Source organism: Candidatus Binatia bacterium (genome assembly GCA_026415395.1).
Classification (GTDB): Bacteria; Desulfobacterota; Binatia; order HRBIN30; family HRBIN30; genus HRBIN30.
The window spans coordinates 172,136-229,806 of the sequence record JAOAHD010000002.1; the positions used below are offsets into that span (position 1 = coordinate 172,136).

Annotated in this window: 48 protein-coding genes and 1 tRNA gene (2 of these 49 running past the window's edge); 19 read left to right on the forward strand and 30 right to left on the reverse strand. The window is 61.4% G+C overall.

The window, feature by feature from the left end; genetic code table 11:
- On the reverse strand, positions 1-592 hold the 5' portion of the coding sequence (gene glpX / locus N3C12_01275) for a class II fructose-bisphosphatase (GenBank protein MCX8071070.1). 404 nt of this gene lie to the left of the window's left edge; 592 of the gene's 996 nt are visible here — the first part of the coding sequence; it begins with the start codon at positions 590-592; its stop codon lies off the left edge, out of view.
- 121 nt (positions 593-713) lie between these two features.
- Between glpX and thiD the strand changes: the two genes are divergently transcribed.
- Positions 714-1,505 (forward strand): bifunctional hydroxymethylpyrimidine kinase/phosphomethylpyrimidine kinase, encoded by a 792-nt coding sequence (gene thiD, locus N3C12_01280; protein ID MCX8071071.1) that lies wholly within the window; start codon positions 714-716, stop codon positions 1,503-1,505.
- Between the two features lie 122 nt (positions 1,506-1,627).
- Here the strand turns inward: thiD and N3C12_01285 are convergent, their stop codons facing one another.
- From N3C12_01285 to N3C12_01295, 3 genes are read right to left on the reverse strand one after another with little or no spacing between them, the layout of a single operon-like run.
- Entirely contained in the window at positions 1,628-3,433 is a 1,806-nt protein-coding gene (locus N3C12_01285) for an MFS transporter (protein ID MCX8071072.1), read from the reverse strand.
- Complete coding sequence (locus N3C12_01290) at positions 3,430-5,169, reverse strand: acyl-CoA dehydrogenase family protein (protein ID MCX8071073.1); 1,740 nt, start codon at positions 5,167-5,169, stop codon at positions 3,430-3,432. The genes N3C12_01285 and N3C12_01290 overlap by 4 nt, the downstream gene beginning before the upstream one ends.
- A gap of 51 nt (positions 5,170-5,220) precedes the next feature.
- Entirely contained in the window at positions 5,221-6,417 is a 1,197-nt protein-coding gene (locus tag N3C12_01295; GenBank protein ID MCX8071074.1) for a metallophosphoesterase, read from the reverse strand.
- Positions 6,418-6,533: 116 nt separating this feature from the next.
- On the opposite strand from N3C12_01295, the gene N3C12_01300 reads away from it, so the two are divergent.
- The 5 genes from N3C12_01300 (at position 6,534) to N3C12_01320 (ending at position 10,518) form a co-directional block, all read left to right on the forward strand.
- A complete protein-coding gene (locus tag N3C12_01300) occupies positions 6,534-7,298 on the forward strand; it encodes an SDR family oxidoreductase (protein ID MCX8071075.1) in 765 nt (254 codons plus the stop codon).
- A gap of 83 nt (positions 7,299-7,381) precedes the next feature.
- The gene (locus N3C12_01305; GenBank protein ID MCX8071076.1) at positions 7,382-7,834 is read left to right on the forward strand and encodes an AMIN domain-containing protein; all 453 of its coding nucleotides are present in this window, start codon (positions 7,382-7,384) and stop codon (positions 7,832-7,834) included.
- Between the two features lie 10 nt (positions 7,835-7,844).
- Complete coding sequence (locus N3C12_01310) at positions 7,845-8,546, forward strand: HEAT repeat domain-containing protein (GenBank protein ID MCX8071077.1); 702 nt, start codon at positions 7,845-7,847, stop codon at positions 8,544-8,546.
- Between the two features lie 65 nt (positions 8,547-8,611).
- Positions 8,612-8,694 (forward strand) — tRNA-Leu (locus tag N3C12_01315).
- A gap of 57 nt (positions 8,695-8,751) precedes the next feature.
- Positions 8,752-10,518 (forward strand): sulfatase-like hydrolase/transferase, encoded by a 1,767-nt coding sequence (locus N3C12_01320; GenBank protein MCX8071078.1) that lies wholly within the window; start codon positions 8,752-8,754, stop codon positions 10,516-10,518.
- Between the two features lie 19 nt (positions 10,519-10,537).
- Here N3C12_01320 and N3C12_01325 read toward each other — a convergent pair whose 3' ends face one another.
- Both N3C12_01325 and N3C12_01330 read right to left on the reverse strand, forming a co-directional pair.
- Positions 10,538-10,867 carry a DUF971 domain-containing protein gene (locus N3C12_01325; protein MCX8071079.1) on the reverse strand — a complete coding sequence of 110 codons (330 nt, stop codon included), beginning with the start codon at positions 10,865-10,867 and terminating at the stop codon, positions 10,538-10,540.
- A gap of 16 nt (positions 10,868-10,883) precedes the next feature.
- Positions 10,884-11,516: a hypothetical protein gene (locus N3C12_01330; GenBank protein MCX8071080.1), complete on the reverse strand. Its 633-nt coding sequence runs from the start codon at positions 11,514-11,516 to the stop codon at positions 10,884-10,886.
- Between the two features lie 141 nt (positions 11,517-11,657).
- Here N3C12_01330 and N3C12_01335 point away from each other — a divergent pair, with 141 nt between their 5' ends.
- The 5 genes from N3C12_01335 to N3C12_01355 all read left to right on the forward strand — a co-directional run bounded on the left by N3C12_01335 (position 11,658) and on the right by N3C12_01355 (position 17,070).
- Positions 11,658-12,887, forward strand: a complete 1,230-nt coding sequence (locus tag N3C12_01335) for an acyl-CoA dehydrogenase family protein (protein MCX8071081.1) — start codon at positions 11,658-11,660, stop codon at positions 12,885-12,887.
- Positions 12,884-14,017 carry an acyl-CoA/acyl-ACP dehydrogenase gene (locus N3C12_01340; GenBank protein MCX8071082.1) on the forward strand — a complete coding sequence of 378 codons (1,134 nt, stop codon included), beginning with the start codon at positions 12,884-12,886 and terminating at the stop codon, positions 14,015-14,017. The genes N3C12_01335 and N3C12_01340 overlap by 4 nt, the downstream gene beginning before the upstream one ends.
- Positions 14,018-14,084: 67 nt before the next feature.
- The gene (locus tag N3C12_01345) at positions 14,085-14,828 is read left to right on the forward strand and encodes a hypothetical protein (protein MCX8071083.1); all 744 of its coding nucleotides are present in this window, start codon (positions 14,085-14,087) and stop codon (positions 14,826-14,828) included.
- A 4-nt stretch (positions 14,829-14,832) separates the two neighbouring features.
- Positions 14,833-16,494 (forward strand): apolipoprotein N-acyltransferase, encoded by a 1,662-nt coding sequence (lnt, locus tag N3C12_01350; protein MCX8071084.1) that lies wholly within the window; start codon positions 14,833-14,835, stop codon positions 16,492-16,494.
- 267 nt (positions 16,495-16,761) lie between these two features.
- Positions 16,762-17,070 carry an RNA-binding protein gene (locus N3C12_01355; GenBank protein ID MCX8071085.1) on the forward strand — a complete coding sequence of 103 codons (309 nt, stop codon included), beginning with the start codon at positions 16,762-16,764 and terminating at the stop codon, positions 17,068-17,070.
- A 138-nt stretch (positions 17,071-17,208) separates the two neighbouring features.
- On the opposite strand, the gene N3C12_01360 is transcribed toward N3C12_01355, so the two are convergent.
- Positions 17,209-17,763 carry a hypothetical protein gene (locus N3C12_01360; GenBank protein ID MCX8071086.1) on the reverse strand — a complete coding sequence of 185 codons (555 nt, stop codon included), beginning with the start codon at positions 17,761-17,763 and terminating at the stop codon, positions 17,209-17,211.
- Positions 17,764-17,951: 188 nt separating this feature from the next.
- Between N3C12_01360 and N3C12_01365 the strand changes: the two genes are divergently transcribed.
- Entirely contained in the window at positions 17,952-20,474 is a 2,523-nt protein-coding gene (locus tag N3C12_01365; protein ID MCX8071087.1) for a hypothetical protein, read from the forward strand.
- Positions 20,475-20,568: 94 nt separating this feature from the next.
- On the opposite strand, the gene N3C12_01370 is transcribed toward N3C12_01365, so the two are convergent.
- Together N3C12_01370 and N3C12_01375 are read right to left on the reverse strand one after the other, a co-directional pair.
- The gene (locus N3C12_01370; protein ID MCX8071088.1) at positions 20,569-20,904 is read right to left on the reverse strand and encodes a helix-hairpin-helix domain-containing protein; all 336 of its coding nucleotides are present in this window, start codon (positions 20,902-20,904) and stop codon (positions 20,569-20,571) included.
- A 102-nt stretch (positions 20,905-21,006) separates the two neighbouring features.
- Positions 21,007-21,978, reverse strand: a complete 972-nt coding sequence (locus N3C12_01375) for an aldo/keto reductase (GenBank protein ID MCX8071089.1) — start codon at positions 21,976-21,978, stop codon at positions 21,007-21,009.
- A 148-nt stretch (positions 21,979-22,126) separates the two neighbouring features.
- Here N3C12_01375 and N3C12_01380 point away from each other — a divergent pair, with 148 nt between their 5' ends.
- The 3 genes from N3C12_01380 (at position 22,127) to N3C12_01390 (ending at position 25,894) form a co-directional block, all read left to right on the forward strand.
- Positions 22,127-24,214, forward strand: a complete 2,088-nt coding sequence (locus N3C12_01380; protein ID MCX8071090.1) for a hypothetical protein — start codon at positions 22,127-22,129, stop codon at positions 24,212-24,214.
- Between the two features lie 281 nt (positions 24,215-24,495).
- The gene (locus tag N3C12_01385) at positions 24,496-25,224 is read left to right on the forward strand and encodes a hypothetical protein (protein ID MCX8071091.1); all 729 of its coding nucleotides are present in this window, start codon (positions 24,496-24,498) and stop codon (positions 25,222-25,224) included.
- Between the two features lie 196 nt (positions 25,225-25,420).
- Positions 25,421-25,894, forward strand: a complete 474-nt coding sequence (locus N3C12_01390) for a hypothetical protein (protein ID MCX8071092.1) — start codon at positions 25,421-25,423, stop codon at positions 25,892-25,894.
- 169 nt (positions 25,895-26,063) lie between these two features.
- Here the strand turns inward: N3C12_01390 and N3C12_01395 are convergent, their stop codons facing one another.
- The 10 genes from N3C12_01395 to N3C12_01440 form a co-directional block, all read right to left on the reverse strand.
- Complete coding sequence (locus tag N3C12_01395) at positions 26,064-29,918, reverse strand: hypothetical protein (protein ID MCX8071093.1); 3,855 nt, start codon at positions 29,916-29,918, stop codon at positions 26,064-26,066.
- Positions 29,919-29,975: 57 nt separating this feature from the next.
- Positions 29,976-30,980, reverse strand: a complete 1,005-nt coding sequence (locus tag N3C12_01400; protein ID MCX8071094.1) for a hypothetical protein — start codon at positions 30,978-30,980, stop codon at positions 29,976-29,978.
- A 74-nt stretch (positions 30,981-31,054) separates the two neighbouring features.
- Complete coding sequence (locus N3C12_01405; GenBank protein ID MCX8071095.1) at positions 31,055-31,384, reverse strand: hypothetical protein; 330 nt, start codon at positions 31,382-31,384, stop codon at positions 31,055-31,057.
- 61 nt (positions 31,385-31,445) lie between these two features.
- A complete protein-coding gene (locus N3C12_01410; protein ID MCX8071096.1) occupies positions 31,446-31,694 on the reverse strand; it encodes a hypothetical protein in 249 nt (82 codons plus the stop codon).
- 36 nt (positions 31,695-31,730) lie between these two features.
- Positions 31,731-32,876, reverse strand: coding sequence for a hypothetical protein (locus tag N3C12_01415; GenBank protein MCX8071097.1), 1,146 nt, complete (start codon positions 32,874-32,876; stop codon positions 31,731-31,733).
- A complete protein-coding gene (locus tag N3C12_01420; protein MCX8071098.1) occupies positions 32,873-33,208 on the reverse strand; it encodes a hypothetical protein in 336 nt (111 codons plus the stop codon). The genes N3C12_01415 and N3C12_01420 overlap by 4 nt, the downstream gene beginning before the upstream one ends.
- 18 nt (positions 33,209-33,226) lie before the next feature.
- On the reverse strand, positions 33,227-34,120 hold the full coding sequence (locus N3C12_01425; GenBank protein ID MCX8071099.1) for a hypothetical protein: 894 nt from the start codon (positions 34,118-34,120) through the stop codon (positions 33,227-33,229).
- Positions 34,069-34,929 (reverse strand): hypothetical protein, encoded by an 861-nt coding sequence (locus N3C12_01430; GenBank protein MCX8071100.1) that lies wholly within the window; start codon positions 34,927-34,929, stop codon positions 34,069-34,071. Before N3C12_01430 ends, N3C12_01425 begins: the two co-directional genes overlap by 52 nt.
- 433 nt (positions 34,930-35,362) lie before the next feature.
- Positions 35,363-36,082, reverse strand: coding sequence for a hypothetical protein (locus tag N3C12_01435; GenBank protein MCX8071101.1), 720 nt, complete (start codon positions 36,080-36,082; stop codon positions 35,363-35,365).
- A 68-nt stretch (positions 36,083-36,150) separates the two neighbouring features.
- On the reverse strand, positions 36,151-36,603 hold the full coding sequence (locus N3C12_01440; protein MCX8071102.1) for an NERD domain-containing protein: 453 nt from the start codon (positions 36,601-36,603) through the stop codon (positions 36,151-36,153).
- A 753-nt stretch (positions 36,604-37,356) separates the two neighbouring features.
- Between N3C12_01440 and N3C12_01445 the strand changes: the two genes are divergently transcribed.
- Positions 37,357-39,693, forward strand: coding sequence for a hypothetical protein (locus N3C12_01445; GenBank protein ID MCX8071103.1), 2,337 nt, complete (start codon positions 37,357-37,359; stop codon positions 39,691-39,693).
- Between the two features lie 93 nt (positions 39,694-39,786).
- On the opposite strand, the gene N3C12_01450 is transcribed toward N3C12_01445, so the two are convergent.
- From N3C12_01450 to N3C12_01480, 7 genes are all read right to left on the reverse strand, one after another.
- Positions 39,787-40,272 carry a YajQ family cyclic di-GMP-binding protein gene (locus N3C12_01450; GenBank protein ID MCX8071104.1) on the reverse strand — a complete coding sequence of 162 codons (486 nt, stop codon included), beginning with the start codon at positions 40,270-40,272 and terminating at the stop codon, positions 39,787-39,789.
- Positions 40,273-40,286: 14 nt separating this feature from the next.
- Positions 40,287-40,967 carry an outer membrane lipoprotein carrier protein LolA gene (locus N3C12_01455; protein ID MCX8071105.1) on the reverse strand — a complete coding sequence of 227 codons (681 nt, stop codon included), beginning with the start codon at positions 40,965-40,967 and terminating at the stop codon, positions 40,287-40,289.
- A complete protein-coding gene (locus N3C12_01460; protein MCX8071106.1) occupies positions 40,964-43,216 on the reverse strand; it encodes a DNA translocase FtsK 4TM domain-containing protein in 2,253 nt (750 codons plus the stop codon). The genes N3C12_01455 and N3C12_01460 overlap by 4 nt, the downstream gene beginning before the upstream one ends.
- A gap of 1 nt (position 43,217) precedes the next feature.
- A complete protein-coding gene (locus N3C12_01465; GenBank protein MCX8071107.1) occupies positions 43,218-44,882 on the reverse strand; it encodes a ribonuclease J in 1,665 nt (554 codons plus the stop codon).
- Positions 44,883-45,082: 200 nt separating this feature from the next.
- The gene (locus tag N3C12_01470; GenBank protein ID MCX8071108.1) at positions 45,083-46,543 is read right to left on the reverse strand and encodes an aldehyde dehydrogenase; all 1,461 of its coding nucleotides are present in this window, start codon (positions 46,541-46,543) and stop codon (positions 45,083-45,085) included.
- A gap of 57 nt (positions 46,544-46,600) precedes the next feature.
- Entirely contained in the window at positions 46,601-47,671 is a 1,071-nt protein-coding gene (locus N3C12_01475; protein MCX8071109.1) for a phosphotransferase family protein, read from the reverse strand.
- A gap of 23 nt (positions 47,672-47,694) precedes the next feature.
- Positions 47,695-48,840, reverse strand: a complete 1,146-nt coding sequence (locus tag N3C12_01480) for a hypothetical protein (GenBank protein MCX8071110.1) — start codon at positions 48,838-48,840, stop codon at positions 47,695-47,697.
- Positions 48,841-48,982: 142 nt separating this feature from the next.
- Here N3C12_01480 and mutS point away from each other — a divergent pair, with 142 nt between their 5' ends.
- From mutS to xerD, 3 genes are all read left to right on the forward strand, one after another.
- Positions 48,983-51,586: a DNA mismatch repair protein MutS gene (gene mutS, locus N3C12_01485; protein ID MCX8071111.1), complete on the forward strand. Its 2,604-nt coding sequence runs from the start codon at positions 48,983-48,985 to the stop codon at positions 51,584-51,586.
- Between the two features lie 298 nt (positions 51,587-51,884).
- Positions 51,885-54,593 carry a [protein-PII] uridylyltransferase gene (glnD, locus tag N3C12_01490; protein MCX8071112.1) on the forward strand — a complete coding sequence of 903 codons (2,709 nt, stop codon included), beginning with the start codon at positions 51,885-51,887 and terminating at the stop codon, positions 54,591-54,593.
- Positions 54,544-55,527 (forward strand): site-specific tyrosine recombinase XerD, encoded by a 984-nt coding sequence (xerD, locus tag N3C12_01495; protein ID MCX8071113.1) that lies wholly within the window; start codon positions 54,544-54,546, stop codon positions 55,525-55,527. The genes glnD and xerD overlap by 50 nt, the downstream gene beginning before the upstream one ends.
- Here xerD and N3C12_01500 read toward each other — a convergent pair.
- The 4 genes from N3C12_01500 to N3C12_01515 form a co-directional block, all read right to left on the reverse strand.
- Positions 55,512-56,084, reverse strand: a complete 573-nt coding sequence (locus N3C12_01500; protein ID MCX8071114.1) for a methylated-DNA--[protein]-cysteine S-methyltransferase — start codon at positions 56,082-56,084, stop codon at positions 55,512-55,514. The two genes, xerD and N3C12_01500, sit on opposite strands and share 16 nt — an antisense overlap.
- The gene (gene smpB / locus N3C12_01505; protein ID MCX8071115.1) at positions 56,081-56,557 is read right to left on the reverse strand and encodes an SsrA-binding protein SmpB; all 477 of its coding nucleotides are present in this window, start codon (positions 56,555-56,557) and stop codon (positions 56,081-56,083) included. Before smpB ends, N3C12_01500 begins: the two co-directional genes overlap by 4 nt.
- 74 nt (positions 56,558-56,631) lie before the next feature.
- Positions 56,632-57,486 carry a carbohydrate ABC transporter permease gene (locus N3C12_01510; GenBank protein ID MCX8071116.1) on the reverse strand — a complete coding sequence of 285 codons (855 nt, stop codon included), beginning with the start codon at positions 57,484-57,486 and terminating at the stop codon, positions 56,632-56,634.
- Positions 57,486-57,671, reverse strand: the end of a protein-coding gene (locus N3C12_01515; protein ID MCX8071117.1) for a sugar ABC transporter permease. It continues 705 nt past the right edge of the window; only the last 186 of its 891 coding nucleotides appear in the window; its start codon lies off the right edge, out of view; the stop codon is at positions 57,486-57,488. The genes N3C12_01510 and N3C12_01515 overlap by 1 nt, the downstream gene beginning before the upstream one ends.

Below are 57,671 nucleotides of genomic sequence, written 5' to 3' on the forward strand. Positions count from 1 at the left end.
AAATTCCTGCTGAGAGATCACCGTCGCTAATTAAGCGAATGCGCGCCCCAGCGCTGCGAATGTCTTCGATGAGCTTTTCGTGCCGCGGGCGGTCGAGCACAATGACCACCAGGTCGCGCACCGAGCGATCGAGGCGCTGGGCGATGGCGGTCAGGTTTTCTTTTACCGTGGCATCGAGATGCACAGCCCCGCGCGCAGCCGGCCCGACGATGATTTTCTCCATGTAGCAATCGGGCGCGTGCAAGAGGCCCCCCTTGTTGGCAGCAGCTAAGACGGCAATCGCCCCCGGTGCTCCCGTTGCGCACAGATTCGTGCCCTCTAAGGGATCGACAGCGATATCCACCTCCGGGTCGTCGTCGCGTTGGCGGCCGACGCGCTCGCCGATGTACAACATGGGAGCCTCGTCGCGTTCTCCTTCGCCAATCACGACGGTACCGCGCATCGGCAGTGCGTCCATCGCTTTGCGCATTGCCTCTACCGCCACTCGGTCGGAGCGCTTGCGGTCTCCTTGCCCCATGGTGCGGGCGGCGGCAATTGCCGCTTCCTCAACAACACGCAAAAATTCTCGCGACAGCAACCCTTCGAAAGACACGAACCGTCCCCTCCTCGGCCATGGGCAGTGCCCACGTCCTCGCACAAGTTACCAGCCAAGGCAACTTGGCATTCGGTGGCGAGGGTTGGATTCGCGGGTTTGCAGCAGTTACGAAGAGGGCATGGTGCCACGTGCCCTTTCCATTGCTGGCTCGGACTCTAGCGGCGGGGCGGGAATTCAAGCGGATCTCAAAACCTTCACGGTGTTCCGTGTCTACGGTATGACCGCCGTCACTGCCCTAACCGCGCAGAACACCTCTGGAGTGGAGGCTGTGATGGTCATGCCGGCCGACTTTGTCGCGGCGCAAATTCGCGCCGTGGTCGATGATCTCGGTCCGGCACCCACGAAAACTGGGATGTTGGCCACCGCCGAGATCATCGACACCGTGGCTGCTGCGGTGGAGCGCTACGGGTTGCAGCCCTTGGTGGTGGATCCAGTCATGGTTGCGCAAAGTGGTGCTTCCCTTTTGGAGCCCGAAGCTGTTGCCACGCTGCGCTCTCGCCTACTGCCGCTCGCGACCCTGGTCACGCCCAACGTACCAGAGGCGGAAACGTTGCTCGGCCGTCGGATCCGATCGGTTGCGGATATGCGAGAAGCCGCACGCGCACTCGTGGAACTGGGAGCTGGAAGTTGCCTGTTGAAAGGTGGGCATTTGGAAGGCGAGCGCGCGATCGACGTGTTCGATGACGGGCGGCAGGCGACTCTTTTGGAAGCCCCCCGTATCGCGACTCCACACACCCATGGCACTGGTTGTCAACTTTCGGCGGCAATTGTGGCTGGCCTAGCCAAAGGCATGGTTCTGGGTGAAGCCGTGCAGTTGGCTAAACAGTTCATTCAGCGGGCAATTGCGAGCGCGCTGCCGCTCGGTCGAGGGCGCGGACCCGCGAACGCCCTGGCGTGGCTCGCTTCTTGAGCTGAGCGTCCGACACGACCGTTCGCCCGAAAATGTGCGCCTGTGCCAAGCTCACGGTGGCTGCCTCTCCTCAGAGTGCAGCCGGATCTTGTTGTTTGCGCTGCGGGTCCAGCCGACCAGCGTCAGTGGCGCTGGCCATTCAAATGAGCTTCGATCACAGATGCAGGGATCTGCTTGCGGGCGAGTTCACGCGCGGCAGGGAGTCGCGAGGCGTGGAAGGCCGCGAGTGCAACACAAAAGCCGCTACCGACCACTGCGAGCACAGGGATGGCGCCGGGGTCAACATCCAAGCTCCGCACTTGGCTGAAGGCAAAGACGAGCGCCGTAACTCCGCACACGAGTGCCCCCAGTGCTGACCGCCATGCCGACCTGATGGGTGCCGTGGCCGAGCCCTCCAGGTAGGAGAGGAGTTCTCGACGAGAGAAGTAATCCAGGAACCAGCCCATCTGTTCGTCCACAACACGCTGACTGGGCGGAGGGAGGGTGCGGCCCGTCAGCGGGTCGATTGCCGGGTAACCCTCGCGGTGGAGCGCAATGCCGCGCAGAATTTCGCGGTGCACTTGCTCGGAAATGGGGAAACGGAGAGCAATGAGGAAGGCAAGGCAGGCAAAGGCTGCGGGTGTCAGGGCAAAGATAGCCTTGATGGCAAACACCACCTCGGGTGTCTGCGGTTGATTGGGCACGTAGCCGATCGACCCCAGAATGGCGATGGGAACCGCGGCGCTTGGAATCGCGACCAGCTTGGGGAGCATGCTCCAAAACGCGGAGTACTGAGCCTCGCGCCGTCTTCCCGTGTGTAACTCGTCGTAGTCGATGACGTCGGCTTGCATTGCTGGTCCGAGAAACAATCCCGCCCCAAAGCTCGAACCGGCCCAAGCGACTAGAAGGACTGCGGGAGCAAGGTCTCCCGGGCCGAGGAAAAATAGCGCTGCCCCTCCAGTGATGCCCATGAAAAAGCTGGCGAGCCACGCGCCTTTCTTGCCCACGCGCCGAGCGAGAAAAATCCAGCCGGGTAAGCAAATGAACGCAGCCGAGAAGTAGACGGCGAGCAAAATGGCCAACCATCCGGCTTCGTTTGTGGGGCGGAGAACGTAAGCGTTGTAGTACGGCATGAGCGTGCCCGGGATTGCCCCCGTGATGCTCGACACCACATACGTTGCGAGCAAGATGCGAAAGGGTTGGTTGCGCAATGCCCGCCTGATGCCCGGTGCGAATGGATTCGAGGTGCGCTCTGCGAACTCCGCGCGCTCACGCACAAACGCCACCACGGCATAGCAGGCAATGACGAGAAGCACGGCGAAGACGATGCCAATCCAGCCGAAGGCTTGGCGGTCGTTGAAGCCAAAGTAACCGACCAGAATCCCGGGGGCGACCGAAGCGCAAATGGTGCCGAGAATGCTGAACCCCTCGCGTACGCCAAAGAGTTTCGAACGCTCATGGTAGTCTAGAGTGAGTTCTGCGCCCAATGCCCAATAGGGAAGCCCATACGCCGTGTGGAACACGGAGTACAGGACGAACATGGTGCCGAACCAAACTGCGGCGGCTTGTGGCGAAAGCGAGCGCGGCGGATCGAAGAGCGCAAAAAACGCCAACGCGCAGAGTGGAGACCAGAGGGCGATGTAGGGAAGTCGGCGCCCGAAGCGGGTGCTGTGGTCAGTAAGCCAGCCGAAAAACGGATCCGCGAGTGCATCGATCGCGCGGGCCACTGCGATGGCAATCGCGAGGTACCCGAGTGGGACGAGCACAACGTCCGAGTAGAATTTCGGCATGTGAATGAGAATTGGCACGAGCATGGCCGCGCCAGCAAAACTGGGCGCTCCGTAAACCAACAGCGTGCGCAGCGAGACGCGCTCGCCGTCGGGTGCAGCGGTCCTGAGTTCCGGACGTTCGTCTGCAACGGGCTCCGTCGACGAAGCGGCGAGACTCATGGAGTCGGTGCAGCCTCCGCATCGATGCCGAGAATTTTGTCGTAGCGCGTCAACCGCTTCACGTCGCCGCTTTGAATTCTGCGCGCACCCATTTCGATGGCCAGGGCCCGGCGATCGAGAAAACTCCGCGCTGCCAGGCGCTTTCCCTCGGAGCGTTTGGCTTGGTGCAATAGTTCCACTGCAGCGATGATGTCGATGACCATCTCGACAAGGCGCTTTGCGTTCAGTAAGGCGTAACGCGGGTCTTCAAGCAAGGAGGGAAGCGAACCTTGGATCCATTTGTTGGTCAGTTCTTCGATGCGCTGGCAGTCTTCCGGATATGCGCTTTTGAGCTCCTGCACTTCGGCAACAATTTGGTCGAGCACCGTAAACAGGCTACCCTTGCTCATCTCCTTGAGGGCGAAGCTCGCTTGGATTTCCGACGTGCCTTCGTAAATCGTCGTAATAATCGAGTCGCAGTGGAGGTGCGCGACGTGCGACTCTGCCATGTACCCCAGCCCCCCATGAATCTGAATCGCTTTGCGGGCGACGTCGTTACTGATCTCGGTTGCGTAGTACTTGCAGAGCGGAGTGAGTAGCCGCACGGTTTGCGTGAGCAGCTCAAACTCCTGCCGCCACTCTGCCGGGGGAGAGGATCCAGCCGATGCCAATGCGCGCCGCAGGCTTTCCAGCCGGTCAACGAGAGCCGACGTGCGGTAGAGTAACGCGCGCGCCGCTTGTAAATTGATGGTCATTTGCGTGAGCATCGACTTTACCAGCGGCTGCTGGATGATCGGCGCGTCGAACTGGACGCGCTGCTTGGCGTAGTTCAACGCTTCCTCGAAGGCTGCTTGGCCGAGCCCTAGCGCTTGCGCAGCAACTCCGAGCCGCGCACTGTTCATCAGATCGAGCATGGCGCGAAAACCTCGTCCGCGAGTGCCGAGAATGAAGCCCTCCGCGTGGTCGAATTCTACGGCGCAAGTAGGAGAACCGTGCAATCCCATTTTCCGCTCGACACGCGTGACCCGCATCCGGTTTCGGCTGCCGTCGGGTAAGAACGCGGGAACCAAAACCAAACTGAGGCCATTGGTTGTCCCGCGCGTTTCCTGAAACATTCCTGCCTCGCGGGCGAGCACGAGATGAACCTGCGAACCGCCGTTGGTAATGAAGATTTTTTCTCCGTCGAGAAAAAAGCGGCCTTGCTCTTCGGTCACGCGAGTCACGATCCCACCGAGGTCGGAGCCGGCGTTGGGCTCGGTGAGGTCCATGCTGCCTTGCCATTCGCCACTCGTGAGTTTGGGCAGGTAGCGCTGTTTGATGTCTTCTGAGCCGTAACGCTCAATGTCGCCAGCGACGCCGGTTTGCAGGCCGACAATGGTCATCAAGCTGGAGTTGGCCCGCGCGAGCATTTCCAGATAAAACGTGTTGATCAGGAACGGCAACCCGTAACCGCCGAAGTCGGGAGAAATTGGTAAACAGACGAGACCTGCCTGGCGCAGTCGTTCGTAGCCGGCGGCAATGAAAGGGGGGACTTTGACCTCGTCATCCACGAGTTGCGCCTCTTCGTGCCAATGCAGTCGGCATTCCTTTTCAAGGTCGCGGCAAATGGCGTCGGCCGTTTCTAGAGTTGCGGTATAGGTTGCGAGCTCATCGTCCACCGACACCGCGCTGCGCCCTTGGATGCGAAGAAGATCTGACCAATCGACGCGGTTGCGGAGGAACCACTGCATGTCCTCGTGGAAAAATGCCTCGCTCATGATCTTACCTCCTGCAGTTGGCCACCGGCGGACAACGGTCGCAGCCAGCTCTTACTCGGTCGAGCCCGTCGCTCCGTTGCGATGGAGAACTGTTTCGTAAAGCAAATATGCCTTTCCACTGCCGGCAGGGCAAATCTCTTTGTGGGCGCAAGGCGTCGTTCCGTAAATGCGCACAAGAAGGTGCTCCGGGCCGAAGTCCAGCACCGCAAAGCCGTGTTTTGCTGCTGCAAAAACCGCCTTTGGGTTCTTCCGTACCGGCGAGCAATATGCACCGCTGCCGACAATGAGTTCGAATGGCAGGCCTCGCTCGCTTGGCGGCAGGAACTGCAAGCTGTGATCGTGGCCCGCCAAGAATAGATCCACCGCCCCCGGGTGTTCCCGGAACGCCTGCTCGAGTGCACGCCGATAACGCTGGTAACGGAACGAGTAGGCATCTTGGGAGAGCCCGGAAAACGGCGGCAAGCCGGCCGCAGCAAGGAAGTGAACGGGGAACAGGGTGAAGCTGAATGGCTTGCGGAGACCCTCCGGGAAGGTGCCGTCGTGGGTTCCGAACGTACGAAGGGGATGGTGGGCCGCAACAATGCGCCACGCGTATTGCGCGTGATCGCGCTGAACGATGGTTGCCAACTCTCTGATCGATGCTGCCAGAGCGAGCCGATCTTGCAGCATGGGTTCGCTGTCCAGCAACAGGATTTGGACCCGTGCCGCCTCGAGTTCGAGCGCCTGCGGGGCGCCGTGGTGGAAGCGCCACAGCGGACCCCAGCGTTGCTCGGTTGGTAGAAACTGGTCCAATTGCGCTTGGTTGGCGAGAGCGACTGGGCCACACCCATGATCGTGGTTCCCAGCAACGGCGACGACGGGGATCCCCCGCTCGCGGAAAAACGCATAGGGTCCCAGGACAGCTTCGATCTGCTGCCGCAGGGCTTCGGGATGGGTGGTGGCTGCGTTGCAGTGACCTTCGACCCCGACAAGCCCACGCGGGTAGAAATTATCCCCGAGGAGCAAGACGAGGGCGGGGGGATTGCTGTTTGTGCTGGAGTCGAGGAAATCGCGCACCGCTTCGGCCACGTTCCGGTTCCGTCCTTGGAAGTCAGCACCAAAGTCTCCAAGAACCACGAGCCGACCGAGCGGCACCGATGGCAGATGCGGTGCGGGCGCATCTCCCGCCGATAAGCATCCGCAAACCACCGGCATCCCCAACCAAGCGCAGCCCGCTTGTGCCAGGGTAGAAGCGAGCCACGCAACCATCGTGGCGACTCGAACTCGGGAAGATAGGCGCATAGGGAGAGTCCGGCAGTTTATGGATTCGCCTCAGAGAAGTCTACGGAATTGCTGTTCGGGGGAGGCCGTTGTACAGGCGGAGCATGAAACGGCTTGAGGGCGAAGTGGCATTGGTGACGGGTGGCGCGAGTGGCATCGGGCGCGCCTCTGCGGAAAAATTGGCCGCTCTGGGAGCCGCCGTTGCGATTGCTGACCGCAACGCAGAAGGGGCGGAGCAGGTGGCAAATTTGTTGCGCGAAGCCGGAAGCCCAGCGCTGGCCGTGGCCATGGATGTGACGAGTCGCTCTGCGGTGCAGGAAGGGGTGGAACAGGTTCGGAGCGCCTTCGGACCAATCTCGATCCTCGTCAGCGCCGCTGGTTGGGACCGGATGGAGCCCTTCACGCAGAACTCTCCGGAACTTTGGGAGCAGCTTGTTGCCATCAACCTCATGGGTCCGATTTTTGTGGCTCGCGCGGTCATCGACGACATGATCCATGCAGAGCGTGGCCGGCTCGTGTTTGTCAGTTCCGACGCTGCCCGAGTGGGCAGTAGTGGCGAAGCGGTGTATGCTGCCGCCAAGGGTGGAGTGATTTCCTTTGCCAAGACGTTGGCCCGCGAGCTTGCACGCTATCGGATCACCGTGAATGTTGTCTGCCCCGGGCCGACAGAAACCCGTTTGCTGGAGGAGGTGACGCGCACGGAAGCAGGCGCCAAAATTATCGCGGCGATCACCAGAGCGGTGCCACTGGGCCGATTGGCAAAGCCTGAGGAGGTTGCCGCTGCGATTGCGTTTTTTGCCTCGCCAGACGCGAGTTTCGTTACCGGACAAGTCTTAAGCGTGAGCGGTGGCCTCACCATGGTTGGGTGAATTCCGGAGCGTGGATTGCCGGCTCGGTGGGCTCGAGGCGTTGCTTGCCGTCGACAGCCGGGTGGGCTAAGCGGAGCCGGCCAATGAAGAGAAGCGCAATACTGGTCCTCGCCTCTATTCTCGCGCTTGGCGCTTTCGGTTGCTCAAGGCTCATGCGGCCGGAGCAAAGCAACGTTGGTGCGGTAGCCGCTAGTCCCTTGCTTTTGCGGCAGGTGCAGGTGGTGAGCGGGGCCGAGCAAGGTGGAAAAGCAGTGATCCTGCGCTTGTCGCGAGCGCCGGATGTTGTGCGGCACGAAGGCAAAGCCCGGCCGGCGCGCGTGGTCATCGAAGCCTCGGCGGTGAATGCCGGTGAGGATCTCCCGGAACGAACGATTCCACAAGCCGATCCGGACTTGAAGGGTGTGAGGGTATTGCGAAAAGGCGGCGTGCTGCGGGTGACACTGGAACTGTCGCGGGATGAGCCGCCACCGTACTCGGTGCGCGAAATGGCTGATTGGATCCTCATTCAGCTCGGGACGCCGAGGAGCAGTAGCTAAGGGCGCACACATGCGGTCGAGTTTGAGGCGGACCCGGTGGCTCTGGCTGCACTGGCAGTACGCATCGCTGCTGGCCGTACTGCTCTGGGTCATGCCGATGCTTGCTAGCGCGCAGTTTACAAGCCGCACGATGCAGCAAAGGAACAAGGCGCAAAGCGGTTCCTTTGACGAGCATATTCGCAAACTGAACAATGCGGACCCAGATGTGCGTTTCGAAGCCGTGCGGCAACTGGCAAATTCCCGCGATAAGAAGGCGGTGGAATACCTGATCCAATCCGTGGGGGATCCGGATGTGCGCGTGCGCGCCAAGGCCATTGAAGCCTTGGGCGAAATGCGTGCGGCCGATGCCACGCAGGTGCTCGTGCAGCAACTATTCTTGCGAACGAGCGAGCCGGCGCTCAAACAGCGAATTTTAGCTGCCTTAGGAAAGATTGGAGATCCGCGCGCCGCACGCCCGCTGCTGGAATTCCTGCAACTCGATTTGGACCTGGCCACTAAAGGCACCGCAATTTATGCGCTTGGTGAGATTGGTTCCGTGGAGGCGTTGGACGTGCTCCAGCAGCTCGCTAATACCGAGCAGGACCCGACGCTCCGCCGCTTGGCTCAGGAGGCGACCGCGAAGATCGAATACTATCAGTCTTCGAAAGCACGCGAGGCGAAAGGCCCGACGGATACATTTCTCCCAAAGCCGCCGCGGCAGCAGCCGCAGTGAGCCCTTCCGGACCTGACGAGTTGCAGGGTCCAGGGGCAATTCGTTAGGGAAGGTTGCCGGTTCATGCCCCAGTGGTGGAATGGCAGACACGGCAGACTCAAAATCTGCTCCGGGTAACCGGGTGGGGGTTCAAGTCCCTCCTGGGGCACTAACTTCGAACCCGGACTCAGGTCGGGCGAAACTCTGGTTGTGGTTGGCTTGCGGGTTGGCGGTTTACGCACTCGCCCCCGCGTTCGCGACGGCCTTACTGCAGCATCAGTCGGGCTGGGGGCTTTTCATCGCCGCCACCGACTACGTGGTAACCTTCAGCCTCGGTGTCACGTTCCTCTTAGCGACCAGTCGTCTTGGCCGAGCGGCCGGCCTGGCCTCAGGAACTGTGTGCGTCGTGGCAGGATTGTACGGAACGATTCTGTGGGGCCTGATTGTCTACTGGATTTGGTCGGGCCACCAACTCGATGTGCGTTTTGCGCTCGATGCCGAGAGCGATGTGGTTCGCACGCTCAAAACAAGCTTAAGATGGCGGTTGCCACTCCTGCTGGCCATGGCCGCTGGATGCGCGGGGATCTTGTGGCAGTTTTGGCGACAGGGTTCCCGGTGGCTTCGGCGTAACCCTTTGCAGTTCTTTCGCTCATGGACCATTGTAGTACCGTTGGGTTTGCAAGTGCTTCTTTGGAGCCTCTGCGCGCACGAGCAGCGCATGGTCTGGCCGGAGCTTGCCGCCGTGCTTGCGCGTGCAGCCGATGAACCGATCGTGGCACCGCTGTTCCCTGAGACCAGCGATTGGGACGTGGTGGGAGGAGAAAGCGTGTATTTGCTTCAGCTCGAGTCTGGCAGCGCTCACGCTTTGAGCGGCACGCTCAAGTTCGAGGGCCGGAGGTATGATGGAGACTACATGCCGAATCTCCGACGCGTGGCGCGGGACGGGGTGTTCTTCCCCTTTTTTTGGAGCAACAGCGTGCAGTCAAACCGGGCGTTAGAAAACATCCTCTGTGGAATCACCAATAACGTAGGGCAAGCACTCTCCTACAATCCAGGAAAAATTCTTTCCGAGTGCCTGCCCTCGGTTTTACGCCGAGCGGGCTACCGTACGCTCTTTTATGTTGCGTTTGACGATCCGAACTTCATGAACTATCGCAATTTCGCGCGTGCGCTGGGCTTTGACGAATTTCGCGATGGCCCGTCGCTTGGATTCGTGAGCGATCTGAGTTCGTGGGGAATTGACGATTGCCGTTTTTACGATGCCGTGTTTGACGATCTCGAGCGGCGGGGACAGGACGAAAAGCAGTTTGTCTACATCGAGGTCAGCGCTCACCATTACCCTTTTGCCGGTCGCGCTGGTTACGCTCACCTGCACCCATTTCCGCTGCCGCAAAACCCGGTCGAGTGGTACCTGAACTCGTGGGTCGAGCAAGACCATTGCGTGGCGCACTTTTACGCTCGCTACCAAAAGCTCACTCAGGGCGACGCTCATCTCATCATCACGCCGGACCACTCCTGGCCAGTTGGGATGCACGGTAACCACTTGAATGATTACGGCTGGTTCGCGGAGAATTTTGCCATCCCTTTTGTGTACGTTCCACCACGGGCGCGTGCGGCGGAGTTTCGCGTGGGGGAAGTTGTGGGCGTGCAACCTAGCCTCGCCGATCTTCCGCCAACAGTTTTGGAACTCCTCGACGGCCGGCGGCGTGCGCATTCGTTTGCCTGGCTACTGAAGCGGTCATCTGCCGATGCGGCCGTGGAAAGCGCGGAGCTCTGCCACATCTTGGTGCAGCCCTACAGCGGCGGGCAGATCGTGATCCAGCGCCCCGGGGAAAAGTTCGTCTATCATCTCAAACGGCAACGGCTGGAACGATATGATCTGGTGGCGGACCCAGAGGAGCGCTCACCCGAGGTGGTGGCGGAGCGGATGAGTTACCCTGAGTTCCGGCAGAGCTATTTTTGCGAGCGCTACCGCACCGCAGCGAGGCGGTGAAACGTCGCGACGCGTGGGATTACGAGGCGCGGTGCGGCTCCTGTGCGTGGCAGCACGGGCACAGTTCGCGCAAGTATGCGTAGGTGTAGATACCCGTTTCGTGTCCGTCGCGCCAGCGCAAGTTCAGAGCGTAGCGGCCAACCAGGGCGACACGCTCGAGCTGCGCGGTCGGGGTCGAGACAAATCGTCGGGTGCCGCTATGTCCCTGACACTGCGCACAGGGGCACCACCCCCGCAGGTAGCTCCAGGCGTAGCGGCTGGTGTGGCCGTCGTTCCAGACGACCTCCATGAACTCGCCATCGACCTGCCGGCGAACTTCGACCGGGTAAGGTTGTCTTGCTATAGCCATTGCTCTGTTGGCAGCCTCACGAAGCCGGAGGGGTCGGTTCCGGCTTACGCCCGATGACGATTACGTAGGTTTGGTCTTCTGCGAGGTCAAAGCCGATCCAGTTGGGATTTTCTGCCTTCTTCTGCCGGTAAAACTCTCGGTAACCGCGGCCTGACTGGGTGATTTCGATTCCCGCATCCTGCAAGGCCTGCTGCGCCATGCCCACGTAGGAGGGCGGATCTTCGTCGGCGGCGAACACATACACACCCGGCTTCATGCGGAAGCGCACCGGGGCATTGCCTTTCACGATCCAGCCCGCCTCTTCAAAGGCGCTTTGGAGCTCCTTTTGAAAAGCGGCAGCCTCTGGATCGTTGGGGACGGTGGCAAACCAAACTGGATTGGCCAGGCTGGAATTCGGTCCACCCAAGCCGCGAACGAGGGCGGCGCGTTGTTCCGCGGAGAGTTTGCGGTCGGGCCCGGCAACACGGGGCGGGGTGGCGCTAGTTTGCATGGACGCTGCCGGCCGTGCATTCCTCTCCGGTGCGGACGTGACCCTTCGCAGCTCCTGCTTCAGCCGGGCCACTTCCGAGCGCAGTTCGGTGACGTACCAGCCTAAGCCGGCCAACAGAACTAAGCTCGTCAGTAGTGCCGGTAACGCAAGATTCTGCATAAACCCTCCTAAAACCTTGCGCTTTGTAGCCAAGACTCGTGGCCACCAACAGGTGGCGGGAAAAACGTTCTGCTCAGTTGATTTGCGCGCAGAACTGGCCAATCATTTGCCGTTTCGAGGCGCACCGAGAAAGGCGACACCATGGATTTAGCGTACCCGCCGGAGTACGAAGCGTTTCGGCGCAAGTTTCGAGAGTGGTTACGGAAAAATCTCGCCACGTGGCGCCGCGCGCAGGGCCATCTCGAGTACGATGACCCACTGCGGATCGAACGGGCCAAACAATGGCAACGCAAACTGTACGCGGCAGGCTATGTGGCGCTGAGTTGGCCTAAGGAATACGGGGGTCAGGGAGCCGACGTGCTCACGCAAGCAATTGTCGACGAAGAGCTTGCGCGTGCTCAGGCCCCTGCGTTGATCGGGCAGATGGGCATTCAAATGGTCGGGCCCACGCTCATCCAGTTTGGAACGGAGGAGCAGAAGCGTCGATTCCTCCCGAAGATCCTCACTGCCGAGGAAATTTGGTGCCAAGGTTACTCGGAGCCAAACGCAGGGTCGGACCTGGCTTCGTTGCAAACCCGCGCAGATCTGGTCGGCGATGAGTTTATCGTGAACGGGCACAAGATTTGGACCTCCAACGCCCAGTTCGCGGACTGGATGTTTTGCCTCGTCCGCACCGATCCAAACGCTCCGAAGCACAGGGGGATTTCGTACCTCCTGATCGATATGAAATCGCCCGGGATCACCGTGCGCCCACTAGTGCAGATCACCGGGGAGCGCGGCTTCAACGAGGTGTGGTTTGAAAATGTGCGGGTGCCGAGGAGCAATCTGGTTGGTGAGCTGAATCAGGGCTGGCAAGTTGCCAATGCCACTCTGCTCCATGAGCGGAATATGCTCGGCTCGGCGACACGGACCGTCGAGCTGTTCTCCGGCCTGGTCCGCCTGGCCAAACTCTCGATGCGCCAAGGGCATCCCGCAATCGAAGATCCACTGGTGCGCCAACGCCTTGCAGGGCTGGCGATGCGTGTGGAAGCGATGCGGTATCATGCGTACCGGCAGTTGACCGACACGGTCTGGGGCCGACCACGAGGGATCGCCGCGTCGGTGAACAAATTGGTGTCGACGGAACTGAATCATGAGATCGCTGCCTGTGCGCTCGACCTGCTCGGGGGCTACGCCACCCAAGCTCCGATATCGAAGTTTGCCGTCGAGCGTGGAAAGTGGATGCGCGAGTTCATGTTCACGCTCGGTATGATTATCGGCGGGGGGACTTCCGAGATCCAAAAAAATATCATCGGCGAGCGCGGGCTCGGTCTACCACGGGAGCCAGCGGCGATGCCGAGGAAAACCGCGGAAGAGGTGGGCGCCGCTTGAACTTCGGATTGTCACCTGAACAAGAGTTGTTGCAAAAGACCGCGCGGGATTTTCTGGCGGTCGAGTGGCCACCGTCTGCAGCACGGGCGGTGCTCGCTGACGATCATGATGGCTATCCGCGGCAGCTCTACGAAGCCATGGCTCGCCTTGGTTGGGTGGGTGTATTGGCGCCCACCGAATTCGGTGGACTCGGTGGCACCTGTCTCGATGCCGCAGTGCTTGCCGAAGAACTGGGCCGCGCGGCGGTTCCGGGACCTCATCTTGCGAACACCTTGGCCATTTTGACGTTGCGGCACGCGCCGGGGGCGACCATGCGGCGCGACTGGCTGCCGCGGCTGGCAGCTGGCCAAGCGGTCGGCTCGTTGGCGTGGTTCGAGGGCGATGCGTCGGCTTGGCCCTTTCCGTTGCAAACACGGGGCACGGTAGGGCGATTTGGGATTCGACTACAAGGCGTCAAACGCTTCGTTTTGGATGCCCACGTGGCCGACGTGTTGCTCGTCGTGTGCACTTTGGTAGACGCTGGCACGCGTTCCACTGGCATCGTCTTGGTGCCGCGCGAGCAAGCTGGCCTCAGCGTGCGGTTTATGGAGGATGTAGACCGTACGCACCGCCCGTGTGAAGTCGCTTTCGAGGGAGTGACCGTGTCGCGCCGTTGGCTCCTTGCAGCCGGCCCCCAAGCCGAGAAGCTCTTGGCACGAGTGCAGAATGCCGCCGCGGTGCTGTTGGCCGCCGACTGTCTCGGCGGCGCCGAGCGGCTGCTGGAAATGTCGGTAGAATACGCGAAAGTTCGCCAGCAATTCGGCCGCCCCATAGGTTCGTTTCAAGCCGTTAAGCACCGCTGCGCAGAGATGGCGGCGGAGATCGAACTGGCCCGCTCCCTGGTGTGGTACGCAGCGTACGCTATGGATGCTCTGCCTCGGCAAGCAGCGTACGCAGCCTCGTTGGCAAAGGGCCATCTCTCCGAAGTTTTCTGCCGGGTCGCCGAAAGCGCCTTGCGCGTGCACGGAGGGATTGGCTTTACCTGGGAACACCCCTTACACATTTGGTTCAAGCGGGCGCAGTGGAACCGCTACGCATTTGGAAGCCCGGAGTGGCATCGCGAACGCGTGGCGCAAGAGTCTGGGTGGTAGTGGGCGAGGTGGCTCGCAAGCCCTCGGAGCAGTTCAATCTTGTCCGGTGCAAACGAATTCCAGTAGGATGCCTGCTGTGATCCAAAGGGTCGAGCGTAGAGCTGATGGCGTGCGGGTGATCCGAAAGGATGCCACGCGGTCGCGCTGGATCCTTGCATTGGTCGTGCTCGCGCTTGGCAGTGCTGCCGTCTTGCTTTGGTGGAATGCGCGCGTGGGGGCTCCGGCCTTCGATGGATCTGTCTCTGGAAGCAGCGAGCGAGCCGCTCCGGTCGAGGGGTTTCGGCAGGAGGGAGGAACAAAGCTTGACCGAGTGGCTATTCGGGACTCCAGACGTGAAATCGGCGGCGCGTTAAAGCCGACGGATGTGCAAGAGCGCCACGCTCCAGGACGTGCCCCAGCACCTTCGCAAACTTCAGCGAGTGCGGAAAAGGGCACCACGGAAGCTGAACCCGCAGGAGCCTCTGGGGGCGACGAGCCGAGTGGCATTGCATTGTTCCCACCGCCTGGAACAAACCCGCCGAAAAGTGGCCTGATTGTGCCCGACGACTTCGAACTTCCTCCCGGTTACATGCGCCATTACCAAGTGACCGACGATGGCAAACCGCTTCCACCAATTCTGATGTTTCACCCGGATGCGGAACTCTACGATACGGCGGGAAACCGCATTCCTTTGCCGGAGGATCTTGTTGTTCCCGCGGGGTTAGCCCCTCCGGGACTACCGCAGAAAATGCTCGAAGTCCCCGAGTCTGGTGTGCCCCTGTTCGAACCGCCCCCTCGAGAGGAAGTAGCGCCATCCCTGAGCAATGAGTGAACCGGTGCCAGCGGTCGAGTCCTCCCGAAGCCTGGCGCTGCTGCGTGATGCGGTGATGGGCGTGTTGGGGCGACTCCTTGGCATTGTTGTCGGTGCGGTCCTGGTCCGCCTGTATGCAGCCGGTCAATGGCCCCATGTGTGCGTTGGCTGGGTTGTGCTCGTTCCGTGGCTGGTGCTGTGGAGACGCTGTGGCTCGATCGGCAAGCTGGTTGTTTGGTCCGTTGTTGCAACTGTCTTGTTCACGCTGTCGGCTTTTGGCTGGTTTGTCGACGCAGTGGCGGCATACACGGGCTGGTCGTATGCAACAGCCGCAGCACTGTTGAGCGGCGCCGCTTTGTTCGTGCAACCACAACTCGTGGCACTCGCGCTCACGACGCATGCGCTGCAACGGCAGAGGTCACCCGCGCTGCACGGGTACTTCGCTTCGGCGTTTCTGGGAGCGGCGGTGTATACAGCCTGCGACTGGTTTGCGCCGACAAAGCTGCTGGGCGATACGCTCGGTCTTGGCTTGTGGCCCATGTTAGCTTGGGCTCAAGCGGCAGACTTGGGCGGTGTGTACCTGCTGACGTTCATTCTCCTGTGTGTGAACATTTGGATTGCCGGCGGGCTAGATGAGTTGGTGTTCCGGAGGAGCCTTCGCACGGGGCTTGCGAGCTTCGGCCTGGCGGGAGCGACGATTGCCGCAGTGTGGCTTTACGGGTGGGCTCGACTTGTACAGTTGGAGAGAACTGCGGGGGTTGGGGCACAGCATGAAGTTCGGGTAGGGGTTGTTCAGGGAAACATCTCGCACTACGAACGCTTGAGGCAGGAGCTCGGTGCCTTCGAAGCCGTAAGGCAAATCCTCCAGCGGTACTTGAGCCTGAGCGCAACATTGGACGGCGAGGTCGACCTTTGGACTTGGCCCGAAACCGTGTATCCAACCACCTTCGCGCGTCCGAAAAGCCGCGAAGGGGCTCTGTTCGATCGGGAAATTGCGGCCTTCGTCCAGTTTCACCGCCGCCCGTTGGTCTTCGGCGCTTATGATCGCGACGACAAAGGGGAATATAACGCGGCCTTTTTCTTGGTTCCGGAAGACGACGAGCGAGGATTGCGGGTAAGACTTCAGAGAAAACTCCACCCCTTCCTCTTCACGGAGCATGTTCCCAGGTGGATGGATTCGGATTGGTTACGCCAACATCTCCCCTGGTTGGGAACGTGGAGGCCAGGATCCACGATGGAAGTCGTGGAGATACCGGTGACTGCGGCCGCTTCGTCAGTACGGGTGGCCGCTTTGATTTGTTACGATGCGGTGGTGCCGGGACCGGCCAGGGAAGCGGTGAACATGGGAGCGGATTTGCTGCTCTCGCTCTCCAATGATTCTTGGTTCGAACGCCAAGCGGGCAAGCGGTGGGCGCTGATCGCGAGCGCCTTGCGGAGCATCGAAACTCGGCGACCACAGGTCCGTGTGACGCCGACAGGTCTGACCGCCTCCATCGACGAGACGGGTCGGATCCGGCTGCTCGTCCCTCCGGACCAAGCCGGAGCAACTGTAGTCGGTGCACGGTTGGTCTCGGCGGAGATGACACTGTTTGTAGCTTGGGGAAGTTGGGTTCCGCTGTTGTGTCTCGTGGGGAGTGCCATCGTTGTGCTCCACGAAGGTGTGCGCTGGTTGCGAGCGAGGCGGTGACGAACGGCGGCTTCTGTGCTCATGCGGGATTGTTGGCGCACAACGACGCAATCGTAGTTGTACGGTAGGGCAAAGGTTGGTAAGGGTGTTCATCGATAAGAAAGGATAGCCGGGAGGCATGGATCCTGCGCGAACCCAGGCGGTGGTGTTGAGGCTGCTTGTCGAAAGCCGCTGAGGGCCGCTTGGGGCTAAAAGTGTCGCAAAAGCCGTCCGACCCGGAGCACATTCAGTCAAGAGCGCGTGCTGCAGTTGCAAAAGGAGGTACTCATGGGTCGGAAGCTTTACGTTGGGAATTTGCCTTTCGATGCCACCGATGCGGATTTGCAAACCCTGTTCTCCCGAGTGGGTCAGTGCGAGTCGGCGGCAGTGATTGTCGATCGCTACACGGGGCGTTCCAGAGGGTTTGGATTTGTGGAGATGAGTTCAGCAGCGGAGGCGGCGGACGCCATTCAGCAACTGAACGGCGCTTCGTTCATGGGGCGCAACATCACCGTGGCTGAAGCGCGGGAACAGAATAAAGCAGCTTCGCCCCGGACGGGTGGGCGCGGTGGGCGAGGCGGTGGTCGGCGCTGGTAGGGCGCGAGCTTTCGACCTGACGGGTTGCCCCGTTCCAGCAAGCTCGCTGCGATGTCGTGCGCGAGCGCTGCACTGTAGGGGTTGTTCAGAGACTCGGCCGACGCGTGGGCGGCGGGTTGTGAGTCACTTCGTTGTGAGTCACTTAAAGGAGCGAGCGAACAAGTCTTCGATTGCTTGCCGGCCATTGGCTTCGAGGTAACGCGTGCCGGTTCCGCAAAAATGATGGTGGGAGATGGTCGGCAGCTTGACGATCCAACGTTCTCCGTTCCAGTGAAACCAATCGTTGCGCGCTTGGTCGAACACAAACAGTGGCTTGTTGCAGAGCTTGGCAAACTCCGCGCCCCAACCGGTTCCGCCCTGTACCGTGTCGTCTGGCAGGATGGTGCCCACCACGAACAGCTGTTGGGCGTTGTTCACTTGATACCAGATGGTTTGGAGGACTTTTTTGAAATAGTCCGTCTCCGGGTAATGTCGGTGCATGAGCTTGGAGACGTAAGCGAGGCTCACGTCACCTTTTTGGAGTTCCTCGTGCGTGAGCACGCGCAAACCGCGCTGGCGCTCGATTTGGTGCCCTTCAAACGTAAATGTGACCTCTTCGATGCCGTAGCGCTCCGCCGTGGCACCGAAGCATGCTTCGCTTCCTTTCAGACCGCCGCTGAACAAGATGCATTGCCGGGGATCTAACGCTGCCATGTTCCTCTGTTCCTAGTTCGCGCTCAAGGCGATGCGCGCACAGTTTTCCCAACGCAAAGCGAAATTGCCGAAGGCTTGCAAGAGTTCGCACCGTCGACTCGCTTGCGGGAGCTGTTGACGCAGCAAGCGGGACCACCCAAAAAGCGGTTGTGGTTACGAGAACTCAGCGGCGGAAGGAAGACATCCACTTGAAGAAGGTCGCACTCGTTCTTCTCTTGACGGTGAGTGTGGCAGTGGGCTGCGGAGATGATGGGGAGACAATGATGCGGCCTTCAGGCGGCATCGAGCTCGGTCGCGACTACCGCCTGGAACTCGATCCGGCAGCGGGAACGACGCGTGTGTGGCGTGGCGGTCGCGCGTTGGTGGTGATCGACCTCTCCGGGTGGCAACTCGGCTTCGTTGCGCAAGTAGACCCAGGGTTCAACTACGATCCTTACCCCTTATTCGTGCCGAACGGGTTGTATGCCTCACCGGCGGGTCTGCGTTGGGTCTCGCCGCTTGCTCTCGAAGTGGTTTCACGAACAGCCACATCCGTGGAGGCAAGGCTCAGGTATCCCGAGGCGGTCGAGGCACAATTGCTGATCCAGGAGGAGGCGAATGGGCGCTTCCAAATTCAATGGCGGCCGCTTCCCGCTCCTGCGGTTGCGTACTTCCGGCTGCGTTTTCTCGCGCCCGAGGAGCAAGGGTTTTACGGCCTGGGGGAATATTTCGACGATGTGAACCATCGCGGGAAATTGCGCGCCATGCAGATCGAGTTGGATCCGGAGCTGGAGAGTTTTTACAACGAGGCTCACGTGCCGGTGCCGTTTTTAATCGGCTCGGGTGGCTGGGGCGTTTTGATCCACTCGTACTTCCCGGGCGTGTTCGATGTGCAGTGGAGCGATCCGGAGCATGTCGATGCGGTGTTCGGGCTTGGGGAAGCGAGCAGCACTGGTCTCGATCTGTACCTCGTTGCAGCAGCGAGCGGGCTCGATGTGACGCGCCACTATTATGAAGTCACCGGCTTTCCGCGGTTGCCGCCTCCGTGGGTGCTGGGACCTTTGGTGTGGCGGGATGAAAACCGTGACCAGGCCCAGTTCGAAGACGATTTGGAAAAGATGCGCGAGCTCGACTTGGCAGCAACGGGTGTCTGGATCGACCGCCCGTATGCATCAGCAGTAAACTCGTTCGACTTCGATCCAGCCCGATTCCCCGACCCCGAGCGGATGTTCAAGAAGGCGGGTCAGCTCGGTTATCGCGTCGCACTCTGGCACACACCGTACCTGGATACGCGCGCCGAAGCGACTCGAATCTTGCGCGAGCAAGCTGCTGCACGTGGTTTTTTCCCCGTGCGAACGGGAACGTTATTGAATCCGTGGGGCCGCCCGTTGGATTTCACGAATCCCGACGCGCGCAGTTGGTGGCAGGGTTTGCTGCAAGGGTACCGGAGTCTCGGGGTTGCCGGTTTTAAGCTGGATTATGGTGAAGACGTGGTCGTTGGCGTGAGCTCCCAACGCAACCGCTGGCTGTTTGCCGACGGCAGTGACGAGCGAACCATGCACGCACGCTACCAACTGTTCTACCACCAGACGTACGCCGAAGTTTTGCCCCCGGAAGGCGGGCTTTTGTTGGTCCGCCACTCGACCTTGGGCGGGCAGGCGTTCGGTCCAGTGGTGTGGCCGGGAGACTTAGACGCGAGTTTTGCGCGCCACCGCGAGCGCGTGACGGAAGACGGTACGACTTACGTCGCCGTCGGCGGGTTGCCTGCGGCGGTGGTAGCCGGGACTGGGCTTGGGCCCTCGGGCTTCCCGCTCTTCGCCTCGGACACTGGCGGCTATCGCCACTCGCCACCGGACAAGGAGCTGTTCGTTCGATGGTTCCAGCACACAGCGCTGAGCCCGGCGATGCAAATCGGCACGAGCACGAACGACGTGGCCTGGGAGCCGACGCCCGAGAATGGCTTCGATGAAGAGTTGCTCAACTGGTATCGAACGTACACTCGCTTGCACCTGCGCTTGTTCCCATACCTCTGGACGTACTTGCAGCGGTTGCAGCAAGATGGCCGAGCAATCCAGCGCCCGTTTGGCCTTGTCGAGCCTTCTCTCGGCGAGCACCCTTGGGATCAGTATTTCCTCGGCGACTTTTTGCTCGTGGCTCCAGTGGTCGAGCATGGGCGGCGAGAGCGGGAGGTGCTGTTTCCCAGCGGAGAGTGGATCGAATGGTGGACCGGGCAAAGGTATCGCGGCCCGGGACGGTCGACCGTGCCCGTACCTTTGGCGAATATTCCCGTGTTCCTCGCACAGGGCGGCATTGTGCCGTTGTTGCGGCCCACCATTGACACCTTGGTTACTACCTCGGACCCCGAGAGGGTGGACTCGTACGCCACATCTCCCGGAACGCTGTACGCGCGCGTGTTCCCGGGAGGAAGAACCGCTTTCCGGGTGTTTGACGGAACGCGACTGGAACAAGCTGTCGAGGTTGCGCCTGAAGGCGACAGAGTACGGCTGCGGTACGCGCCAGGGAGCGACTTCCGCCGTGGGGCGATTGTCGAGTGCCTGGGTTTACCCGTGGGGGCCGTGCGTTCAGTGCACGCCGGAGAGCGAAGCATGCCAGAGCTAGGGACGATGGCCGATCTTGAATCGCAGAATTCAGGCTGGCGTCGCGACGGAGAGCAGATTTGGGTTCGCTTATCGCCTGAAACGACCGAAGCGGAGATCACGCTTGGCCGTTGAGTGATGCTAGTGAACACCATTTGCGTGGGTGCCAAGCATCCTTGGAAAGCGATGGTCGGGTGCTCTATGGACCGCCCAGCGCGCAGAGACCTCGCTATTTCGTTGCTGGTGCCGCCCCTGGCGCTGGAAGTGCGGGTTCGCCGACAGTTACCTGCGGCCGCAGTGTGGCCAGAAGTTTGTCGCCAATTCCGGTGACATTTTTAAGCTCGTCCACCGTTTTGAACGGGCCGTGCTTTTCGCGATGCTCGATAATGGCCCGCGCCTTTGCCTCCCCGATGCCTTTGATGGACATGAGCTCCGCCATGGTTGCCGTGTTCACGTTGATGGGCTTGGTTTCGGCGGCCCAGCCGGGCATCGCACAAGAGCAAAGCAATAACGCGATCAGTGCCCCGCCGACGAGGCGTTGCCGGTAGCTTTTTCGTTCCATCATGTCTCCCTCCTTCGTTTGGGTAGCTGTTGAACTGCACCCGACCATCTGCTCGTGCATGATGAAGTAAACAAAATCATTTGTCAAGTGCACTGTAAAGAACGCTCACCATGCATACGCTTCCGGGGCCGGACCTCCGGGCCCTGGCCAAATCGCATCGAGTTCCGCCAACTGGCTCGGGTCGAGCTGAATGGACAACGCCTCGACGGCGTCGAGTAGTTGTTGCATAGTTCGTGGTCCGATAATCGGGGAAGTCACGCCCGGCCGATGGAGCAGCCACGACAAGGCAACTTTGGCGGGAGCCAAACCAAGAGAGCGGCAGAACTGTTGATAACGTTGCAACGCAACCTGGTGTTTTTCGGCCGCCTGACGAATGCGGTCGCTCGCGCGTCGAGACAGTCCCTGCGGATCGTCCGTGCCGGCGAGCAGGCCGCCTGCAAGAGGGCTCCAGGGAATCACAGCAATGCCCAACGCTTGGCACGCGGGTAGGACTTCGAGCTCGATCGTGCGCTGGGCGAGATTGTAAAGACTCTGCTCGCTGACGATACCGAGCAGATGGCGTTCCTTGGCGACCGCGTTTGCTTGGACGATATGCCAGGCGGCGAAGTTGCTGCTGCCCACGTACAGAACCTTTCCCTGTTGGATGAGCACGTCCATCGCTTGCCAGATCTCTTCCCAGGGCGTGTCGCGGTCGACGTGGTGCATCTGGTACAAGTCGATGTAATCGGTTCGCAGGCGCCGTAGGCTCCCCTCGCACGCTTGCAGGATGTGACGGGCAGAAAGCCCGCGATCGTTCGGACCTGTACCCATCCGGCCAAACACCTTGGTGGCCAGCACCACCTGGTGGCGACGAGATTTGTCCTCGGCAAACCAGCGCCCGAGAATCTGCTCTGTCACTCCTTCGCCAGTTTTCCACCCGTAAACATTCGCCGTGTCGAAGAACTGAATGCCGAGCTCCAGTGCACGATTCATGATCGCGAAGCTGTCCTGTTCGGTGGTGACAGGTCCGAAGTTCATCGTGCCGAGGCAAAGGCGACTGACTCGCAACCCCGTTCGACCTAACGAAACGTACTCCATCGCTTTCCTCCTGCCGCGGTTTTTGGGGGACTCTAGTAGACGTTACCCGGGCTCGGCCACAGGTTGCGATTCGGGCGATGGGGAGCCGTCGGTTCTGCGGTCGAAAAGTGGGGCTTCTGGCTTAGCGCGTAGGTGCTACACTGGAGCCATGACTTCATCAGCCAAACCGCGGACCACGTGGTTTGTGGCCGCCGCCTTGTGGGCGTTGATGCCCGGCGTAGCACTTGCGGCACGCGACGTGCCGAGCCACACGCCGCCGCGCCTCGGGTTTGCGGAGGGCGAGGTCTCGTTTTGGCGACCTGCGCTCGGCGATTGGCAAAGTGCGACGTTGAATCTCCCTCTGGCGCCGGGGGACGTGTTGGCGACTGGGGCGCGGAGTCGGGCGGAACTGCAACTGCGCCGCGGTGTGTATTTGCGGCTTGCCTCGCAAAGCGAGCTGGAACTCGTGGAGCAAACGGATTCCTTTTACCGCTTCGAATTGGGCAGCGGCGTGCTGGCTCTGCACGCGCGGGCGCCGATCGGTAGCGGGGACATCGAAATCCTTTCGGGTTCGTTTCGGATCCGGCCGACGAGAGAAGGTTTGTATCGTCTGGAGCGGCGCGATGGGCGAGTTCGCCTCGTCACACGGGATGGAGCACGCGCTCGTGTTTCTAATGGAATAGATGAACGGGAACTTGGGAGCGATCTCGAATTGCTTGTCGACGATTCGGTGTCTGGGCCGTTGCCGATTGCCCAGGCAGCACCGCCACCGGATGAGTGGGATACATGGAACTTTCAGCGAACCGCATCACTGCTTCGCCAACGGGGGCGGTTCGCAAGTGATGTTGTCGGGTTGGATGAGTTGGATGCTTACGGCGAGTGGCAGAGCGTGCCAACCTATGGGCTCGTGTGGTTCCCGCGCGTGCCGCGGATGTGGACGCCGTACAGCGTGGGTCGGTGGATTTGGGATCCGTTTTATGGATGGACCTGGGTGGACGTTGCGCCCTGGGGCTGGGCTCCGTTTCATTACGGAAGATGGGTGTGGGTAGGTGGCCGCTGGGGCTGGGTGTTGGGCCCGCCCGCACCACGCCTGGTCTATGCCCCAGCCCTCGTTGCTTTTTACGTTGGAAAAGGTGTGTTCGTGGGCGTGGGGACCGTGGCTCCGCCGGTGGTTGCGTGGGTGCCGCTCGGGTGGGGCGAACCCTGCATCCCGTGGTGGGGACCCACTTGGTTCGTTGGCAAACCTTGGTGGGGAGGTTGGCATGGACCGCGGCGCCCATTTCCCGCGGAACGCTGGAGAGAGACACACCGCCCGCCGAGCGTGACCCCTGTCGATGACTTCGAACACGGCCGTGGACGTCGAGGGCTTCGCTGGGCGACTGCGGATCGCTTTGGACTGTTCCCGGTAGTCACCGCACGAACCGAGCCGGTAGAAATCGAACGCTTGGCTTTTCCCGGGCGAGATTTGCCACGCCGGCCCGCTGGCGCGCATCAGCGGGAGGAAGCCGTACCGAGACCCACCTCGCCGTTCGAGCGTGTGGTTCCTGGCGGACGCGAGCACGGACGAGACGTTCGCCTTCCGCGGGGTCCACAGGCAGCCGCTGCGGAAGAAATGGGCGCCTCTCCTCGCCCCCGGCGCCCGCCGCGTAGCGGGGAGACGCTGCCCGCCGATCCGCAGCACGGGGCGGACCCTGCGCGCAAGAGAGCTGCGGAAGAGCGTTGGAGTCCGTTCGCACCGAGATTCCGCAGCGGGGACTTTCAACGAGATCCCGAATCGTTTGGACAGGAAAAGTTGTCGCGACCGCAGCCTCGCCCGCTCCACCCCGATCGTGCTCCGGTGCCCCGCGGGCCATGGCTGCGGGAGGGGATCGAAGTCCCGCGGCGCGTACCGCGGGCTCCTGCCGAGCAGCCCGGAGTGGCACCCGGTAGCCCTGGGCAACGCGACGGCTTGGAATTGCAGCCGAGTCGCCCCGCGTTTCGCGTCGCGCCATCCGAGTTCGGAAGTCAGCGGTCGCCGTTCGAGACCGGACCAGGGGTCCAAATCAATCGCGAACGGGTGCCGGCCCTCGATTTGCCCCCGCGGCGGCCCAACTTCCAAGGCGGTGGACGGTTCGTGCCGCATCCGCCGGTTAGAGCACAAGCGGTGCCCGGTGGCGGCCTCTTCACGTCGGGCACCGATGCGAGTTCGGCTCCACCGGAGCGGCGGCGGGAGTTGCCCACGGGGCGCGACCGACGAGCAGTGCAACGGGGCCACTGATAGCCGGAGCGCTGCACGAGCTTCGTCGGAGTGGAGCCGAAGCTCGTGCAGCGAGGCAACGGATACTGCGGCCCCGTCCGCGCCACCGGAGGCTCGGTTTCAGCTCCACTGTCGTGGGACGCTGCGCCTCAGGTGGAAATGCGCTTGCTCCAAGGTCGTGATTGTCCCATATGCTCACAGGTTGCGCGGCTTCGAAGATGCAAGTTCAAAGAGAGGCGAACCAATCGGCTGTTCCCGCAATGGTCCTTTGAGGTTGTGTGGCGATACTGCACGTCGGCGGCATGAGAACGATCATTCTTCCCTCCGTCCTGTTTGGGGTTCTTTGCGGAGTCGTTGGGCTGGGTCTGGCAGATCCCTCGCCGGGGCCCACAGTCACCCCGGAGGCAAGAACGCCAGAAGCCTCACCCAGTCCCGAGGCGCAAGCCAGCAAGACGCCGGCTGCGGAGTCCGTTACGCAGGCGTTTGGCGAAATTCCTGAAAGCCTTGCCGGATTGTGGCTCATGGTAACACAGGCGCAGGTGGGTCCCGGTAAAGTCCGTAACAATTTCCACCTTTACAGAATCCGGCACGAAGGTTCGCAGTGGCGATTTCAGCGGCTGCAGAAGCCAGAGCACTTAGAGTGTTTCGAGCCTTTGGTTGCTGCAGAAAGGGATCCGAGCCCTTTTCGTCCGAGTTCGCGGCAACTTGCGAAAGTGAAAGCAGAGCGAGAACAGTTGGCCGCGTTGCCGGCCCTGCCCGAGGCCTCGACGTTTCAAGTCGTACACATCCGCAGCGGCGACGCCATCCTTCCCCAACCTCCGCCGCCTCCGGCGGCAGCCGGAACCAAGCTGGCGATCGAGTTTCTCGAACAGACGTCTTCGCCGAACACGCTATCCGCGGTGTCGTTTTACGTGAAAAAACTCGACCGCGACCAAATGGAAGGCGACATCCACGCGCTCACGTTGGTTGCGGGAATGGGCGTGGTGCCAATCGTGACACCCGGAAAATTTTTGATGTTCCGCATCGAGTGAAGCACGACTGGAGCCCAGCCTTCTTCCTCAAATGGGGGCGCGGTGGCGAGGATGCAAGAAGGTAGTTGCTAGCGGTATTCGCTGGCGCTATACGGCGCATCACAGCCACTGATCCCGGGTGGAGGGGCGGTGGAATCCGGAGGTCGGGTAGCGGGAGGCCGGGAGACCGGTTCTCTCCATCAGCGGGCTGCGCCGCATGAACCGACAAACTAAGCACCAGGTAGAAAGGGCAGCCGTAGCAGCGAAATTGCGCCGGATGGGTTTCGACGTGCAGGAGGTCCCGCGCAGCGGAAAGTACGACTTGCTGGTGGATGGGCACATCCGCGTAGCGTTGCGCGTGGCCTTCCCAGGTCGTTACGCTCATACCGTCACCGTCAATGGGCGGCGGTACGCGTACGACTATAAGAGTTGGAACTTCAACTTCCACCGGCACGGGCGTTGGGACCGGCGTTATTGCGACGTCTTTATCTGCATCGCCAAGCAGCGTCGCGCGGAGGACGAGGTTTTTGTGATCCCGGCAGAGGCTGTTTCCGGCCCAACGTTCAGCCTCCATGGCGCAAGCAAGCCGTATCGCGGCCGCTATGCCCAGTTCCGCAACCGCTGGAGCATTTTTTCCTCTTGGCCGCGGCAGCGCGAAGGGTCGGGCTCGCCGGTAGCCGAGGTAGCCTAAACCTGGGCGGAGCGTCGCCAGCCGAACGGCGCGAACGGCGCTTGGGAAATGGGGCTCACTGAGCAGGTGAGCGGAGATCGAAGTGTGCGCGGTCAGCGTGGCGGCTCACGACGCCGCCATCGGTACCTGGGCTACAGCAAGCCGTACTGGCGCCGGACGCGCTGTCCCCTCACTGAAGTACAATCCGTGGAAGCGTTCGAGCTGTTTGATCCGATCGACTAAGAGCCGTTCTTGATCCAGGGGGGCAACATTGCGTACCACCGCCTTGGCGTCGGGCTCGTTCAAGCGAAGGACAAGGTAGTTCGCCACCGTGGAAAATAGCGACGGGTGGAAGTCGCGTGCCTCCTGCCGGGCGAGCACGAGCGAAATCCCGAACTTGCGGCACTCCTTGGCCATGGTGGAGATGAGGCGCAAGCGTGCGGCTCGGTGAGCCTCGTCGAGAATGATTGCGTGAGTGATCCGGTCTCGCAGCCCCCGCCCCAAACATATCCTTGTACAGCCAGTAGAACACCAGCGAAGCGAACGCGCGTTGGAGGCGCTCGTTTTGCGTTCGGTGGATGCGCAACATGAGCGGGCTGTCGAACTCCCACAAACAGCGCGTGCTTCCGCGCGTGTGAAACAGGCCGTAGTCTGCCAGCTCTTGTAGCCTCATGACTAAACCACGCAGGCTACGATCGGAAGAGTGCTGGTTCTGAAGGATCTCGAAGAAGCGCCGGAAGGACGGCGTTTGGAGAATTGCACGGTCCGCCGCCACATCTGCCCAGCCGCACTCAATGAAGCTTTGCTTGATCGCCTCGCGCAGGCGTTCCCCTTGCAGCTCGCGTAAATCGGGGAAAATCGCGAGGAAAATGTCGCGCATGATGCCAGCGACGTCCAAGTAAGCAGTCGGGTTATCTCGCTGGGCGATTTCTAGGGGATTGAAGCTAAGTTCTTCGAAATCGAGAAAACGAACGCCCGGCACCAACGCCGCCAAGCGCTCGTTGATATCCTGGTGATAGGAGTACACCACCGGCCGCACACCGGCTAGTGACATCTGCGTACACAAGTTGACCAGGCTCGCCGTCTTGCCCATCCCAGGCAGGCCTGCCACGAGAAGGTGGGGGTTGCCGCGAGCGCTGAGGGTCCAAACGACTGGGTCGCCTGTACGTGCGTGCGCTCCCAAGACGATTCGCACGACTTCGGGTGCCGGCACCACTCCATCGTGCTGCGGCTCGACCGCGTCACGGTCGGCACAGAAGAGAATTTCCGCATCCATGTCTGGCCCGCCATCGCGAGTGTGGTCCAGCATGCTCGCGGGCGAAAGCGCCGGGAGTTCTTGGCTGACTTCGGGTGGCTCTTCGGCGGCGGACACTTCGCCTCGGCCACGCCAATCGGGCAGCAATGCCCCGCCGAAGAGAAGTACTGGAACCTCCGCCCGGCTGATCCCGGTGGGCTCTTTGACCTCGTATTCCGGGCAACAGATCATCACCCGGGCGCGAGCGGGAGCGAGCTTATAGTTGACTCCCCGCTCCATTAGCCGATCGAGTTCGGCGAGGATCGCTTGGTACGTTTCCCCTTCCAAGTGGTGCCGCAGTGCGCGGTCGGCATAAAAGCGCAACACGCGCACAAACCTCGCTCGCCGCAACGCGAGCAACGACGGAGGCACCTTGTCGCCCGCAATCCACTCGTTCCATCGGTGGCGGAAGGTCTCCACCTCGTCTGCAAGTTCGTCGATAAACTCCGCCGCCCGTGCAGAGCGCAAATGCTGGCGGTATCCGACGCGGATCCATTCGAACGTGAGACCGCGCCGCGGTGCAGGAGCAACGTAAAGCAAGTCCGCGTGCGCACTCCGGGCGGATCCTGCTTCTCTCGGAGGAGCGATAAGCGGCAGCACATCCGCGACATCAGCGAGCGGCACGAGGAAGCCCTGTTGCAACGACGGCCAGTCGGTTCCGCGACCGTTACTTGCCCGGCACTGCGGATAGGCGAGCGCCAGTGCGGCAATTTCCGGCGAGGGCGGGCGCTGCCCGGTGAGGCAAATGGCCAAGCGCCCACTGACGGCTTTGAGTTGATCGAGTAAGAATTCGGCGTTGCGCCGGCTTTGCACCAAGCCCATGTCCCCCAGGACCGTGTCGAGCAAGGCCCGCACTTCCTCGAAGTTGGAGGTCGACGTGACCAACTGCAGGCAGCCAAGGCCGTCGCGCTTCGGAACGCGGTCGATGATGTAGACTTCGTAAATTTTCGGATGCTCGCGCGGCGAGTCGAAATACTCGATCCCCGCATTCCGATCGACGGTGATCACCCAATCACAAAGCCGATGCAGCTCCGCCAGTGCCTCGTTCGCCTCGGGCGAAATCTCGGTACGGAGCACAGGCAGCACATCATTGCCGGGCGATAAGTGGTTTGCCACACAACGCAACACCGCTTGCTGCAACCGCAGGAGCCGCTCGGTGTGTGTGCGATCGGCGGGATGCTTTTCCCCGTCGGAGCCGAGGCGGACGAAACTTCGCCATATGGGCAACGGTGTGCCCGAGTAAACGCGCTCCCAAGCGGACAGCAGCCCGTACGCCAACCAGGGGCGCCCGGGCGGTGCCGCGCGGGTGGGTTCGACAGTGACGCGCATCCTAAACGTGTCGAACGCTAGGGCGAAATGGGCGGGTGTGGAGGGACGATCTGCGTCGCGCTTTGCCCACCGGAGGCGCGGCATCGCGACGCCGTGGGGAAGGGCAACCGACTCGATCAGCCACCGATCTTCTGGTGCCAGCGAACCTGCCCCTTTGCGTCGCTTCTCTTGCGCCTCGGCAAGGAACCTCCCCGCCGAGTGACGCTGCTCCGGCGACGAGTACAACTCCAACGCAAACGCCAAAGGTCGGCGCGGAGGCTGAGCCGCTTCTTCTTGCTCGTCTCCGGAAGCAGTTTCCGCTGCAACGACAGAACCCAGGGCCCGCGCTACGGTGAGGCCATCGCCGGCTCGCAAAGCGTGCAACTGCAGGATCCGCACGAACCCGGGTTCCCCGGAGCCCCCGCCCTCGTGGCACTGTAAGTATTTGTGGATTTCTTGCGCCAGCACCTGCGCACTCTGGCTGCCCACAGTGGGAGAAAAGTCCTCTCCATTGGCTCCACCGGCAGCCATGGCCATGGTGGCCACGGCTGCCTTGGGCTCGGTATCCGTGTCAGGCACCATGGCCACGGAATGAAATCCTAAAGTATCCGCGAACACAAAAGTGGATCCCGGTTGCAGCCCAGGGAGGAACGGCGGCACCAAGGCGCTATCGAGCAGGGAAAACTCTTCCCGGATCAGGGCGGGCCGCGCGTTTTCTTGAAAGCGGTTGTGCAACACCAAGTTGTCGTAGGCAACGTGCCAAGCGACACGCAGGCAGTGACTGGGCAGAACCATGAGGCCGAGCGTCCGCCCCGCCAGCGATTGCACCTCGAGCGTATGGGCAAGGGCGAGCGCTGGCTCGCCACTGCGGAGGGCGGCATCCCAGGCGAGGAGGTATTCCCGCACGGTGTCGAAGCCAGGAACTTCCTGGTCGTAGACCTGGCCGACGCCGCCGCCGAACGCAGCAAAGCGTTCGGCCAGTTTGCGACTAGCGTTCGTCAGCCGCTCCCACGCTGCTCCGCTCACGTTGTCGGGGCGGTCGATCGCAAGAGCCTCCGGCCCGCTGGCTAGCCCGCCCGTGGCGCGCACACGTGCCACCCAACGCCCGATGGCACCGCCTCGGTTGCACCAGTCCTCCTCCACCCGGCGGAAGAGCGGCAGACGGAACACGCGAAAGGCTTTGCCGCGCTCGGACGTGCGCAAAATGACGAATGACTTGCGATCCGTGACGAGCGGTTGGGCGGGCGTAATCCGCTGTAACGTCTCGATGACCGCTTCGCGGCTACCGAGCTCGATCAGGCCTTCGCTCAAGGTGCGCATCCGGCGAGCTCCGCTGGCGGCGTCGACCGCCTCGACATCGCCGACGCAGATGATGAACTCCTCGCTCTCGACGGCTCCGACCTCCGGATGTCCGACCACGTACACTTCTGCCCGCGCGCTCACCACCGCGTCATCGTCGAGTTCTTGGAAGTCGTCGTTGTCGAAGCTGCAGCTCTGGTACTAACGCTTGCGATGCCGCACCACGCTTGTGGCCAATTCATCGCCCTGATCCGAGAGGATGGCCACACGATACTCGACCGCGCCGTCTTCGAGTTCTTGTGGCTTCGACTTCCAGCGGAATTCAAGCCTGGAATAGTCCCGTCGGTCCGTGGCTCGCGGGTCGATGATCAGCCGGGGTGGATCTTGCGGTCCGAGTCCTTCTCTCAGGCCCGACCACTTGACAATCCGTCCTGTGGCCGTGCGCCACGGAACCAGCTCGAGAGCGTAGACGGCCTGCTCGAAGTCGCGAATGGGGAGCTCGTAAATCCACAGGTGCGGCTTATCGGCGAGGTGGCGCAAGGCCTCGAGCAAGGATCGCGTTTCTACCTCCCGCAAAAACTGCTCGAGGAGCGACCGCTGCTGCACACTCACATCGGCAAGCTTGACGGCGTCGATGCGCTGGTAAGCGGACAGTCCGGCTGTGTCCGCCAGCAGCCGCGCAACGAACATGCGGGAAATGTCGAGCGAACGGTTCCAGTCGTGGTGGCCGGATTTTCCTTCCGCCAAGGGCCAGAGCCCGAGCAGGTACAGAAGGGCCCCCGGCGTATGCTCCCCGGCCGCCACGCGCACGAGGAAGTCGAACTCGGTCCAGGGAGAAATCCGGACGAAGTGGCTGCGAAGGCGTGCTTTTTTCAGAGCTTGCTCTGCGCGCTCGCGCATTTCCCGCGAGTGCCGCAGGGTGATCGCACGTGCTGCTCGGCGTAAAGCCGAGCGGAAGAGGGTGGCTTCGTCCAGCTCCCGCGCGGCGCTGTAAATGCCGTCCATGCCGGCCCCGGCGCGTTGCGCATCGACGAGCAGTAACAACGGGTCGCCCTTGCCTTCGCGGACTTCCACGGCAAGGTCGGCAGTAATCGTGCGCGTGGCGTCGTCCACGCTATCGGCCACGCGGCACACTTGCCAGCCCCGGGGTTGACAACGTGCATCGAGCGCGAGGTTCCACACCACTTCTGGCGGCAAGCAGCGCATGAAGGCAATCGCTCCCGGCTCCGGATAACCGACTACTTCCGCAACCGCCTCGGCAAACAGTTGGGGCGTGCAGCTCAGTCCACATCCCAGCTTCCTCCCAGCGGAAAACGTGCCCGCAACTGCTTCATCGATTCCGCGTCGTTCACCGCCACGAGCAGGCCCAAATCGCGCAGCCGGCGCTCCAATATCAGGCGGTTCTTGCGTAGCAATTGCATGGGCAGGTCGCTGCCGGGCGGCGAGGTGTCGACGAAAAAACCGTAGCGTTTGCCTAGGAGAGCGAGGAAGTCCTTGAGTGACAAGGCTCGATGGTGTCGCCCCCGCCCGGCGGGCAACAAATGCAAATGCACGAGGTAGTCGAGCACCGAGTCGGTAAAGACGAGCGAGCGCACCACTTGCTTGCGCACGCTCGCAGAGCCGTAAAGCTTGCGGGTCGTCTGCCGCTTGACCGCCAACCCATTGGGCCGGTCAATATGAGAGAGAATCGACGGCCTTGTGGACCCCTTCCCGGGCGAGGCCTCGACTGAGTAACGACGCAATCATTTCGGCGAGCTTGATGAGGGGATTGCTTCCACCGTTCTCTTCGAACACCCATGCGTTCGCAGGGAGGGATTCTTTCGGTTGTTCCGCGAGTTCGGAGCACTTGCGGGCAGCGTCGTAGTGCAATGCGGCGCTGTCGGGGTGCCGCTCATACAAGACGTCGCCCAGGAAATTCAACCACTCTTGTGCCGAGGGCGCCGTTGCGATTTGGACCTAGCGGAGCGTGGGATCGTGACGAACGCTGTAGTCCAACAAGCGTGCGAGGGTGAACACAAAGGGCAAGCGTTCGGCGGTGCGAAAGAAATCACTGAACGAGGCTTCAGCCGCGGCGCGCAGTTCACTGTCGAGGCCGGAAGAGCAATCGACAAACAGCGGCACGGGAGCCTGCGCCTCCCGCGCTGGTACCTTGCCTGTTGCTGCCCACTCGAGCATCGCCTGCACGACGCTGGCAAACACCGTGGTGAACCCTACGGCCATGCACGATTCCAGCAGCTCGACGAGAGCATGGCGGGGAACAGCTTCCGCGTAGGCGCGCAGGAATCGGCGCAAGTCTTCGGCGAAGTGTTTCGCCGCCACTTCGGCAATCGGCAGGCGGTTGGGAATTTCCGCGGCGCCGTCCACGCGGTTTTTGTCGGGTGCAGCACCCAAGGCTTGCGCCAAGCGGATCGTGAGAAATTGGTCCAGACCCACCGGCGTGCTTTCGTCGAAGCGGTCAGCAGCGCGGTCGCCGTACGGACCCTCGATGCGCATGCCGGATCCGAATACGCGCAGCAGCAAGTTTTGCTCGAACCCGTGCCCCACGGCAAACCGAGTGCGCGCCTGATCAGGGGTCTGCTCGATGCGCTCGCCACGCGGCTGGTTTGCTAACAAGGCCACAGGGGTTTCGGGGACGGATCGAAGGTGGGCCACATGTTCGGGTAGGTCTACCCAACTCGCCATGTAATGAGTCGGTAGAACGCGTTGTACCTGTTCTTGCCGGCTTAAAGCGTGCAGGCGATTTTCGAGACAAAAGCCGAGGAGCAAGTCCGCCAAGATAGCGCGCTCCGTCTCGCCGTCGAAACCGCTGAACCACTCCAGCCGATCGCACAGCTTGGCTGCGATGCGCTCCGCCGTGGCTCCCTTCCGCCGCTCCCGCGGCGACGGGGATTCGGCGCCGAATACCTCGAGAAAACGTCCACGACCTCGGCGTTGTGCGAAGCGGAACGAGTAGAATACCGCGGGCAGGACGGCGGCGAGGTCGACATCGAACACAGTGAGCGGCAAGGCCTTTTCGTAGTTCCCCGACCACAACTCGCGGGTCATGGGCTTGCCAAGGACATCTTCCAGCAACGCACGGGGGTTAGACAGGCTCAGCCTCACAGCGAAAGATTTTCGATGACGATTCGTTGGCGGGGGCCTTCCGCGCTGCCTTCGGTATGGGCTTGTACTCGATAAATCTCTGCCTCGTTCATCGGGTTCCACGCCAGCAGCTCCCGCTCGCCCTCTCGCACCAAGCGCTGCACAAAGATGGCGAGGCGGGTAAACGTGTCGTCGCTCGATACGTCGCCAAGCTGCAGTCCGTCGGCCAGCTCCAGCAGCAAATGGAAAAGCTCTGCGCCAATGGCGAGCCGTTCCTCGCCGCCGTTGCGATAGCGGTATACGAGGTCGACTTGACGGTGGAGGCGACTGACGCCTGGGGTTTCAGCAGGCAAATCGACCGCGAGAGAAAATCACTCCAGGGGTTTCTCCACCCAGAAGGCTGTTTCCGTAGGCGTTCGCGTGGTTACTCGCAGCGGCACCACACCCGAGCGGCGGTACGCTTGCGGGGGAAGGTTTTCCAAGCGGGCGATGCCGCGACACAACCGCTCGCAAAGGCTGGCCTTCTCGCTTTCGGCAAGAAAGGGCAGTTGGGGAAACAGGTACAAGTGCTGCCCCCGCGCCAGCCCCAGCGCACGAGGGGAGCCGGCCACGGCTTCGATGTCGGCCTCCAGCCATTCAAAAAAGGCCCGCCGCCGTGCCGACGCGAGAAGGAGCTCAGGGTACCGGGGCGGACCGGCGGGACCGGGATCCTCGGTCACGCTGCTCAGGTAACGGTCGAGTTTTGGGTGGGCTTCCAATGCCGGGTCGAAGCGGGCAAGCTCCGCGAGGACTTCGCCTTGGCGTGCTGGTGCGTCGGGGGCAAAGGGGCGGTCCCAGTAAGGCAACGCTTCGGTGCCGCGGTGGTAGTCGTCGCAAAAGTGAATGCCAAACAAGATGTAAACGAGCGCCGCGCGCAGCTCGCGGGTGGTCACATGCACTTCACCGCGGAAGTGGACGGCTTGTAACGCCTCCAACAGCCGGTCGCGGGCACGCTGGCGGAGCGCTTCCGGTGCTAGGGTTGGCAGGGTGTCCGGCCCGAACACTTGGTTTGCCCGCCGCGCTTCGCAACGCTGTTGCGCGATACAGCCTTCGCAGGGGGCCCAGATCTCACCTGCACGGTCGCCTCCGTAAAGTGCTCGGACGCGTCGCTCGACAAAGCGAGTGCTGATCGTACTCGCTTCCGGGTAAAGCTCGCCCACTAAGGACCGGTCGTTCAGGTTGACGAAGCGGATGTAACCGTTGGCTTCGCCGCCTTCGCCTTGCACGAAGCGGTACAAAGTTTCGGTAAGGGTCGTGCTTTGCCCGCGATTCCGTTGCCGCAGAGCACCACAAGTCGGACCCGTTGCTCGGGAATGTCGCAAAGCAACACTTCTTCGAGCTCGGTCTCCACATACGTTCGGGCGGCAAAGTCGGAGTCCAGCCCACGCGTTTCACGGTTTCCCCAAAGCGAGCCGGGGTATGATTGCAGGAGCCAGTGGAGCCATTCGACCCGTTGGGGGCGAAGCGGCACCGCTTGCCACGGTTGCGCGGTTGTGTCCTCCGGCGCGGGTTCGGCCTGCGCGTGCCGTCGCTCGCGCTCGTTTGCTTCGAGCCAAGCCATGGCCTCGGCCACAGAGGCGAAGCGCTGCGTCGGATCCGGGTCGGTGGCCCGCGCCAAGAATTCAGCGAGCACCGGATACTCGTCCCGATCGATGCCGTCCCAATGGAGCCCGACCCGTTTTGACTCCAGGCTCCCGGCAGGAAACGGTTCGCGCTCGAAGACCACGTGGTACAGGGTGGCCGCTAAGGCATACAAATCATCGGAAGGCGAGGCCGTGTGGCCCTCGACGTACGAGGGCGAGGAGTAAAGGGGTGTGCCGGGATGTTCGATCCGATCGCCTATACGGGTGACGAAGTCGTAGTCGATTAACACCAGATCGCTGCCAGAGACGATCAGGTTACGCGGCGTGATGTCGCCGTGGATCAAACCGTTACGGTGCAGGACATCGAGGGCCGAGCACACACCGCGCAGCCAGCGGAGGGCGAGCGCTTCGGGGTTCGGCTCTTGCTCGTTTTCGGCGAGCAAAGGGAACACACCGATGAAATCGCTGAGGGGGGCTTCCTGGAACCCAAGACATGACGGCGAGGAATTCGTTTTCCCGCCACTCTCGAGCCACTTCGAAAATTGTCGAGAGCCCAGTGTGCCGGAGGTGAGAGCGGGCAAGCTCGTATGCGCGCAACGCCCGGCGGCCGCTTTCGCCGTCGTACGCCACCTTGGCAACGTAGGTTGCCGCGCTCCTCGTGGGGGCTCTCGCCTACCTCCACCACTTTGAATGCAGCCCCGACACCGCCGGAGCCGAGGCGATTGATGATGCGGTACGTGCGGCCCGCAAACGGTACGAGTTGCCCTTCGGCCCAAAACCGCGCGGGCGGCGCCGGAGGTGAGGACACTTGGTCTCCTCCAAGTAGCGCGAGCTCACGCTCCACAGCGTCGATCGGGGCCCGTTGCTCTGGCTCCTCGGCCAAGCCTAGGGCAAGTATGGCGTGCGCCTGCGCGCTTTCAGCTTCGCTCCGACCAGCAAACAGCATTTGCAGCGAGGCACAAAGGGCGTACAAGTCGGAAGAAGTGGTCGCCGCCGTGAGCCCGCGCGCCAGCACCTCGGGGCAGTTGTGGTCGGGTCGAGTTGTTCAGGTTGGACGGCGGTTGCGATGGTTTCGTCTCCGGGAATGCGGGCAAGGTGCATGCCGGTCAGCAGCGGCGTGTTGTCATGGCGCACCAGAATGGTGTTCGGCGACAGGTTGCGATGCAGGGTCGGGGCGCCGCCATCCTTTGTCGCGTGCAGCTCGCGCAAGGCGGCGAGAGCGCGCACGGCAAAGGCGATGAGCTCTCGCACTGCCCAAGTGGTATCGGTGGACCGCTCGCGCAGACTCGGAGCGTCTGGATCGACAATCGTGAAAAAGAACATCTCTCCGTGATAACCCGGCACAGGCTGGAAGGAGTCGAGGATGCGGGGTGCCCAGCGATAGGTTTGCAAGCGGTGGAGGGCCTCGAATTCCCGACGGGCAAGGGTCTCGGCACGATCGTCATCATGTGCGGAGAGGTCGTACAGGTACAACATCACGCGGTCCCGCCGCGCAGGATGACGGGCGCGATAAATGCGCACGAAGCGGTCGTTACGCGGACTAATGAGGCGCAGGTCGACATAGCCTGCCAGGCGCGGGAGGACGTCGTCGATGGCCGTGCGCATGCGGGGCTCGAGCAGGCGAGCGAGGCGGGTCAGTTGTGCCTCGGACAAGCGTGCTGGCGCAGCGCAGCCTAACAGTACAGTTCAGACCACTGCGGGAGAGTAAAGAACGGCACGCCGAGAACGGGCCGGATCTTGTCGATGCGTCCTTTCGGCTGCTCGCGAGTCAGCAAAAATACCGGCTCTACAAGTGGTAGCTCAGGAACGGTGCGCCGGAGCGTTGTCGCCAGCTTGCGTGCCTTGGCGTTGAGCTCCTGTGCTTCCGTTTCGATGTCGCGCGGGTTGTTTTCCATCCACGCGACTGACCAGTGCTTGATCTCCACCACGCGCACGCCGGGTGGACCGATGGCGACCAGGTCGATCTCCTCAGCCAATGCCTGATGATTCACGGAAAACGTGAGATTGCTCAGTAGGAACCAGCAACCGTTGCCGGCTTGCGACTGCAGGCGAGTCTTCAAGAATTCGAAGGCGCGGCTCTCGCTTGCGTTGGCAGCCGGGTCGCACGGAACTAAGGTCACCCGCATCTTACTTCCTCCGCATGCGCAGCTCGCAAAGCCGCATTGACCGATCGGGGCCACGCGTCGGGGGTGTTTCGGTATTCAGAACGCCGGCGTCGTCCCCTACCCAGTGCATTCGCTGCGTTCTCCCCAAAAATTCTCGCGGTTTGGAACGGCAAGCCTTTACCCCTGAGTTGTGCTGTTGGGCAAGACACCGTCGTGGACGGGCAGACACTAGCGCTGGTGAACGCCGGAAAGTTGCTTCGCCTGCGGTCGGGCGGCGTCCTCCGGAAGCGATCGGTAGCGATCCGCTCTTCTATTACGAGCGATTTTCTCCCAGCGTGGCTCCCTGGGCTGATTCGGCCGCTCCGGTGTTCGCCGCCCTGCGGTTTCCCGTGTGATTCTCTTTGTAGCTTGCCGCGTTTTTTTTGTTGACACCGGCATCCGCTGTGGCGTAAGTGGGGTTTCCGGGTGGTGGGGTAGTGGTAGGCGGAGCTAGCTAAGGAGGCGAAATTGATAATGCTTGGGTGGCATTTCTTACGTGGCGTCCCCGCCGGGGCTCGCTTTAGCCAAGAGGGCGGAGGGGTGAGGAAGGATCCTCTCCTACCGCCGAGACGTCTAGGTCGCTGGATCAGTGGCAAACGTTTTCGGTCGCGCGCTTCGCTTACGAGCGCGGCGAGGGAAGGGTCGCAGAAGTTGGTAGCCCCGGGTAGTCATTGGCGCCACGATCGGGGGAAGTGGAGAACTCGCACTCTGCTGTGCTCGATCGCCGGAGCCGTGATGTTGTGCGGGGCGTGGAGGAGTTCGTTTGCCGGGGACTTGCCGCCGGCCTCTCCGAACATCGAAACGATTCCGGCCGGATCGCTCGTGATCCCCATGGATAACGACAAGCAGAACATGGGTGCACCATTCAATTTGAAAGCATATGGGTTGGTGCAGCGGCTGTTGAAGGCGCAGATCCCTGTGAAATGGGTGATCCGAACCGGCAAGGCAAAGGACGGGGTCGACTTTTCCGGGCAGGCGGAGCGGGTGCTGCCCAGTGCGCAGGCCGCAGGGCTCACGGAATTCCGTGGAGGCCCGTTTGTTGTTGAGACTGGCTTTGCCGCGGCGGCGCTCGATGTCGCAATGGGTTATGGAAACAACGTTGCCGTGTACCGGCTCACTCAAGCGGTCGAGGCGGACGTGAGATACACATTGCGCCAGCGCGCGTTTGTGTTTGTGGCCAACGACGACAATAACGCCTCGGTGCACACCGCAATTCTCTTGGCTGCTGGCTTTGTTGCCGGAGAGGATTATGCGGTGCTGGCCCGGCCCACGACGAGTGCGCAACTCAATGCGAATTTGTGCGCAACAATTGTGACCGAGCCTCATTATGACGGATCGGGCGATCCGAACTGGGCCACGGTGGTTGCTGCGGTGCGCGACTTCCTTGCGTCCGGGGGAAACGTGCTTGCCCAGTGCAAAGCCATTGAAAGTTACGAGAACCACCCCACGTACGGTAGGTTTCAAACCACGAACGGCGTGGTAAAGCCTGGAAATTCTAAAACGGGGTTCAATTACCTCGTCCCGGATTTAGCCTTCAGTCAGTTTGTCGGTGACTTGCACGATCAAGGTGGGGCAACACCGCGTTATGCGCTGGCCCAGGGATCGAGCTTTCAAAACGGTGGGCACGCCCACATAGAGTACAGAGGTGCGGGGGCGGGTCGATTTAAGGCGAGCGTCAGCAAGCTCGGAAGCGAAGCTGGCTCGCTGGTTTTCTACTTAGCGGGACACGATTATTCGGGCTCGTCCATCGAGAGCATCAACGGGCGCCGGATGTACCTAAACGCTGTGTTTCACCCTGCGCGAAGACCGGCGAGTTGTGGCTTCGATTTCCCGAGCCCCACACCGACGAGCCCCACAGCCACCCCTGCAAGCCCTACCCCGACCTTCGCCGAGACGTTGACACCAATTCCGGTCGCCTCGCAAGTGACTCCGTTAACGGCCACTCCGAGCGTCTCAGCCACCGCAACCTCGGTACCTGCAACTCCCACATTTACAGCGCCGCCTCCGTCATTCACTGGCACGGCGACACCAACCGCGACCAGCGTCCCCCCCACGCGCACGTTCACTTTTACGCCCACGTCGACTCCGAACCCCTGTGGTAACGGAGACCTCGATCCGGGAGAGGAATGCGATGACGGAAACAACGATAACGGAGACTGCTGCAATGCCACGTGCCAGCTCGATCCCGCTGGTACGCTATGCGAAGACGGCTTGGACTGCACCGAGGGAGACTACTGTGATGGCGTTGGTGTATGCCGCAGCGAGCCCTCGACGGGGCAATACGCCATCCTCCGATGGGTTCCCTCCGACGAAATAGGGAGTTTTGTGACCCTGCTGAGCCGGCGGGCACTGGTGGGCGGGCATGTTTGCACGGGTGCTGCTCACTTGGCAGGGAGTTCGCGCATTTTGGGAGATTTGGTCGGCCTACTCACCAGTGGCAATGCGTTGTCTTTCGGCAAGCGCACGCACGTTCTGGGGGCCGTTGTCACTCGAGGCGGAGCCGTGGTGGGCGCGCAAAATGCCGCGATCGGCGAGTTCTTGGGGGCGGACAGTTCCGATTCTACTGAGGAAGTCCGTGCGTGTGCAGAGGCGCGGACGAAGACCTTCGAGGCGCGGGAGCTGCTCGTCACGTTGCCCAATAACAGCGGGGCCATGTTCGGCGCCACGAAAGTGAAGGCGCGAAAAACGCTGCGGATCCCTGCCTCAGGGCAACTGGGTGGGGGAACGGTGGTGGCGGATTTCGATGACCTTAAAATCGGGTCGACTGGCGCGGTGGAACTGGTTGGCAGCGCGTCTACCGAGGATGTCGTGATTCGTGTGCAGAACCAGTTGCGGATGGGTCGCCGAGCGAAATTCGTGTTGGACGGCCTTGAACCCAACCAGGTGGTGCTCGTTGTGAACGGAAGGACAACAATCGGCGACTCGGCCTACTTGCCGGGCACCTTGATTGGTGGCGACCGCATTATCGTGCGGCGACGGGCGCGGGTCGAGGGTGGGTTGTTTGGTAAGACGGTCTTGGTTTCCGGCTCTGCAAAAATTCGCCGAGCTGGTTGGGTAGGGTGGTGCCGGTAGCCCGAACGGCGAAGCGGGTGGTGGTAGCGGCCCGGGGGTTCATTTGGGAGCGTGGCATGCGCCAACGAGCCCTCGGAGACCCTATGGCTGCCGCTAATCCCGGAAGTTCACGAACTGCAGGGGAATGCTGAAATCCTGTTCCCGCAACAAGCGAATAACCGCTTGTAAGTCGTCCTTCTTTTTACCGGTCACACGCACTTGATCCGCTTGAATTTGCGCCTGCACCTTGAGCTTGCTGTCCTTGATGGTCTTGACGATGTGACGCGCATGCTCGGCATCGATCCCTTGTTGGATTTCGATCGTTTGTCGGGCCCGACCTCCAGCGGCCGGTTCAATGGGGCCATACTTCAAGGCCTTTAGGGGTACACCCCGGCGCGCGAGCTTGGATTGAAGAATGTCGACCACCGCCTTCACCTTGAAGTCGTTCGCCGAAACGATGGTAATCGTCTTCTTGTCCCAAAGGATGTCGGTCTGGGTGTCTTTGAAGTCATACCGCTGGCCGACCTCCTTGCGGGCTTGATTCACGGCATTGTCGACTTCTTGCAAATCGACTTGGGAGACAACGTCAAACGACGGCATGAAAACCTCCCGTGCTAGCCTTGAGGAGCATCCAACACATCAACCCCCGGCGGCACCTCGAATTGGAACACGCCATCACTGAGGCCTGTGTTCCGCTTGATGTTCTGCAACGTTAGCTTGCTCGTGTTGCCGAGCGGATCCTTCACCTCCGCGCCAACGATATCGTAAGTCGTTGGGTCCACGTCGAGCCACAATACGCCAACATCCGCATCGCCCCGTTTGGGCACTAAGCGTAAGCGAAGATGGGTGCCCGCAGCAGGTTCTAGGCTTGGGATGAAGTCTTCCGCAATTCTCCCCACACCCGTGAGGAACGACACCGGCATGTTCGAACGAAACGCTTGCGCAAACCGTATGCGAATCACTTGTTGGTCTTCGGGGCGGTAAATCCACAACGTTTGTCCATCGCTCACGATGACTTCCTTTTGGCCGTTGGTCAGCTCCCAGCGCATCTTGCCGGGTTTACGAAACGCCACCGTGCCGCTGGCCGTTACCCGCTTGTTCAGACGGGTCAAGACCGTTTCTTGCGTGACGTCCGCAGTGAGGTCCCGCGTCGCGTCGTAACGCTCTTGTACTCGAGCCACGATGGCTCCGACGCCCGCCTGTTCTGGCGTAGACTCGCCAACCGTCCGACTCGAGTGGGCAACGCCCAAGGCTACGGCAGCAAAGAGCAGCCAGGGCTTTAAGGGTGACTTCATGGTTCCGGGGGTGGTGGTGCAAGCACCTCGCGCGGACGCCCGTTCTCACTCCGGCTGACAATGCCTTCGTGCTCCATCCGCTCGATGAGGCGCGCGGCCCGGTTGTAACCAATTCGCAGCCGGCGCTGCAAGTAAGAGATCGACGCGATCCGGGTTTCTGTGACGATGCGCACCGCTTGGTCGTAAAGTTCGTCGTTGTCGACACCGTCCGCCTCACCCGTGAGATTTCCGGAGACCTCCTCCGCCGCGGTGTTTTCCAACAGGCTGAACGCATACTCTGGCTCGGCTTGCCGTTTGGCAAATTCGACCACGCGGTGGATTTCTTTCTCCGCAACAAAGGCCCCGTGCAGCCGCTCCATCGCGCGACCGGGTTGCAGGAACAGCATGTCTCCCTCCCCAAGCAGTCGCTCGGCCCCCATGGAGTCGAGAATCGTACGCGAGTCGATCCGGGATGCGACTTGGAAAGAAATTCTCGCGGGGAAGTTCGCTTTGATGAGGCCGGTGATCACGTCTACCGATGGGCGCTGTGTGGCAACAATCAGGTGCATTCCGCAAGCCCGAGCCTTTTGCGCCAATCGGATGATGGGCGCTTCCACGTTGCGGCCGGAAGTCATCATGAGATCAGCAAGTTCATCGATAATGACCACGATTTTGGGCATGTGTTCGTGCTGGAAGTCGGAGCGCACCCATTCCTCGCTGTCAGCGCCGCTTCCCTGCACGACGTCCTCTGCGTCCTCTTCTAGAATTGCGATATCTTCGTCTCCAAGGTCGATGACACCGTCGTCCACTTCGCGTGCAAGCAAGGCGTTGTACGCATCGATGTTCCGAACGCCCTTGTCTTTCAGCAGCGAGTAGCGGCGATCCATTTCGCGGCAGAGGTTGTTCAGCACAACGAGCGCGGTCTTGGTGTCGGTCACCACCGGAACGAGCTGGTGCGGCAAACCTTCATAGAGTGGGAGCTCGAGCATCTTGAGGTCGATCATGACGAAGCGGACATCGCGCGGCGACGCTTTGCTCAGGATGCTCATGATCAACGCGTTGAGGAACACCGATTTTCCTGTGCCCGTCGCTCCCGCGATGAGCAAATGAGGCATGCGAGCGAGGTCTTCCACACGGGGTGTGCCTGAACTATCTTTGCCCAAAGCTAGCGTGAGCACAGACGGCGCCTCCTGGAAGGCGTCGCTGCCGATGATCTCGCTCAAATACACGCGCTCGCGCTTCTGATTGGCGACTTCGATCCCGACCACGGATTTGCCTGGTACCGGCGCGATAATGCGTACCGGAGAGCGCAGCGCCATGGATAAATCGTCTTGCAACGCCAGGATGCGGTTGACCTTGATGCCCGGCGCCAACTGGATCTCGAAGGTGGTGATTACCGGACCAGGCACCACAGCCACCACCTGCGCCTCGATGCCGAAATGAGCGAGTTTTGTTTCGAGAATTTCGGCACTGCGGCGAAGCAACTCCTCGTCCAACTGGAGGCGGTCCGAGCTTGCCGGCTTCTCGAGTAAGGAGATTGGCGGCAGTCGGTACTCATCGCTTGCAACCAGTGGGAGAGAGCGTTGGGCGTTTTGGCGCTTCCGTTTCGGTGCTTCCTCCTCCGGCTCGGGTAAGGTGATAATTGGACCCTCGTTCTCCGGCTCGGGCTTGCGCCAAAGCCAGCCGGGGCGTGCGTGCGGCTCGGTGGAGGGAGCGGGAGCTGCTGTTGCACGGATCCGGGGGCGGGATGGGTTGCGCCGGATGAGTAAGCGCAAGGGGGTTGTTCCAGAGATGTAACTCAGGGCCGTGAGCACCGTGATTGTAAGCCCGAGCCAAGCGCCAACGAGGCCGCACCAGTTCAACAGCAAGGTTCCGAGGAACCCGCCAAACCAGCCGGCAACTCCTTTCGTGCCAGTGGGATCGAGCAGGCCGAGCATGCCCGAGACCAAAACCAGCACGAGGAGCCAAGCGCCCAGTCGCGGGAGCGTGAAGTCGTGCAATCCGCCCCGAAAGAAGCGCACGGCCAGGACGGCGAGGCCGAGGGGAATTACATAAACCGCATAGCCGAATAGGCGCACGAGCGCGCGCGCTAGCGTGTTGCCCAGAACCCCACCCCACGTGGCTTCGAGCCCCAAGTGGTACGAAGTAAAGCTCGCCAATGTGAACAGTGCGGCAGCGATCGTGATCAAGCCGGCGATCTCGTTGACGTACTGGGAATCGATCAGGTCGGAGCTCGCGCGCTGGGAGGGCTTCGTACCAACGAGCGCCATGTTACATCTCCAGAACGAAGGGAACGATCACCGGCCGGCGGTCGAGGATGCGCGCGAAATACCGGCGCAACACGCGGCGCACCTGCTCTTTCACCTCTTGCGGGTCGGTACGAGACTCCGTTGGCAACTCGGCCAAACTTTCGAGCACAAGCCCGCGTGCCTGCTCGAGCACGGGCTCTGCACCCGTATCGGGAAGAAATCCGCGCGACAGCAAGTCCGGCCCAGCAATCACGTTTCCGGTCTGCTGGTCGAGCGCCAGCACAGCAAGCACGATTCCGTCGGACGAAAGGTGCCGGCGGTCCCGCAGGACGACATCCATCGCATCGCCGACCCCCTTGCCGTCCACGAATACTCGGCCAGCCTTTACGGGCTGTACCTGGCGCGCACCTTGAGCATCGATCTCGAGAACCTTCCCGTTCTCGAGGAGAAACGTATGGTCGGCGGGGACGCCAACCTCGATCGCTAGGCGACGATGAGCCAGGAGGTGACGAAACTCGCCGTGGATGGGCACGAAAAACTTCGGTTTGCACAGGGCAAGGAAAAGTTTGAGCTCCTCCTGGCTGCCGTGCCCCGACACGTGCACCGGGGTGCTTTGTGAGTGAAACACCTCGGCGCCTCGACGTAAGGCGTGGTTAATGAGATTGCCGATTTGCTTTTCGTTCCCCGGGATGACGCGCGAGGAGAGTACCACCGCGTCGCCGGGATCGATGGCAATTTGTGGGTGGCCCCCCTCGGCGATACGAATCAACGCGGACATCGGTTCGCCCTGACTGCCCGTGGTGAGGACGGTGACGCGGTTGATCGCGTCCCTCGGCAGGTCGCTGGGATCGAGAAACAAGGACGGGGGATACTCGAGGTAACCGAGTTGGGTCGCAATTTTGAGCGAGTTCAGTAGGCTTCTGCCCACCACTGCAATTCGGCGGTCGTGCGCCAACGACAATTCGATTGCATGTTTCAGCCGGTGGATGTGCGAGGCGAACGTGGAGAAAAACACCTTGCCGGACGTGTGGGCAAAGATGTCGGCCAAAGGCTCACGGAGCGAACGCTCCGACGGCGTGTATCCAGGCCGTTCGGCGTTTGTCGAGTCGGACAAGAGCAAAAGAACGCCTTCCTGGCCGTACTGGCCCAACCGGTGGAGATCCGAGGGCTTTCCGTCAATCGGGGTTTGGTCGAACTTGAAATCCCCGCTGTGCATGACCACGCCCAGCGGAGTGCGAATGGCAAGCGCAACGGTGTCGACCAGCGAGTGGGTTACGTGAATTGCTTCGATGCCAAACGGACCGAGCTGCCAGGAATCACCCGCCCGAAAGACATGAAACTCGGCCCCGATTCCGTGCTCCTTGAGCCGCTCGCTCACCAGTCCGTGAGCCATCGGTGTGGCGTAAACCGGCACAGAGAAAGTCCGCAACGCAAACGGCAGGGCTCCTTGGTGGTCTTCGTGCCCGTGGGTCAACACAAAGCCGAGGAAGCGGTCACCAAACTGTTCCAGGTACGAAAGGTCGGGAATGACCAGATCGATGCCCAACATGTGGGGCTCGGGGAACATCACGCCGCAGTCGATCGCAATGGCGTAGCCGTTCCATTCGAGCACCAAACAGTTGAGCCCGATCTCCCCCAGGCCTCCCAGAGGAACGATGCGCAAGGTGCCGGACGCGCTTCCCGTCATGCTTTCAACCCCATAACCGTGGGGTCACGGCTCGGGCCGGAATCACCGTTGCCACCCCTCAACCACTCACCCTCACAGGGCTTCGCAGGAACGAATTGAATCATTGTCCCCGTACGGCAACGGCTTCATACTCTGATTCAGGGCGCTCGGCAAACGTAATTTCTTGCCGCTGGCACCGCTCGGCCAGCACGCACAGGAGGTTAGTTGCGCAAATTCACCTGTGTTCCGTAAGGAACGCTGATGGACTTCGCTTCGAGGTACCCGAGGAGGCCTTCGGGGCCGAGCTCTCGGCCGATTCCGCTGGCTTTGAAACCACCGAAGGGCGCACGAAACTCGAGGGCAAAGCCGTTCACCGTGTAGGTGCCGGTGCGCACCTGACGAGCGATATCAACACCGTGCTGAACATCACTGGTCCACACCGTACCCGAGAGGCCGTAGTCGGAGTCGTTGGCAATGCGAATTGCCTCTTCCTCAGTTTCGTAGGGAATCACCGCCACCACCGGACCGAAAATTTCTTCCTGCGCAATGCGCATCCGGTTGTTGACCTGAGCGAACACAGTCGGCTCCACGTACCAACCCTGCGATAATCCTTTGGGCCGCCCTCCACCGCAGACAATTTGCGCGCCCTCTTCCTTCCCTACGCGGATGTATCCTTCCACCCGGTCGCGCTGGCACGCAGACACAAGCGGCCCGACCACGGTTGCCGGATCGAGCGGGTCGCCCACAGGCACCGCCTGAAATGCTTGCGCCAGTGCGTCGACCACCTCCGCGTAACGCCGCTTAGAAGCAAGGACGCGCGTTTGGGCCACACAGGCTTGGCCATTGTTCATCAAGATGGCGGGGACGAGTCCGGCAACCGTCTGCGAAAGATCTGCGTCGTCGAGAATAATTGCCGCCGATTTGCCGCCGAGTTCGAGCGTGCAACGTTTCAGCCGCTCTCCACAAAGTGAGGCAATGCGCCGACCGGCCGCGGTACTCCCGGTGAACGCGACCTTGTCCACCCCGGGATGGCAAACCAGGTATTCCCCAACCTCGCGCCCTGCGGGAACGACGTTCACAACCCCGGGTGGGAATTCGGCCTGCTGGATCAATTCTGCCAACACCAGCCCGTCCACCGGAGTTTCCGGCGCGGGCTTGAGCACCACCGTGGCTCCGGCAGCGAGAGCAGGGGCAAGCTTCAGCATCGTGGTGAACAACGGAACGTTCCAAGGGACGATACAAGCAGCAACGCCCACAGGCTCGCGGCGCACGACCACCGGACCCATCATCCCCTCGCGCAGCTCCTCGAACGCAAAACTGCGGGCAAGGCCGACGTAAAACTCCAACACCATGTTACTGGCCAAGGTTTGACCGAGGCGGGAGAAGCTAATGGGCGAACCCATTTCTTGCGTGATGAGTTGGGCAAGGGCTTCCTGGTTTTCTTGCAGTAGGCGTAACAGCCGCTCCATGAAGTTGGCCCGCTCACGGGCGCTCATCCGTGGCCACTCGCCGCGGTCGAACGCTGCACGGGCCGCCGCAACGGCTCGGTCGATATCTGCTTTCTCCGCTGCCGGGACGCGCGCAATCACTTCCTCGGTGTGGGGCGAGATGACGGCAATCGTCTCTCTGCCTGCTGGCTCTACCCACTGGCCGCCGATGAACAATCGATCGAAACTCTGCAGCATGTTCCCAAGTCCTCCAAATCGTGAGTGTAGTGTGGCGCGAGGGGATGTCCACGCCTACGCACCGCGTGAGGCGAGTTCGCGCTCGAGCACCACGGAAGCGAGGTTCTCGCGGTCCATCGTCGTATCCGCGGGGAATACTTCGTAATGGCAAAGCTGGCGAATCACCCGAGCCATGATTGCGGTAAACTTGTACAATGCAAGGACCTCATAGTAGTCGAAGTGCTGAGCAGAAAATCCCGAGTGTTCCTCCCACAGGGAAATGGTTTCCGCACGCTCCGGTAAGCCACTCAGTCTCGGTAGTCCCAGGCCTTCGCTAAAGCAGCGATCGATGGCCCACCACCAAGCGACGTCCTGCACCGGGTCGCCCAGGCGCGCCATTTCCCAGTCGAGCAGCGCAACACAGTGCCCTTTATGAAACAACTGATTGCCGAAGCGCGCATCGCCCCAGCAGAGAGCGACTTGTTCCTCGCTCGGGCGGTGCTCCCTGAGCCATGCTTCGGCTCGAGCGAGCAACGGGTAGCGATCTCGCTCCAAGCCCCAGTCAATGAACTCCTTGTAGTCTTCCAGTTGTAGCTCGAGATAGGTTTTCCCCGGCGGCGTCTCTCTAAACACGGTGCCAGCAAGCTCCTGCCAAGGTATCCGATGAACCGCAGCCATGCTGGCGATTCCCGATTCCCATAACTGCCGCCTCTCTTGATCCGTTAGCTCGAGCAGCCAACCGGTAGTGTGGTATGGGGGATTGTCGCTCGGTACCCGCCCTTCCACGAACTCCATCACGTAAAACGGCCCACCGAGGATGCGCTCGTCCGTCTCCAGCCACAACACCTTTGGCACACGCACATCAGGAAAGCGCCCGAGGAAAGCAAGCAATCGATATTGTTGCTCCAAGTCATACTTCGGGAAAACTGTAAGGCCCTGTGGATGCAGCTTAGCAACGAGCGTACGTGCTGCGGGCGGGTTGCTCGAGTCCAAGACGTCGAAGAGTAAGGTGTCGCTCGAGTAGCCAGTTTCCGTGGGGCCGCGTAGGTTGGCAACCGAAAGCGACGGCCACTGTGGAAACTTAGGCCGGAGCCAGTCCGTTAACGCAGCTTGCACAACCGAGAGATCTCGCCTTGGAGCGGGCATCCCAGTCCTCCAACATTCCCTGCCTACTCGGTGTGAGTTGTCGCCTCTGGCGGGGCACCGGAAAAAGCGTCCTGCAAGCCATAACGGCGGAACGGCCCCCAAAAACCAAATTCATGGAGACCGTATCCGACTTCGCCGCGGTTGGTCGTGAAGCGGGCAACTTGATCCACGAGCCCGTACTGCCCGTAGGAGGCGATTTCTTCCACCGCCCGTTCGAAACCCTGCACGACGAGAGGGCCCTGATACATGCCGTGCCGCCAATCTGGCTCCATCCCGTAGCCTGTTCCGATGGCCACAAAGGCATTGAGTAAAGGAGTCACTTCGATTTCCAGCGGACCTTCGGGCGCTTCTGGAAAGAGAAGGCGCGAAGCGCGGACCAGCCTGGTGCCAGGAATGAGGCTGTGGCGGTGATCCGGCCTGCCTAAGGGCTCAGGTGCGCGTTGTGGATCCGCCCAAATGCGCACAGCTTCCTCCAGCGGCCGCTGCCCGTCGTCGTTTTCATTGACCATGTAGAGAATGGCGAAATCGGCAAACTGCATGGGCGCATAATTCCACAGGCCCGTGAGCTGTCCTTCGTTCTGGCGGATTCCGGGATGCTCTGCTTCGCCAACTGGTCGCACGCCCCATGAGCGGTCCCGTGTGCCCCAATAGCGATCGGCCGTGACCCGGAACTCTCGCTCCCCGACGCGAAGCCAACCGGTCCAGAAACCAGTTTGCGCAAACCGTTGTGTATCGAACAGCACGCGCCCGTACTTCCGAATGAATTGGCGCGGCTCCAGATAAGCTGGTGTGTGGGCGATCCATTGCAGATCGCAAGCGATGGTGTAGTCCCCCGGATCCACGGCCACGCGGAGCCGCTTTAACGGTTCCTGTACCTCGATTCGGAACGGGCCCACCGTAGTGTCCATCCGGTCGCCCAAGATCCGGGAGGCGCGAACCACGTGGTACTTGCCCGCCACGGTGGCGCAGACGAATGCATCCTGCACCGCCAGGTTCGGGTACTGCCCCATGCCGAAGATCACAAACAGCGAATCGTCGCAGGCGTGTAGGTTGAAATAATACCGGTCGTAAAAGTTGCGGTCGCTCGTGCCCACATGCCGGACGACTTCGGGAATTTGGTGCACGGGATAGTCGTCGAATGCTGAGAGGGGCGAACGCTCGTTAACCATGGGGCTGAATCAATCACACGGTGACGTGGACTGGCAAGAGGGGCAGGGCTCCTCCGGGGGCGAGGCCATCGCCGTTGCCGCGCGAGCGAGTTGCGCGACTGCGTTGCCGCTTTCCGCCACTGCTGCCATTATCGGGGAACTTATGGAGCGTGCTCAGCCTAAGCTCACGCCGATGATGGAGCAGTATCTGCGGCTGAAGGCAGAGTATCCGGATGCCTTGCTGTTTTTTCGCTTAGGGGATTTTTACGAGCTGTTTTTCGACGATGCGGAACGTGCTGCCCCGATCCTCGACGTGGCTCTGACCACCCGGAGCCGCAAGGATGAAGTGCCGATTCCCATGTGCGGCGTTCCGCACTTCGCTGCACAAAGCTACATCGCCAAGCTGCTCGCCGCTGGGTTTAAGGTGGCCATTTGCGAGCAAATGGAAGACCCGGCCACGGCGAAGGGCTTGGTCGAGCGCGCCGTGGTGCGGGTGGTCACTCCGGGCACCGTCACGGAAGAGGAATGCCTCGAGCCGCGGCTACCGAATTACTTGGTCGCCCTGAGCCTCGACGCGGCAGGCGGTGCGGCAGTGATCGCCGCCGATGTCTCGACGGGCGAAATGCAATGCTTCCGCGCCGCGGACCGGGCAGGGCTGTGGGATGTTCTCTTTCGTTTGGATCCGCGGGAAGTTCTGCTGTCCGAAGCTCACTCCGAGTTCGCGCAAGAGCTCAGCGGCCGGCTGCCGAGAGCCCTAGTAAGCCGCGAGGCCGAAAGCACTTTCGACCCGCAGCAAGCTGCAACTTGGTTGGTGCAGCATGCCGCCGACCTTTCTTCGTGGCACAGGGAATTTCTCGCACCACTGGGAGCGCTCCTTTCTTACTTGCGAAAGACTCATCGTTCCGAACTTGGGCACTTACGACCGCCGGCGTCGGGAGAGCTGCCTGCGGTGCTGTACCTCGATCGGGCCACCCAGCGGAACTTGGAACTCGTCACGAATTTGCGCGGTGAGGCTCGCGGCTCGCTCTTGTGGGTGCTGGACCAGACCCATACTGCCATGGGGAGCCGGCTTCTACGCCGCTGGCTGCTAGCGCCGCTTACGGACCTCAGGCAAATCGGCGCACGGCTCGACGCAGTGGAAGAGCTCCTCGACAAGGGAACGTGGCGTCGGGATCTCGAACGAGAGCTGGCGAGCCTGGGAGACCTGGAGCGGCTTAACGCGCGTCTGGCTGTGCGTCGGGTCAGCCCGCGCGACCTTGCTCACCTGCGGCGCGCCTTGCAGCGCGTCGAGCAACTCAAGTCGGAATTGCATCAGAGCCGGAGCCTTTTGCTGCGCCAGTGCGGGGAACAGATCGATCCGATGACCGAGTTACGGGCGCGTTTGGAACAAGCGATCGTGGAGGAACCGCCGCAGCAACTCCATCAGGGACCGGTGATTCGACCCGGGTTCGACCAACTGATCGATGAACTTCGAAACCTAGCGCAGAGCGGACGGCAAATTTTGGCTGAACTCGAAAGCCGCGAACGCGCACGCACGGGGATCGCCTCGCTCAAAGTCCGGTACAACAACGTGTTCGGCTATTACATCGAAGTCACTAAGCCGAACCTGCATTTGGTTCCTTCCGAGTACCAGCGCAAGCAAACCACAGCCAACGCGGAACGATTCGTCACTCCGGAGCTGCAGGATTACGAACACCGCATCCTCGGAGCGGAGGAACGCTTGCGTGCGCACGAAGCGCAGATCTTTGCACAACTGGTCGACGAAGCGGCTGCAGCCCAGGAACGATTGGCGCGTTCGGCCGGGGCCTTGGCGACACTGGATGTGCTGTGTGCCTTAGCTGCGGTGGCCGAACGGCATGGGTACGTGCGGCCGCGGCTCCATCAAGGGCGCTCGATCCGAATCCGGGATGGTCGCCATCCGGTTGTGGAAGCCATGAGCGGCCGCGCGGGCTTTGTGCCGAACGATACCATGCTCGATCCAGACGAGACGCAAATCGTGACCCTCACGGGACCGAACATGGCGGGCAAGTCGACGTACCTCCGCCAGGTCGCCTTGATTGTGTTGCTGGCCCAGATGGGCAGTTTTGTTCCCGCGTCGGAGGCGGAAATCGGCATTGTCGATCGTCTCTTCACGCGCGTCGGTGCTTCCGACAATCTCGCCGAAGGGGAGTCGACCTTCATGGTCGAGATGAAGGAAACGGCCGGTATTCTCCGCCATCTAACGCCACGGAGCCTGGTGGTGTTGGATGAGATCGGCCGCGGGACCAGCACCTTCGATGGTATTTCCATTGCGTGGGCGGTCGCTGAGTTCTTGCACGAGTCTTCCCAGCGGCCCTTGGTCTTGTTTGCTACGCACTACCACGAGTTGACGGATCTGGCCCGTTTGCACCCGCGGATCAGCAATTTTTCGGTGGCCGTACGCGAGTGGAAGGGCGAAGTAATCTTCTTGCGCCGTGTGGTGCCAGGTGCAGCCTCGCGCAGTTATGGCATCGAAGTGGCGCGCTTGGCTGGGGTGCCGGACGCGGTTGTCGAGCGGGCCAAAGAGATACTGAGTAACTTGGAACAGGGAGAACTCGATGCCGCCGGCAGGCCGCGCCTGGCTCGGGGCAAGGGGAGTGCTGGCCGGGAGTTGCAAATGACGCTGTTTGCGCCTCCACCGGACCGTTGGCGCGAAGAGCTTGCGCAAATCGACGTGGAGCGCTTGACGCCAATCGAGGCGATGTTGCGGCTGCACGCACTGGTGGAGCGAGCCCGTCGTTCCGACTGAACTTGTCGACACCCCGTCCGCAAACTTTTCCCCAGGCAACCGAGGGACCATGCTTGTAGCCCAGGGAGTCGCTCGCAGGCTTCGCGATTAAGGGCGCCGTGCGTTTGCCCGCTCCTGAGCGAGCGAAACCGCGGTAGCTGCTCGCCGCGAGCGTAAGATCTCAACGGCGTGCGGATGTTACATCGCGCTCGATGTGGTTCTGTGTACGCTTGCCCCTCCCGACTCTTGCGCACACCCGGCTCGAAAACGATAGAGGGAAGAAAGGGCCACGCGCAGCATGATGGATCGGAGCGAGACGATGAGTTCGGGCGCCGCGGCTTCGCCCATGGTGACGCTCTCGTTGGAGGGCGACTGGGGCCGCGCCGCTCGGGAATATCTCGAGACAACCAGGGAGCGCTTGTTCACCTGGCACTGCGAAGGAGCGAGCGGCGCAGCCGTTGTGCAAGCGTACACGGCAGCAGTGGATGGGCTGATCCAAGTCCTGTTCGATGCCTCGGCCAACGAGGCGCAGCAGCGGTTTCCTTTGTTGAACCAGTCGTTTTGCCTGGTCGCTCAAGGAGGGTATGGTCGCGGCGAACTCAACCCCTACTCTGACTTGGACCTGCTGTTTTTGTACCCGCACAAGAGCGAGCCATTTATCGAGTACGTGGCGGAGCGCATTCTCTACACGCTGTGGGATGCCCGCCTGACCGTGGGAAATGCGTTGCGCAACGTGCGTGAATGCCTGCGGCTTGCGGCGAGCGATTTCAAGGTCAAAACCGCATTGCTCGATGCCCGACTCGTGTGCGGAGATCGGCCCCTGTACGAGGAGTTTGCCGCGCGTATGGAGAAAGAGGTGTTGAACCGCGACGTGGAACGCTTTTTCGAAAACGTTCTCGCGGAAATTACGGTGCGCCACCATCGTTATGGCGACTCCGTCTACCTCTTGGAGCCGCAAATCAAAGAGGGGCAGGGAGGTCTCCGCGAGTTACATGCAGCGCTGTGGCTGGCCAAAGTGAAGTACAAGACGAACCGCCTCGGTGAGTTGGTGCAAAAGGGGATTTTGACCGAGCGCGAACGAGCGGAGGTCGAGAGCGCGCGCGACTTCCTCTTCCGCGTGCGCAACTCGCTGCACTTTCTCGCTCGGGGCCACCAAGATCAACTCACCTTCGAATACCAAGAACGGATTGCGGCCTTGTTGGGCTTCGAGGATACCCCGCAGATGAAAGGGGTCGAGTACTTCATGCGGGCCTACTATATGGCGGCGACGACGTTGGACCGCTTTGCGGCCGACATGATTGAACGCTGCGTGCGGCAGCCGCGGTCGTACCTGTCGTTTTTCCGGCCGCGGATTCGGCGGATCCGCCCTGGCGTGACGATTGCGCAAGGTTTGTTGAGCATCACCGGCCCGGAGATGCTGCAGGCGGACCCGAGTAATTTGGTGCGTGTCTTTCTGGATGCGCAAAGACATGAAGTGAAGATCTCCAGGGCCACCAAGCGGGTTTTGCGCGAACACCTCCACTTGCTCGACGATCAGTGGCGAAGCCACCCGAGCACCGTGGAAGCCTTTTTCCAGATTCTGCGCGGAAAGAACGTGGCGGAAACTTTGCGAGAAATGCATCAGGCAGGTGTTTTGGGTGCGTTCCTGCCCGAATTTGGTGCCTTGACCTGTATGGTCTTGCACGACGTGTATCACATTTACACCGTCGACGAGCATTCGCTCCGCGCGGTTCAAGAACTCGAGTGGCTACGGGCAGGCAAGTATCGCGACTCGGTGCCCTTGCTCACCCACGTGATGCGGGACATCGATCGCGTGGACTTGCTCCTCCTCGGCATGCTGCTGCATGACATCGGTAAGGGCCGGGGTGGGGGCCATTCGGAACGAGGAGCTGCGATGTGCGACGGCATCGCCGCTCGCTTGCGCTTGAACCCCGACGAGGCTGCCCAAGTGAAGTTCCTGGTGGCCCAACACTTGAACATGGCGCACCTGGCCCAACGGCGGGATATTCACGACCCGCGGCTCATTATTGATTTCGCACGCCGGGTGGAAACGCTGGATAACCTCAAGCGTCTCTACCTTCTCACCTTTGCAGACATGCGCGCAGTCGGCCCGAAAATCTGGAACAGTTGGCACGACATGCTGCTTGCCGAGCTGTATCTCCGAACAGCAGAGGTGTTCGAGCGCGAGGCTTTCATCGAGGAAGATTACCGCGAGCGAGCGGCTCGCGTGCGCGAGCGGGTAGCGGCTGCCAGCACCGTTCCCGAGGTGATCCGCGAGCGATTCTTGAGAGGCATGCCGGATCGGTACTTCCTGTCGACGGCTGAAGAGACCATTTTGCACCATTTGGAACTGTACCGTGACTACCACGATGGCGAGGTGGTGTGCTCGGTGCGACACTTCCGCGAGCGCGCTTTTAGCGAGTGGACGGTGGTGACCGCTGATCGCCCCGGCCTCTTTTCGATGATCACCGGCGTGTTGCTGGCCGAAGGGATGAACATCCTCACCGCCAACATTCACACGAGTGCAGGTGGCGTGGCCGTCGATGTATTCCGAATCTCCCACGGCGAGAATCCGGACACTGTATTGGCGCCCGAACGGTGGGAGCGGGTCGAGGCGAACCTGCGCCGGGTGTTGCAGGGCACGCTCGACGTGGAGGAGCTGGTGGCACGAGCACGCCCGCAGTTGCGTTTGGCGCGCCGGTATACGCCGAAGGTCCCGACGCAAATCGAGGTCGATAACCAAGTGTCCGAGCACTACACGGTGCTCGATGTGTACACGCATGACCGCGTGGGCTTGCTGTTCACGATCACGAACACGCTGTACCACCTCGGCCTCTCGATCCACCTGGCGAAGATCACGACGAACGTGGACCAGGTGCTGGATGTGTTTTACGTCACCGACAGCACCGGCCAGAAGATTCTGGATCCGGAGCGAATCGAACATGTCCGCACCGTGCTTTACGAGCGGCTGGCGGAGAATGGCGGCGAGGCGAACGGAGCGGCGGTTGCTGCTGCGGGTGGCGCGTAACGGGCTTAGGACGGTGAGTACAAAAGAAGAGGCGAAGAGTTCCGATTGGCATTTGGCTATCGATCGCTTCTTGGCGCACTTGGCTCTCGAGCGCGGCGCTTCACAGCACACGCTTGACGCATATTCGCGCGATTTGCGAGACTTCGTTGCCCACATGATGCTCCGCCAAACTGCGGAGCCCGGGCAACTAGTGGCGGCGGACATCTCGAGCTTCCTCCAATCGTTGCACCAACGGCAGCTGAGCGCGCGGACGCGGGCGCGGCGTCTGTCGGCTGTTCGGAGCTTTTGCCGCTTTTTGGTTTTGGAGGGCCTGCTTGCACAAAACCCAGCGGAGGACGTTCACCCACCCCGACTGCCGCGAACCCTACCGCGCAGCCGGTCGCCGGAAGAAATCCTCGATTTATTACGCGACGATCCTGGCGACGATTTGTTGACCCGGCGGGACAAGACTCTGGTGGAACTCGTGTATGCGGCGGGTTTGCGCGTGTCCGAAGCGGTGAACTTGCGCTTGCCGCAGGTCAACCTGGAAGCTGGTTTCGTGGTGGTCAGCGGGAAGGGGGGCAAGCAGCGCGTCGTGCCCATCGGCCAGTACGCCCGCGAACGGCTGCAAACCTACTTGCGCGAAGTGCGCCCCCACCTCGTGGGAAGTAGGCCCAGTGCGTTCCTGTTCGTCAGTCGGCGGGGACGGCCACTACGCCGCCGCCATGTGGCTCGGCGGCTGGAACGGCTTGCGCGCCGTGCTGGCCTCACGGGCAAACTCAGTCCCCACATGTTGCGGCATTCATTTGCCACGCATTTGGTGGAGCGCGGGGCGGATTTGCGCGCCGTGCAAGGCATGCTCGGCCACGCCGACATCAGCACGACGCAAATTTACACCCATGTCGCGTTGGAACACCTGCGCTCCGTGCACCGCAAGTATCACCCGCGGGGTTGAACGGCGTGGCGGCTCTCGTGCATTAAAAGCCACTGTTTCCTTTGCACGCCGCCGGCATAGCCGCCGAGGTTTCCATCAGCGGCAATTACTCGATGGCAGGGGAGAACGAGCGCCACCGGGTTGCTGCCGACGGCCCTACCGACAGCGCGCTGTGCTGTGGGTCGTTTCACCCACCGAGCTAGCGTTCCGTAACTGACCGGCCTTCCCGTTGGGATTTTTTGGAGAAGCGCCCAAACCCGGCGCTGGAACTCCGTTCCTCGAGGGCTTGCCTGCAAGGCGTGAAGGCTGTCGATGGTGCCGCGGAAGTAAGCGCAGATGGCTCGCTCGACGGGTGCGCACCGCCCCCGCTTTGGCCACGGAACGCCTTGATACCAACGCTGCCAGTGCCGTTCTGCAATTGTCCTCTGCTCGTCCCAAAAGGCAAGGTGGACGTGCTCCGTTTCGTCGACGATGAGAACGAACCTACCGAGATTCGTCGGCACCGAACAAAGCACAAACCCGCTCTCTTGGTTTGGGCTTACCAGAGCCGGCGTTTCGAAACGGTGGCCCGGTCTCACGATTTCCCTCCCCGCATGGCCCGCTCGATTTCTCGCTGCGCGTCGCGCTCCCGCAGCGCTGCGCGCTTGTCGTAAAGCTTCTTCCCCCGTGCAAGACCCAGCTCCACCTTGGCGCGGCCGTTTTTGAAGTAAATGCGCAGCGGAATTAACGTGAGTCCCTTTTCACGAACTTTGCCCGCTAGACGCGCGATTTCCCGTTTGTGCAGCAGGAGCTTGCGCGGTCTTGTGGGGTCGTGCCCGAAGCGAGCTGCCGGCGCATATTCACTGATGTGCGACTGCAGCAGCCACACCTCGCCGTTCTTCACTCGGGCATAACTGTCTTTGAGTTGCCCTTTGCCCGCACGCAGCGATTTCACTTCGCTGCCCGTGAGCACCAAGCCGGCTTCGATGGTTTCCTCAATGTGGTAATCGTGGCGGGCACGACGGTTCACCACCGCATCCCGCACTTGCCCCTTATCCTTTTTCTCGCTCATGCTGCCTCTGTCATCGGTTTCGAGTTGTCTCCTGCTGGCCGTGCCAAGGCGCGGGTTCCATGGCACCTGCATCCTCAGAACTTGAGTGCGCCGCTGACGATGCCTGCGACATAGGCACGTTGCACGGCAAGAAACAGCGCCACAGCCGGAAGCATTGTGAGCACAGCGCTGGCCATCATCAACTCCGTCTCTTGAATGTGCTCCGCGGCTAAACTTGCCAGCGCGACCGGCAGTGTTTGCTTCTTGGCGTCACTGAGCACGATCAGTGGCCACAAAAAGTCGTTCCAAGTCCCTAGGAACGTGAACACACCGAGGGTCACGAGAATGGGGCGGCAGAGCGGTAGCCCCACCGACCAAAACACCCGCAGTTCGCTGGCCCCGTCGACCCTCGCGGCGTCGAGCAAGCCATCCGGGATCGACTGAGCGTATTGGCGCACAAGGAAAATGCCGAAAACGCTCGCTAGACTCGGCACGAGTACGCCCCAGTACGTGTCGATCCAGCCAAAGGAACGCAGGATGAGGAACAGGGGCAGCATGCCAACTTGCGCAGGCACCACGAGCAGTGCGAGCAGGAACAGGAAGACCCGATCGCGGCCGACGAAGCGGAGCTTTGCGAGTGCGTAACCAGCGAGCGAATTGCAAAACAAGGAAAGTCCGGTTGCGGCCGTGGCGAGGAAGAAACTGTTGAAAAAGTTGCGGCCCAGGTGGAGCGAAGCGAACAGGGTCCGGTAATGTTCCGCAGTGACCCGGCTGGGCCACCACCGTGGCGGAAGCTGGCTGGCCTCGCCGGCTGGCATGAGCGACGCCACGCACATCCACACAAGCGGCGCGAGTGTGAGCGCGGCGGCAACAAGGAGAAGCGCATGGAGGAGCAAGCGGTGCCCTTTCTGTGCAAGAAGTACGAGAGCTGCTTTCCATTGCAGGCGCATCACGACAAACCCCACCCCCTTTGGGCTCGTAGTCGTGTCAGCAGCGCGGTGACGGTCACGAGCAGGGCGAACAACACCCACGCAACTGCCGCGCCGTAGCCGACATTCCACCACTGGAATCCGTTGCGATACATCAGCAACACCAAGCTCAGTGTGGCGTTCGCCGGGCCTCCTTGGGTCATCAC

Bases quoted from the DNA above. Each gene is read 5' to 3' on its own strand.
- thiD (MCX8071071.1), top strand. From the start codon at position 714: ATGGTGCCACGTGCCCTTTCCATTGCTGGCTCGGACTCTAGCGGCGGG.
- N3C12_01285 (MCX8071072.1), bottom strand. From the start codon at position 3,433: ATGAGTCTCGCCGCTTCGTCGACGGAGCCCGTTGCAGACGAACGTCCG.
- N3C12_01290 (MCX8071073.1), bottom strand. From the start codon at position 5,169: ATGAGCGAGGCATTTTTCCACGAGGACATGCAGTGGTTCCTCCGCAAC.
- N3C12_01295 (MCX8071074.1), bottom strand. From the start codon at position 6,417: ATGGTTGCGTGGCTCGCTTCTACCCTGGCACAAGCGGGCTGCGCTTGG.
- N3C12_01300 (MCX8071075.1), top strand. From the start codon at position 6,534: ATGAAACGGCTTGAGGGCGAAGTGGCATTGGTGACGGGTGGCGCGAGT.
- N3C12_01305 (MCX8071076.1), top strand. From the start codon at position 7,382: ATGAAGAGAAGCGCAATACTGGTCCTCGCCTCTATTCTCGCGCTTGGC.
- N3C12_01310 (MCX8071077.1), top strand. From the start codon at position 7,845: ATGCGGTCGAGTTTGAGGCGGACCCGGTGGCTCTGGCTGCACTGGCAG.
- N3C12_01325 (MCX8071079.1), bottom strand. From the start codon at position 10,867: ATGGCTATAGCAAGACAACCTTACCCGGTCGAAGTTCGCCGGCAGGTC.
- N3C12_01330 (MCX8071080.1), bottom strand. From the start codon at position 11,516: ATGCAGAATCTTGCGTTACCGGCACTACTGACGAGCTTAGTTCTGTTG.
- N3C12_01335 (MCX8071081.1), top strand. From the start codon at position 11,658: ATGGATTTAGCGTACCCGCCGGAGTACGAAGCGTTTCGGCGCAAGTTT.
- N3C12_01345 (MCX8071083.1), top strand. From the start codon at position 14,085: ATGCCTGCTGTGATCCAAAGGGTCGAGCGTAGAGCTGATGGCGTGCGG.
- N3C12_01355 (MCX8071085.1), top strand. From the start codon at position 16,762: ATGGGTCGGAAGCTTTACGTTGGGAATTTGCCTTTCGATGCCACCGAT.
- N3C12_01360 (MCX8071086.1), bottom strand. From the start codon at position 17,763: ATGGCAGCGTTAGATCCCCGGCAATGCATCTTGTTCAGCGGCGGTCTG.
- N3C12_01370 (MCX8071088.1), bottom strand. From the start codon at position 20,904: ATGATGGAACGAAAAAGCTACCGGCAACGCCTCGTCGGCGGGGCACTG.
- N3C12_01375 (MCX8071089.1), bottom strand. From the start codon at position 21,978: ATGGAGTACGTTTCGTTAGGTCGAACGGGGTTGCGAGTCAGTCGCCTT.
- N3C12_01380 (MCX8071090.1), top strand. From the start codon at position 22,127: ATGACTTCATCAGCCAAACCGCGGACCACGTGGTTTGTGGCCGCCGCC.
- N3C12_01385 (MCX8071091.1), top strand. From the start codon at position 24,496: ATGAGAACGATCATTCTTCCCTCCGTCCTGTTTGGGGTTCTTTGCGGA.
- N3C12_01390 (MCX8071092.1), top strand. From the start codon at position 25,421: ATGAACCGACAAACTAAGCACCAGGTAGAAAGGGCAGCCGTAGCAGCG.
- N3C12_01400 (MCX8071094.1), bottom strand. From the start codon at position 30,980: ATGCGCTGCTTGCCGCCAGAAGTGGTGTGGAACCTCGCGCTCGATGCA.
- N3C12_01435 (MCX8071101.1), bottom strand. From the start codon at position 36,082: ATGCGCACGGCCATCGACGACGTCCTCCCGCGCCTGGCAGGCTATGTC.
- N3C12_01440 (MCX8071102.1), bottom strand. From the start codon at position 36,603: ATGCGGGTGACCTTAGTTCCGTGCGACCCGGCTGCCAACGCAAGCGAG.
- N3C12_01445 (MCX8071103.1), top strand. From the start codon at position 37,357: ATGTTGTGCGGGGCGTGGAGGAGTTCGTTTGCCGGGGACTTGCCGCCG.
- N3C12_01450 (MCX8071104.1), bottom strand. From the start codon at position 40,272: ATGCCGTCGTTTGACGTTGTCTCCCAAGTCGATTTGCAAGAAGTCGAC.
- N3C12_01455 (MCX8071105.1), bottom strand. From the start codon at position 40,967: ATGAAGTCACCCTTAAAGCCCTGGCTGCTCTTTGCTGCCGTAGCCTTG.
- N3C12_01460 (MCX8071106.1), bottom strand. From the start codon at position 43,216: ATGGCGCTCGTTGGTACGAAGCCCTCCCAGCGCGCGAGCTCCGACCTG.
- N3C12_01465 (MCX8071107.1), bottom strand. From the start codon at position 44,882: ATGACGGGAAGCGCGTCCGGCACCTTGCGCATCGTTCCTCTGGGAGGC.
- N3C12_01475 (MCX8071109.1), bottom strand. From the start codon at position 47,671: ATGCCCGCTCCAAGGCGAGATCTCTCGGTTGTGCAAGCTGCGTTAACG.
- N3C12_01480 (MCX8071110.1), bottom strand. From the start codon at position 48,840: ATGGTTAACGAGCGTTCGCCCCTCTCAGCATTCGACGACTATCCCGTG.
- mutS (MCX8071111.1), top strand. From the start codon at position 48,983: ATGGAGCGTGCTCAGCCTAAGCTCACGCCGATGATGGAGCAGTATCTG.
- glnD (MCX8071112.1), top strand. From the start codon at position 51,885: ATGAGTTCGGGCGCCGCGGCTTCGCCCATGGTGACGCTCTCGTTGGAG.
- xerD (MCX8071113.1), top strand. From the start codon at position 54,544: ATGGCGGCGAGGCGAACGGAGCGGCGGTTGCTGCTGCGGGTGGCGCGT.
- smpB (MCX8071115.1), bottom strand. From the start codon at position 56,557: ATGAGCGAGAAAAAGGATAAGGGGCAAGTGCGGGATGCGGTGGTGAAC.
- N3C12_01510 (MCX8071116.1), bottom strand. From the start codon at position 57,486: ATGCGCCTGCAATGGAAAGCAGCTCTCGTACTTCTTGCACAGAAAGGG.